The 57,671-nt window shown below is 57.6% G+C and carries 39 protein-coding genes and 12 pseudogenes (1 of these 51 running past the window's edge); 30 read left to right on the forward strand and 21 right to left on the reverse strand.

The features are described 5' to 3' along the window. The first annotated feature begins 156 nt into the window (after positions 1–156). Positions 157–1,890, forward strand: a complete 1,734-nt coding sequence (locus CK226_RS26970; RefSeq protein WP_244514363.1) for a CocE/NonD family hydrolase — start codon at positions 157–159, stop codon at positions 1,888–1,890. Between the two features lie 10 nt (positions 1,891–1,900). On the opposite strand, the gene CK226_RS35110 is transcribed toward CK226_RS26970, so the two are convergent. Then, positions 1,901–2,269 (reverse strand): hypothetical protein, encoded by a 369-nt coding sequence (locus CK226_RS35110; RefSeq protein WP_127262114.1) that lies wholly within the window; start codon positions 2,267–2,269, stop codon positions 1,901–1,903. Positions 2,270–2,572: 303 nt separating this feature from the next. On the opposite strand from CK226_RS35110, the gene CK226_RS26980 reads away from it, so the two are divergent. Both CK226_RS26980 and CK226_RS35715 read left to right on the forward strand, forming a co-directional pair. Then, positions 2,573–4,156 carry a CocE/NonD family hydrolase gene (locus tag CK226_RS26980; RefSeq protein WP_210202260.1) on the forward strand — a complete coding sequence of 528 codons (1,584 nt, stop codon included), beginning with the start codon at positions 2,573–2,575 and terminating at the stop codon, positions 4,154–4,156. 88 nt (positions 4,157–4,244) lie between these two features. Further along, positions 4,245–4,582, forward strand: a pseudogene (locus tag CK226_RS35715) (IS110 family transposase); the annotation flags it as partial. 44 nt (positions 4,583–4,626) lie between these two features. Here the strand turns inward: CK226_RS35715 and CK226_RS26990 are convergent. The 7 genes and pseudogenes from CK226_RS26990 to CK226_RS27020 all read right to left on the reverse strand — a co-directional run. After that, positions 4,627–4,819: pseudogene (locus tag CK226_RS26990) on the reverse strand (transposase domain-containing protein); the annotation flags it as partial. Between the two features lie 28 nt (positions 4,820–4,847). Further along, positions 4,848–6,911: a recombinase family protein gene (locus CK226_RS26995; RefSeq protein ID WP_063169338.1), complete on the reverse strand. Its 2,064-nt coding sequence runs from the start codon at positions 6,909–6,911 to the stop codon at positions 4,848–4,850. Then, positions 6,898–7,200, reverse strand: coding sequence for a hypothetical protein (locus tag CK226_RS35115; protein ID WP_063169337.1), 303 nt, complete (start codon positions 7,198–7,200; stop codon positions 6,898–6,900). Before CK226_RS35115 ends, CK226_RS26995 begins: the two co-directional genes overlap by 14 nt. A 49-nt stretch (positions 7,201–7,249) precedes the next feature. Then, positions 7,250–8,567: pseudogene (locus tag CK226_RS27005) on the reverse strand (IS66 family transposase); the annotation flags it as partial. A 69-nt stretch (positions 8,568–8,636) separates the two neighbouring features. Next, positions 8,637–8,989, reverse strand: a pseudogene (gene tnpB, locus CK226_RS27010) (IS66 family insertion sequence element accessory protein TnpB). Beyond that, the gene (locus CK226_RS27015; protein ID WP_199489649.1) at positions 8,986–9,366 is read right to left on the reverse strand and encodes a transposase; all 381 of its coding nucleotides are present in this window, start codon (positions 9,364–9,366) and stop codon (positions 8,986–8,988) included. Before CK226_RS27015 ends, tnpB begins: the two are co-directional and overlap by 4 nt. Before the next feature lie 419 nt (positions 9,367–9,785). Beyond that, a pseudogene (locus CK226_RS27020) lies at positions 9,786–10,990 on the reverse strand (IS110 family transposase). A 209-nt stretch (positions 10,991–11,199) separates the two neighbouring features. Between CK226_RS27020 and CK226_RS35720 the strand changes: the two are divergent. After that, a complete protein-coding gene (locus tag CK226_RS35720) occupies positions 11,200–11,439 on the forward strand; it encodes an IS110 family transposase (protein WP_063169335.1) in 240 nt (79 codons plus the stop codon). Positions 11,440–11,487: 48 nt separating this feature from the next. Here the strand turns inward: CK226_RS35720 and CK226_RS27030 are convergent. The 3 genes and pseudogenes from CK226_RS27030 to CK226_RS27040 form a co-directional block, all read right to left on the reverse strand. Next, a pseudogene (locus tag CK226_RS27030) lies at positions 11,488–11,768 on the reverse strand (integrase core domain-containing protein); the annotation flags it as partial. A 188-nt stretch (positions 11,769–11,956) separates the two neighbouring features. Beyond that, positions 11,957–12,964 carry an ATP-grasp domain-containing protein gene (locus CK226_RS27035; RefSeq protein WP_063169333.1) on the reverse strand — a complete coding sequence of 336 codons (1,008 nt, stop codon included), beginning with the start codon at positions 12,962–12,964 and terminating at the stop codon, positions 11,957–11,959. 771 nt (positions 12,965–13,735) lie between these two features. Beyond that, a complete protein-coding gene (locus CK226_RS27040) occupies positions 13,736–14,065 on the reverse strand; it encodes an ATP-binding protein (protein WP_272482847.1) in 330 nt (109 codons plus the stop codon). 20 nt (positions 14,066–14,085) lie between these two features. Between CK226_RS27040 and CK226_RS36050 the strand changes: the two genes are divergently transcribed. Next, entirely contained in the window at positions 14,086–14,373 is a 288-nt protein-coding gene (locus CK226_RS36050; RefSeq protein ID WP_164754281.1) for a hypothetical protein, read from the forward strand. An 808-nt stretch (positions 14,374–15,181) separates the two neighbouring features. On the opposite strand, the gene CK226_RS27050 is transcribed toward CK226_RS36050, so the two are convergent. From CK226_RS27050 to CK226_RS27060, 3 genes are all read right to left on the reverse strand, one after another. Beyond that, a complete protein-coding gene (locus tag CK226_RS27050; protein WP_063169332.1) occupies positions 15,182–16,615 on the reverse strand; it encodes an amidase in 1,434 nt (477 codons plus the stop codon). A gap of 79 nt (positions 16,616–16,694) precedes the next feature. Next, the gene (locus tag CK226_RS27055) at positions 16,695–17,882 is read right to left on the reverse strand and encodes a M20 aminoacylase family protein (RefSeq protein ID WP_063169331.1); all 1,188 of its coding nucleotides are present in this window, start codon (positions 17,880–17,882) and stop codon (positions 16,695–16,697) included. 409 nt (positions 17,883–18,291) lie between these two features. Then, entirely contained in the window at positions 18,292–18,759 is a 468-nt protein-coding gene (locus CK226_RS27060; RefSeq protein ID WP_063169330.1) for an Lrp/AsnC family transcriptional regulator, read from the reverse strand. An 844-nt stretch (positions 18,760–19,603) separates the two neighbouring features. Here CK226_RS27060 and CK226_RS27065 point away from each other — a divergent pair. The 9 genes and pseudogenes from CK226_RS27065 to CK226_RS36065 all read left to right on the forward strand — a co-directional run bounded on the left by CK226_RS27065 (position 19,604) and on the right by CK226_RS36065 (position 29,895). Beyond that, complete coding sequence (locus CK226_RS27065) at positions 19,604–20,782, forward strand: aminotransferase class V-fold PLP-dependent enzyme (RefSeq protein WP_063169329.1); 1,179 nt, start codon at positions 19,604–19,606, stop codon at positions 20,780–20,782. A 36-nt stretch (positions 20,783–20,818) separates the two neighbouring features. Continuing rightward, on the forward strand, positions 20,819–21,967 hold the full coding sequence (locus CK226_RS27070) for a M20 family metallopeptidase (RefSeq protein WP_063169328.1): 1,149 nt from the start codon (positions 20,819–20,821) through the stop codon (positions 21,965–21,967). 401 nt (positions 21,968–22,368) lie between these two features. Next, the gene (locus CK226_RS27075) at positions 22,369–23,547 is read left to right on the forward strand and encodes a Xaa-Pro peptidase family protein (RefSeq protein WP_063169327.1); all 1,179 of its coding nucleotides are present in this window, start codon (positions 22,369–22,371) and stop codon (positions 23,545–23,547) included. A gap of 973 nt (positions 23,548–24,520) precedes the next feature. After that, complete coding sequence (locus CK226_RS27080) at positions 24,521–25,999, forward strand: NAD-dependent succinate-semialdehyde dehydrogenase (protein WP_063169326.1); 1,479 nt, start codon at positions 24,521–24,523, stop codon at positions 25,997–25,999. A gap of 13 nt (positions 26,000–26,012) precedes the next feature. Next, positions 26,013–27,416 (forward strand): aspartate aminotransferase family protein, encoded by a 1,404-nt coding sequence (locus tag CK226_RS27085; RefSeq protein WP_063169325.1) that lies wholly within the window; start codon positions 26,013–26,015, stop codon positions 27,414–27,416. Between the two features lie 145 nt (positions 27,417–27,561). Next, positions 27,562–28,455 (forward strand): polysaccharide deacetylase, encoded by an 894-nt coding sequence (locus tag CK226_RS27090; protein WP_224570030.1) that lies wholly within the window; start codon positions 27,562–27,564, stop codon positions 28,453–28,455. 739 nt (positions 28,456–29,194) lie between these two features. Next, entirely contained in the window at positions 29,195–29,392 is a 198-nt protein-coding gene (locus tag CK226_RS36055; RefSeq protein ID WP_063169323.1) for an SDR family oxidoreductase, read from the forward strand. Between the two features lie 27 nt (positions 29,393–29,419). After that, a pseudogene (locus CK226_RS36060) lies at positions 29,420–29,701 on the forward strand (SDR family NAD(P)-dependent oxidoreductase); the annotation flags it as partial. Next, positions 29,689–29,895 (forward strand): SDR family oxidoreductase, encoded by a 207-nt coding sequence (locus CK226_RS36065; protein WP_199489648.1) that lies wholly within the window; start codon positions 29,689–29,691, stop codon positions 29,893–29,895. The pseudogene CK226_RS36060 and the gene CK226_RS36065, both read left to right, overlap by 13 nt. 400 nt (positions 29,896–30,295) lie before the next feature. Here the strand turns inward: CK226_RS36065 and CK226_RS35735 are convergent. After that, positions 30,296–30,462: pseudogene (locus CK226_RS35735) on the reverse strand (IS21 family transposase); the annotation flags it as partial. Positions 30,463–31,043: 581 nt separating this feature from the next. On the opposite strand from CK226_RS35735, the gene CK226_RS27115 reads away from it, so the two are divergent. Both CK226_RS27115 and CK226_RS27120 read left to right on the forward strand, forming a co-directional pair. Next, entirely contained in the window at positions 31,044–32,699 is a 1,656-nt protein-coding gene (locus CK226_RS27115; RefSeq protein ID WP_063169321.1) for an MFS transporter, read from the forward strand. A gap of 269 nt (positions 32,700–32,968) precedes the next feature. Beyond that, a pseudogene (locus CK226_RS27120) lies at positions 32,969–33,355 on the forward strand (transposase); the annotation flags it as partial. A 505-nt stretch (positions 33,356–33,860) separates the two neighbouring features. Here the strand turns inward: CK226_RS27120 and CK226_RS27125 are convergent. Both CK226_RS27125 and CK226_RS27130 read right to left on the reverse strand, forming a co-directional pair. After that, on the reverse strand, positions 33,861–35,078 hold the full coding sequence (locus tag CK226_RS27125; protein WP_063169320.1) for a serine hydrolase: 1,218 nt from the start codon (positions 35,076–35,078) through the stop codon (positions 33,861–33,863). Positions 35,079–35,432: 354 nt separating this feature from the next. Further along, positions 35,433–35,810: pseudogene (locus tag CK226_RS27130) on the reverse strand (alanine dehydrogenase); the annotation flags it as partial. Between the two features lie 458 nt (positions 35,811–36,268). Here CK226_RS27130 and CK226_RS27135 point away from each other — a divergent pair. From CK226_RS27135 to CK226_RS27150, 4 genes are all read left to right on the forward strand, one after another. After that, positions 36,269–37,111: a transporter substrate-binding domain-containing protein gene (locus CK226_RS27135; protein ID WP_063169318.1), complete on the forward strand. Its 843-nt coding sequence runs from the start codon at positions 36,269–36,271 to the stop codon at positions 37,109–37,111. 60 nt (positions 37,112–37,171) lie between these two features. Continuing rightward, complete coding sequence (locus CK226_RS27140) at positions 37,172–38,146, forward strand: amino acid ABC transporter permease (protein ID WP_063170377.1); 975 nt, start codon at positions 37,172–37,174, stop codon at positions 38,144–38,146. Positions 38,147–38,240: 94 nt separating this feature from the next. After that, a complete protein-coding gene (locus CK226_RS27145) occupies positions 38,241–38,984 on the forward strand; it encodes an amino acid ABC transporter ATP-binding protein (RefSeq protein ID WP_135921822.1) in 744 nt (247 codons plus the stop codon). A 352-nt stretch (positions 38,985–39,336) separates the two neighbouring features. After that, positions 39,337–41,676, forward strand: coding sequence for a penicillin acylase family protein (locus CK226_RS27150; protein ID WP_063170375.1), 2,340 nt, complete (start codon positions 39,337–39,339; stop codon positions 41,674–41,676). 830 nt (positions 41,677–42,506) lie between these two features. Here the strand turns inward: CK226_RS27150 and CK226_RS27155 are convergent. After that, positions 42,507–43,963 (reverse strand): annotated as a pseudogene (locus CK226_RS27155) (MFS transporter). A 155-nt stretch (positions 43,964–44,118) separates the two neighbouring features. Beyond that, positions 44,119–44,274 carry a hypothetical protein gene (locus CK226_RS35125; RefSeq protein ID WP_164548527.1) on the reverse strand — a complete coding sequence of 52 codons (156 nt, stop codon included), beginning with the start codon at positions 44,272–44,274 and terminating at the stop codon, positions 44,119–44,121. A 258-nt stretch (positions 44,275–44,532) separates the two neighbouring features. Here CK226_RS35125 and CK226_RS27165 point away from each other — a divergent pair, with 258 nt between their 5' ends. Next, positions 44,533–45,708, forward strand: coding sequence for a Xaa-Pro peptidase family protein (locus CK226_RS27165; protein WP_063169317.1), 1,176 nt, complete (start codon positions 44,533–44,535; stop codon positions 45,706–45,708). 2 nt (positions 45,709–45,710) lie between these two features. On the opposite strand, the pseudogene CK226_RS27170 reads toward CK226_RS27165, so the two are convergent. Both CK226_RS27170 and CK226_RS35130 read right to left on the reverse strand, forming a co-directional pair. Continuing rightward, positions 45,711–46,342: pseudogene (locus CK226_RS27170) on the reverse strand (IS5 family transposase). Positions 46,343–46,427: 85 nt separating this feature from the next. Then, positions 46,428–46,598 carry a hypothetical protein gene (locus CK226_RS35130; RefSeq protein ID WP_164548526.1) on the reverse strand — a complete coding sequence of 57 codons (171 nt, stop codon included), beginning with the start codon at positions 46,596–46,598 and terminating at the stop codon, positions 46,428–46,430. Positions 46,599–47,041: 443 nt separating this feature from the next. On the opposite strand from CK226_RS35130, the gene CK226_RS27175 reads away from it, so the two are divergent. The 9 genes from CK226_RS27175 to CK226_RS27210 form a co-directional block, all read left to right on the forward strand. Beyond that, positions 47,042–48,205, forward strand: coding sequence for a M20 aminoacylase family protein (locus CK226_RS27175; RefSeq protein WP_063169316.1), 1,164 nt, complete (start codon positions 47,042–47,044; stop codon positions 48,203–48,205). A 62-nt stretch (positions 48,206–48,267) separates the two neighbouring features. After that, entirely contained in the window at positions 48,268–49,374 is a 1,107-nt protein-coding gene (locus CK226_RS27180; protein ID WP_063169315.1) for an ABC transporter substrate-binding protein, read from the forward strand. A gap of 190 nt (positions 49,375–49,564) precedes the next feature. Continuing rightward, positions 49,565–50,653 carry an ABC transporter ATP-binding protein gene (locus CK226_RS27185; RefSeq protein WP_224570037.1) on the forward strand — a complete coding sequence of 363 codons (1,089 nt, stop codon included), beginning with the start codon at positions 49,565–49,567 and terminating at the stop codon, positions 50,651–50,653. A gap of 20 nt (positions 50,654–50,673) precedes the next feature. After that, the gene (locus CK226_RS27190) at positions 50,674–52,452 is read left to right on the forward strand and encodes an ABC transporter permease subunit (protein WP_063169314.1); all 1,779 of its coding nucleotides are present in this window, start codon (positions 50,674–50,676) and stop codon (positions 52,450–52,452) included. A gap of 24 nt (positions 52,453–52,476) precedes the next feature. Further along, positions 52,477–52,719, forward strand: a complete 243-nt coding sequence (locus tag CK226_RS35135; protein WP_127273917.1) for a hypothetical protein — start codon at positions 52,477–52,479, stop codon at positions 52,717–52,719. A 319-nt stretch (positions 52,720–53,038) separates the two neighbouring features. Continuing rightward, positions 53,039–54,034, forward strand: a complete 996-nt coding sequence (locus tag CK226_RS27195) for a succinylglutamate desuccinylase/aspartoacylase family protein (RefSeq protein WP_063169313.1) — start codon at positions 53,039–53,041, stop codon at positions 54,032–54,034. 453 nt (positions 54,035–54,487) lie between these two features. Continuing rightward, complete coding sequence (locus CK226_RS27200) at positions 54,488–55,741, forward strand: methylaspartate ammonia-lyase (RefSeq protein ID WP_063170371.1); 1,254 nt, start codon at positions 54,488–54,490, stop codon at positions 55,739–55,741. A gap of 11 nt (positions 55,742–55,752) precedes the next feature. Continuing rightward, positions 55,753–56,904 carry a CaiB/BaiF CoA-transferase family protein gene (locus CK226_RS27205; protein ID WP_063169312.1) on the forward strand — a complete coding sequence of 384 codons (1,152 nt, stop codon included), beginning with the start codon at positions 55,753–55,755 and terminating at the stop codon, positions 56,902–56,904. A gap of 133 nt (positions 56,905–57,037) precedes the next feature. After that, positions 57,038–57,671: the 5' portion of a CoA ester lyase gene (locus CK226_RS27210; RefSeq protein ID WP_210326668.1), read on the forward strand. 269 nt of this gene lie beyond the right edge of the window; the window shows 634 of its 903 coding nt (coding positions 1–634); the start codon lies at positions 57,038–57,040; its stop codon lies off the right edge, out of view.

Below are 57,671 nucleotides of genomic sequence, written 5' to 3' on the forward strand. Positions count from 1 at the left end.
TGCAGATAGAATGCTGAGACCCGTCGAAATTGGCCACTCCATCTTGAATCAGTCTCAATGTCTGGGAGGCACTCTGAAGTGTGTAATGAACTAGGCCCGATTAAACCGCCAACGCCGCGATACGAAGTGGTTTTGCAGACCGGCTTGCGCGTTCCAATGCGGGACGGCGTTGAGCTCGCCACGGACCTGTATCGGCCTATTGGTTACACTGGGGAACTCGGGTCAATCCTTATCCGAACTCCATACGGTAAGACGCCCTATCGCTGTCCGGTTGAGCCTCGCCACAAAGTGGCAAGAATGTTTGCTGGACAAGGGTTCGCTGTACTTGTGCAGGAGCGTCGTGGCGTCTTCGATTCCGGCGGCGTATACGCTAGGGAACATATAGGGGACGACGGTTATGACACGCTGTCCTGGATTTCGCAGCAGCCATGGTCGAATGGACGCGTGGGCACATATGGGTGCTCGGCGCTTGGTATCGCGCAGGTTTTGCTGGCGCAGTTGTGCCATCCAGCCCACCGATGCGCAATTGCGCAGGGATCGGGCGGCGCGAACGGCTCTGCCGGAGGGCGATATCGCAACGGGGATCTCCGTCTCGGCGGTGCGGTGGAGGTTGCCGCGTTTGTCCCCTGGTTCCACCAAACCGCAGCGAAGGACCGGTCCCGAGTGCAACCGAAAAGCGATGAGGAGTATCAGCGGGCTTTCGCGTCGCTGCCGCTCGTCAACATGCTTAAGAGCCTTGGGGGACCGCCGACTGACTGGGAGGACTGGGTCTCGCGTGACCCAGGCGATCCCTGGGGGGATCGGAATGGGATGCTTAGCGAGGACTCGACCATCGACGTCCCAGCCCTGTTCGTGAACTCGTGGTACGACGTGGGGGCTGCCGACGCGCTTCACCAGCAGCGCGTTTTTAGTGCTCGCGGATTGAGCCCGGCGGCACGCGATCACCAACATATCATTCTGTCGCCAGCCACGCATTGTGGCACCGAGAGTCTCAAAGCCCCGACGGTTATCGGCGAGCGCGAGCTGGGCGACGCGCGCCTGGATTGCTGGCAGATCTACCTGGACTGGTTCGACTGCTGGCTGAACGACAAGCCCGACCGGATCGAGGGAATGCCCCGCGTCCAGTACTACGTGATGGGTCGCAACGAGTGGCGTGCCGCGTCAGAATGGCCCCCTCTTGGTGTGGAACTGCAGCACTGGTTCCTCCGCAGCGGCGGGAATGCCGCGACCCGTCTAGGCGACGGGACTCTTGATGTAGAGCCTCCGAGTGCCGACGAGCCGGCTGACACGTTTACCTACGACCCTGGGGATCCGGCGCCGTTCTTGGGGATGGACGGCGGGAAGTCAAGTGGAACTACTATAGGACCCCGCGATTACCAGGACGTCCAGCTTCGTCCAGACGTCCTCTGCTTCACTTCACCGCCCCTCACAGAGGGCATGGAGGTTACCGGATTTGTCCGGGCGGTCCTCTTCGTCTCTTCTTCGGCCCCGGACACGGACTTCGTGGCCAGACTGTTGGACGTACATCCCGATGGCCGTGCGATTGACGTGGTGGACGGGATACTGCGCGTCCGCTATCGCGAGGGCTTTGATCGGGCTGTTTTCATGGAACCGAGCGTTATATGCAAAATCGAGATTGATCTCGACGCCACAAGTAATTGGTTTCCGGCCGGCCATCAAATTCGCCTGGAAATCACTAGTTCGGCCTTCCCGCGGTTCGACCGCAACCTGAATACGGGAGGTAACAACTGGGACGAAACTGAATGGGTAGTGGCTCGGAACACGATTCATCACTGCGAGCAGTTCCCCTCCCACGTACTGCTTCCTGTGATGACAGCGATGGGGTCCCATGCCGGCAAGGCGAATTTGAACAGCTTGCCGCCTGGCTAGCCTACCTCCACTATTTCAAACAAACGGTGATAACAAGCTGCGATCGGTCGGGGAGCCCGTCGCTTCTCACATCAAGCAGCTTGCCCCATCGGCCCGCGTCAATCAGCATGGAATGGGGGTCCATGGATCGGCACATAATGGCGGTGAGACTCACAATTGATGTTTTGCACAGCGGCGTAGGCGCGCTGTCACATTGATTTAAGCAATAGGGAAATTGGGGTGGCAACGCGCCATCATTGAGTGCCGGACCTGCTAGAGAAGCACGGTTGAGTTTCTTTTCAAACAACTTAGCAACGGCACAGAGTTCATCGTTGTACTGTGAATGCGACGAACACACCACCATGCAGATAGAATGCTGAGACCCGTCGAAATTGGCCACTCCATCTTGAATCAGTCTCAATGTCTGGGAGGCACTCTGAAGTGTGTAATGAACTAGGCCCGATTAAACCGCCAACGCCGCGATACGAAGTGGTTTTGCAGACCGGCTTGCGCGTTCCAATGCGGGACGGCGTTGAGCTCGCCACGGACCTGTATCGGCCTATTGGTTACACTGGGGAACTCGGGTCAATCCTTATCCGAACTCAATACGGTAAGACGCCCTATCGCTGTCCGGTTGAGCCTCGCCACAAAGTGGCAAGAATGTTTGCTGGACAAGGCTTCGCCGTACTTGTGCAGGAGCTTCGTGGAGTCTTCGATTCCGGCGGCGTATACCCTCATGGAGAATGAAAGGGACGACGGTTATGACACGCTGTCCTGGATTTCGCAGCAGCCATGGTCGAATGGACGCGTGGGCACATATGGGTGCTCGGCGCTTGGTATCGCGCAGGTTTTGCTGGCGCAGTTGTGCCATCCAGCCCACCGATGCGCAATTGCGCAGGGATCGGGCGGCGCGAACGGCTCTGCCGGAGGGCGATATCGCAACGGGGATCTCCGTCTCGGCGGTGCGGTGGAGGTTGCCGCGTTTGTCCCCTGGTTCCACCAAACCGCAGCGAAGGACCGGTCCCGAGTGCAACCGAAAAGCGATGAGGAGTATCAGCGGGCTTTCGCGTCGCTGCCGCTCGTCAACATGCTTAAGAGCCTTGGGGGACCGCCGACTGACTGGGAGGACTGGGTCTCGCGTGACCCAGGCGATCCCTGGGGGGAGCGGAATGGGGTGCTTAGCGAGGACTCGACCATCGACGTCCCAGCCCTGTTCGTGAACTCGTGGTACGACGTGGGGGCTGCCGACGCGCTTCACCAGCAGCGCGTTTTTAGTGCTCGCGGATTGAGCCCGGCGGCACGCGATCACCAACATATCATTCTGTCGCCAGCCACGCATTGTGGCACCGAGAGTCTCAAAGCCCCGACGGTTATCGGCGAGCGCGAGCTGGGCGACGCGCGCCTGGATTGCTGGCAGATCTACCTGGACTGGTTCGACTGCTGGCTGAACGACAAGCCCGACCGGATCGAGGGAATGCCCCGCGTCCAGTACTACGTGATGGGTCGCAACGAGTGGCGTGCCGCGTCAGAATGGCCCCCTCTTGGTGTGGAACTGCAGCACTGGTTCCTCCGCAGCGGCGGGAATGCCGCGACCCGTCTAGGCGACGGGACTCTTGATGTAGAGCCTCCGAGTGCCGACGAGCCGGCTGACACGTTTACCTACGACCCTGGGGATCCGGCGCCGTTCTTGGGGATGGACGGCGGGAAGTCAAGTGGAACTACTATAGGACCCCGCGATTACCAGGACGTCCAGCTTCGTCCAGACGTCCTCTGCTTCACTTCACCGCCCCTCACAGAGGGCATGGAGGTTACCGGATTTGTCCGGGCGGTCCTCTTCGTCTCTTCTTCGGCCCCGGACACGGACTTCGTGGCCAGACTGTTGGACGTACATCCCGATGGCCGTGCGATTGACGTGGTGGACGGGATACTGCGCGTCCGCTATCGCGAGGGCTTTGATCGGGCTGTTTTCATGGAACCGAGCGTTATATGCAAAATCGAGATTGATCTCGACGCCACAAGTAATTGGTTTCCGGCCGGCCATCAAATTCGCCTGGAAATCACTAGTTCGGCCTTCCCGCGGTTCGACCGCAACCTGAATACGGGAGGTAACAACTGGGACGAAACTGAATGGGTAGTGGCTCGGAACACGATTCATCACTGCGAGCAGTTCCCCTCCCACGTACTGCTTCCTGTGATGACAGCGATGGGGTCCCATGCCGGCAAGGCGAATTTGAACAGCATCGCTAGGTGTTTAGATTGTGGTATTCGGCTTTGCCCCCCGCCTTGAACGGGTTGTTTTGAAGTGCTGCGCTTCGAGATGATGACAAAACGTGGTCTGTGTGAACAGCCACAAGCATCAGGAAAGGAAGCGCAGCATGAAAAATTATGCCGGACTGGACGTCTCCGTGAAAGAGACCACCGTTTGCATCGTGAGAAGGGCGCCGAATTTGCCGAGAGATGAAGGTTGCTAGTCATCCGGACGATCTTGCTGACGCATTGAAGAACCCCGCATGGAATCTCGCCCGGATCAGGCTTGAAGCCGGCCCCTTATCCCAATGGTTGGTCTGGCGGCAGCCGGACTACGTGACCTGTATCGAGCCCCGTCATTCCAAGGCGTTCTCAAGGCACAGGTCAACAAGACCGACCGCAACCATGCTCGCGGCATCGCGCAGATATGCGGGTTAACCTGTTCCGGCCCGTGCATGTCAAGAGTAAGCGGTATTCTCGGGCCACGGCCTTGAGCTCGAGCTTGTTGATGTAGACCCAAGGCAGGAGATCGTCGATCTGGCTGTTGGGGTGGCCGTTGACGATCCTGGTGAGGACATCGGCGAGATAAGCCGAGCGGTTCGACACCATTGAGCTTGCAGGTTTCGATCAGCGAGGCGATGACTGCCCAGTGTTCGGCGCCGCCGTCAGAGCCTGCGAAGAGCGCGTTCTTGCGGTTGAGCGCGAAGACTGATTCATTATGCACCCCCTCTTCAAATGGCGGGAAACAGCGATTTCTGATTATCGTCGTTGATGATACGCGGAGATTTGCGCGCCAAATCGGCCTTGATCCGTTCATCTTCAAGGTCGCTGGCGCGGATCTGGTAGGGCGCGCCGCGCATGACCTGCTCGGCTGGTAATATGCCGTCCCTGACGAACCGGCGGATTTTGACGTGCGACACGCCAAGCTTCGCGGCCGCGTCCGACATGGTAAGCCACTCGCCGTTCTTGTCGGAAGACCGATAGCCGCTGATCTTGTGCACCGTGCGCAGGGATTGGACGCGTCGCGCCGTCCAGGTCTTTCCCTGACCCGTCTTCATGCCCATGCGGTTGAGTGTGGCGGCGATTTCGGCATCCGACCATCGCGTTGCCATGGATCGCATGACCGCCAGAGCCTCCTCAGGCGTACTCTGGCCATGCTCTCCGGATTTGGACTTGCGAACCCTTACCTGGGAATGCTGGCCCCCATGCCAATGGATGGTCAGGATCACATCGCGCGCGTCGTCATCGACGTCCGCCACAATGTCCTTGATGAGCGCGCGCAGCAGTTGCTGACGGAACCGCATATCGACACCCGGCGCATTCCAGGCGGCTTCGAGATCCTGGGCGAGGCCGGTGAAGTCAGGGATCGCGTCGACAGGCTCCATACGCTGGACTTCACTGAGCCGGGCCTCGCAGGTCTCCACGCGCCTGAGCCTAGCTTCCCAGTTCCTCTCGAGCTGGGCCGCTATAAGCCGGTTCTCCGGGTCGCAGGCGGCGTAGCGGCGCTCGGCGAGCGATGCCTCATAGCGTGCCTGCTGCAGGTCCATCTCGATCATCTGCCGCCGCCTGGCTTCGCTCTCCAGCTGCATCTGTTCAGCCTCCAACGCCGCCTCGATCGCCATCGGCGCAACCGCCTCCAAGGCTTCGCGGGCCACCGCCGCATCGGTGCGAAAGCCGTTGAACGACATGCATCGCGCCTGCGCCATCATGGTGTTCTCGCAACGATAGACCGGGTAACCTTGGCCACGTCCGGCATACGTGACAACCAGTCTTCGCCCGCATCGACCACAGGAGAGAAGACCCGGGAGCAACGCGCGACCGCCGCGGCCCGACTTGACGCCGCCGGCTTTGCCATAGGCGTTGGCGGCGAGAAGTTCCTGGTTCCGTTCGTACTCGCTCCATCCGATATAGCCTTCGTGATGCTCCTTGAGCACCACCGCCCAATCGCTGGCCGGCTTGTAATGACCATAGCTCTTGCGGACGCGGCCATCCACGATCTCGGTGCGCTTCTCGCTCTTACCATAGACATAAGCGCCGGCGTAGAACGGGTTCTTCAGGACGGAGATCACGTTGCGGTAGCGGACCGGAACCCAGGCGAAGGACACCATCTTCTTGCCGTCGGAGGGTCTGGGGAAATGCACGCCATCGTCGATCATCGAGATCAGGACCTGGCGGGCACTGCCGAGTTCGCGGAAACGCGCGAATATCAGGCGAATGGTCTCCTGCAGGCGTATATCGGGATCGAACCCGAGACCGTAATCCCGGTGCCAGACGTAGCCGAAGGGCACAGAGATGCGCAGTTCGCCGCGCTGTGCCTTGGCGCGGTCAGCTTCGTACATGCGAGCACGCAGCACCCCGAGTTCGAACTCGCTTATGCTCCCCTTCATGCCGAGCAGCAGGCGATCGTTCGGCAGTCCCGGATCGTAGACTCCGTCCAGATCGATCACCCGTGCATCGACTTCGCCGCACAACTCGAGCAGCCGATGCCAGTCCGGTCCGTTGCGAGACAGGCGGGACGCCTCCAGGCAAAGCACAGCGCCCACATGACCGGTGCACAGATCGTCGACCAGGCGTTCGAAACCGGGACGTTCCACAGCTCCACTTGCGGTGCGTCCCAAGTCCTCGTCGATCACCTCAACCTTGCGGAATCCCCAGCGCCGCGCGACGTCGACCAGCTCATATTGCCGACGCTGGCTCTCAAGATTGAGCTGCACTTGCGCCTGCGTGGACTGACGTACATAGACAACGGCCTTGCGCTTGAGGATGGTGGCCGGAATCAGATTACGGCTCGTCATCGCGGCTCTCCTCCGTCACGATACCGGCGGCGGCCATCAGCACATTGGCGAGCCGGGCGATCACGATCGTTCGTTGCGCTGCGCTCAGCCCGACTAGCTTGTGCGAGTCGAGCGCATGCTGAGCTGGCGAACGATCACGAGAGATCGTGTCGGTGGCGGCAAGGTTCTCATTTTGAGTCTCCCCGATGATGAAACCATCCGGAGAGCCTCGCCGGAAACGGCGCTGGATCAAGAGCTTGTTCAGTTCAAGCAGTGCAGCAAGCGACGCGCGCGGGGAGCCCAGATCCATTGCTGCGCACGGGACTTCGACCTCCTGCCCAACATGGGCAGAATGACCCCGAGATTGCGATCGGACGGATCGAGCGTTCGACGGTGTTGCTGTCGATCTCGATGCGGCCGTCGTCAAGGAAGTGCGAGAGGCCTTCCCAGCGTGAGAGCGTGTAGCGGATTGCCTCTGCGAGCTTGGTCTTCTGACTGATCAGGCCGAGCTTCTCACGCAGCCAGGGTTCGAGATCGGCGACGATGGCGCGGCTTTTGTCCTGACGCATCGCGCGGCGCTCGTTGGCCGATCGGCCACGGATGTCATCCTCGATCTTGTAGAGTTCGGCGATCCGTCTCAGCGCGTCACTGGCGATCGGCGCGGGACCGGCTGCTGCCAGTTCATAAAAGCGCCGACGGACATGCGCCCAGCAGAAGGCGAGCGTGACGCCGCTTTTGTCGGCCAGCACGCGATAGCCGCCATAGCCGTCGACCTGCAAGATTCCGGTGAAGCCTGCGAGATGAGCGATCGGACGCTCGGCCTTTCGGTCCGGCGCATAGACATAGGCGACGCCCGGCGGGTCGCTCCCCTCCCATCGTCGGTCATCGCGGGCATAGGCCCAGAGTTGACCTGTCTTAGTCTTGCCGCGGCCGGGATCGAGCACCGGCGCGGTCGTCTCGTCGGCGAAGAGTTTTGCCGAGGACTTCAGCTTGCCAAGCAGCCGCTCATGCACCGGACGCAGGTGCCAGGCGGCGCGGCCGACCCAGTCGGCGAGCGTAGAGCGATCGAGATTGATACCCTGCCGGGCGTAGATTTGCGCCTGACGATAGAGCGGAAGGTGATCGGCATATTTTGAGACCAGCACCTGGGCGACCGTTGCCTCGGTCGGAAGACCACCCTCGATCAGCCGGGCCGGCGCCGGAAGCCTGAACCACGACGTCCTCGCAGGCGCGGCAGGCATATTTGGGCCGGCGCACGACGATTACACGCAGCTGCGCCGGAACGATGTCGAGCCGCTCGCTCACGTCCTCGCCGATCCGATGCAAGCCATTGCGGCAGCATGGGCAGGCATGGTCCTCGATGTCGACGACCATCTCCACGCGCGGCAGATGGGGTGGCAGCGCGCCCCGGTTGGCCCGGCGCCTCGTGGCCTTTGCTTGCCGCTCGGCGGGAGCAGATTGCTCCTTCTCTTCCTCACCGGCGGCCTCGATCTGCTCCGCCTCTTCGAGCCCCAGCAGCAATTGATCCTCGGGGAGCGTCTCGGCACGCCGGCCGAAGCGGTGACGCTGCAATTCCTTGATGATCTGAATCAGACGGGCATTCTCGACGTCGTGCGCCAGGACCATCGCCTTCAGCGCGTCCGGATCGTCGGGAAGCTGGTCAGCCGTCATCGCCATGAACGGATCAGACCATATTCGCCGACAGCCCGCGACAGCGGAATCTAGGCTGATTCACTTCGTCGCGGGTCAGCCCGCCTGGGCTGGCACGCGGGTCCGGCGCGCCTCATGGACTCGCCGCCAGTCGAGACCTTCGAGTAGCGCCGAGAGCTGCGCGGCCGTCAGCCGCATCATGCCGTCATGCACTTTCGGCCAGCGGAACTCCCCATCCTCCAAACGCTTAGCAGGCAAACCCCGGTGCCATCCCAGAAGATCAGCTTGATCCGGTCAGTCCGCTTCGCCCGGAAGACGTAGACGGCCCCGCTGAACGGATCGGCCCCCATTGTCTCTCGCACCAGCGCCGCCAATCCCTCCGCACCCTTGCGGAAGTCGACGGGCTTCGTCGCCACCATGACCTTGACCGCACCCGTCGGCCCGATCACGACGTCGCCTTCAGCGCGCGGATCACTGCGGCCACCGTCTTGGTATCGGCGCCCCGGCCGACGCGCATCGCGATGCCGTCGATCTCAAGCTCGATCATGCCGGCATCTCGGGTGGCTTGCCGTTTCCGCTGCTTCGGTGAACGGCTGGCTGCAGGTTCCGCCGCCGCCACAACCGCCGGCACAAAGGCAGGAGAATCTTGCTGCACCGAAGCGGCCTGTTTGCGCGCTTCGCGGCGCCAGGCGAAGACCTGCTGCGGCCTGAGACCATAACGGCGGGCGACCTCGGAAATGATCGCATTCGGCTCCAGCGTCTCTGCGATGATCCGCGCCTTGTCATCCACCGACCAGTGACGCCGACCGCCGGCACCGTTGATCACCTCGAAACGCCGAAGCTGCCGCTCCGGGTCAAGCGTAAGGTCAAGTCCAGACACAAGCCGATCTCCGATCCCAATACAGGATCGGCAACCTCACAGATCGCGACCACTCCCGAAAGGTGGTCCGGAAACACCGCTCTGATGTCCGCTGTCAAGGTTTGGAACGCATGAGGTCGCCCGATCCGAGGAACGGCTGCTCATTCTGATGATCGCGCATGGGTGGGGAGGCGGAACTGAAGGACGTCGGTGATCAAGCTCTGATGCGCGGGTTGGCTACCGCATTCCCGATTGTGCGTCCGGGGCTGTTCCTATCTTACTGCGGGCGTCGGTCGATTTGCCGGCCACAAAGCGTCTGACGGGCATTCCCCTGCCGTGGTCCCGCCTCCGCCCATGCGCGATATGTGCGCCATCGCGGCGAGCGATCAGGTGACGCGCGCCTCCCTTGCGACTGCCCACATAAAGCCGACCAGTTCACGGGCGATCGCGGTGCAGACGACCGTTGTCCGTTTGCCCCGAGCGCTCAGCATGCGGTAGCGGGCTGTCAGGCGGGACTGCGCCTTCCAGGCGATCTCACGCACCTTCGGTGACGCCTGCTCCAACCGGTATAGCTTCGCCTTCCCGACCTTGGGCGGATGTCGATAGGTCCAGGCGCTCTCGACCAACATGTGGCGAACCCGACCGTTGCCTGCCTTTGTGATGCCGCCGCGCCGGACTGTCTCCCCGGTTGAGCGCTCGCCGGGGACCCGACCGAGATATCCCATGAGCTGGCGTGGGCTTTCGAACCGGCTGGCGTCGCCGACTTCGGTGACGAACGTCACGGCGACAATTAGGTCTACCCCACGCAATGTCTGAAGCGCCCACACGATCGGTGCCAGCGACCAGGCCGGGACGAACTCTTCGATCACACGCTCCAGCCGCTCGACCCGCTCTTTCGAGACGCGCACCGCCTCGACCATCTCCTGGAGTGCGATCTGATGCGCGGGATGATCGAACCTTGTTCCTGAAGCCAGCGTAGATAGCGCATCGTCCAGCTCTTCTTTCGCGGATAGCTACGGCCGTGCTTGAGCATGAATGCGCTCACCTGCTGGCGATGGACCCGCAGCGTCTCGACCGCGCCCGCCCGCGCGCGAACAAGATCCCGTATGGACTCGTGCCCTTCATCGGGAACCCACACCGCGGTCAGCTCGCCGGCGCGCAATAGTCGGGCAAGGGAAATGGCGTCTCGACGGTTCGTCTTCACCCGATCGCCGGGCTTCCTTGGTATCAATGATGGTGCAACCACGGTGCACTCGTGCCCGAGCGACCGGATCAGGCGATAAAGGCCGTACCCGGTCGGCCCAGCCTCATAGCAGAAATGCACGTAATCAAAGCGGCTGGCGATCCGGCCTATGACCCGCCGCATGCTGGTCGCCGACGCGTCGACCTCACCGAAGAACCGAACCTCTCCTTCCCGGCCTGCCTCCGCAATCGCAATAGCGTTCTTAAGCTTCGCAACATCGATTCCGACAAATGCTTCTCTATAATCCGCCACGGCTCGTCCTCCTGTGGTGAGGATCGGCTCGGCCCGTCCGAGCAACCCTCGGACGCGCAGTGTAGGGCGAGCCACCTCATCGGCAGAGGCGGACATACGGTCTTACTGTCAAGACGCTGACGACCCAGAATCGCCGGGCGCTGCTGACGGCCCTCAAGTCGCTTCAGGAAAAGGCCATCGCCATCGAGAACGACATCCGTGGCCTGTTTCGTAACTTCGGTCTCAAAGTTGGCATTGTCGACGGCCGGCAAATTCGCGGATCGCATCCGGGACCCTTCCGGTGACATTCCGGAACTCGAGACATCATGGAGACGTTGCTCACCGCCCGTCGGAAACTTTGCGAGCAGTTCACGGTGCTACACGAAAGACTGTTGTCGATCGTGAGGGGTGACACGGTTTGCAGGCGGTTGATGACCGTGCTGGGCGTCGGCCCTATCGTTGCACTGGGTTTCAACGCCACGGTCGATATTCCTGCCCCCTTCAGGAATTCGAAGGACGTGGGGCCGTATCTCGGTTTGACGCCGCGGTTACATCAATCAGGCTAGGATAATCGCGTCGGCAGGTCAGCCTAGGAAGCTTGAATGGGATTGACTTCAACACGCCGAATAGACAAGTCCAGGCATTTGGTGGAGCGGATTGAGAGTGAAGCGCTCGGGCTGGGAAGCCCATGCCTTGCAGATGAACTCGTAGGGTGAGACCTTTGAGGGCCTTCAGCCTGCGGCCGAAATTTGTAGGCCGCAACAAAGTCGGCAAGATGCCGACGCAGTTGGTCATGATCGTCGTAGTGGAAACGCTTGCCCGTCGCGTCCTTGATGGTGCGGTTCATTCGCTCGACCTAGCCGGTGGTCCAAGTATGCTTTGGCTTCGTGGTTCGAAGCACAGCGCGACGATGCGGCCCCCGAACGTGCTTGCGGGCTTCCTGGCGCCGCGACGAGCGCTTGCAGGCGCTGACGGTCGCTGGCCAAAACGGTGAAGGGGGATGCTATTGCGCATGCATCTAACTCGCACGCCAAACCGCAAAACGGAATCCCGAAATCGGACTCTTTTGATCCGATCAATCCACTATGAGACGCCGATTCCGAAATAGCGGGTGTGGGCGACATTGAGGATGCGATTGATCAAGCTTACGAAGCTGTGTCCGCCGGCCGTTGCAGCTGTGCCATAACTGGAGTGTATACCAAGGGCCGGCACCGAGTTCATCTCTAGGACAAACGGTTGGCCTGAGCGATCGATCCGGAAATCGACGCGGGCATAGTCCCGGCAGTGGCAGGCACGGAAGGTCGCAACCGAAATATCCCGTAACATCGTCTCAAGCCCGCTCTCGATTTTCGCCGGGCAAATCTTGGGCACCGCTGCGGCCGCCACGTACTTCGCATCCCAATTCATAACACGCGTTTCGCGGTCACCGAAGTCCTGCTCCACTAGAGGCAAAACTTCGGGCTCCCCGTTTCCGAGCAACGCAACGCAGATTTCCCGCCCCTCGATGTATTCCTCCACTAGCGCATCCTGAGCATGCTGCGTGACGATCACTTCGACGGCCTGCCGCAACTTAGAGTGTTCATGTATGATCTGCAATCCGAAGCTGCAGTCCTCCTCCCGCGGCTTCACTACCACTGGGAATCTCAGGTCGCCGGTGTTCTCGGTGCCGCGACGCATCACGCGAAAGTTCGGAGTCGGCACGCCCTGATCGCGGATGAGCATTTTGGTAATGACTTTGTCTCCCGTCAGCCCAATCCCGAAGGGGCTACATCCAGTGTATGGAACACCGGCCATCTCAAGCATGGCAGGAACATGAGTGTAACGCTTTTCGCCCTGAATTCCCTCCGCCAAGTTGAAGACCATTCCCGAGGGGCGACCTTGCGGATCAGGTGGCATGAACCGCTCGAGACTGGCGAGCAGTCCTTTATCGCCTTCACACACTACCGTCTCGTGGCCGCCCTCTTGAAGTGCCGCCACCACATCTTCCAACGTGCCGCTATGCGGCCAAGGCTGCGGCGGCTGCGGACAAGGCTGACCGAACCGGTTAATCACACCGTTGAAATCACTGTTCGTTACGATGGCTACTCGCATGAGCTATCTCCTTTGACGTTTGTCTGCTGTCACGAAACCAATGAAAACTGGATGGAGGCCAACCGCTATATCAACATTGACGACCTGCACGAGTACAAGAGGCTCGAAGCACCATGGCTGACCCTTTTCACAACCCCCTCCACAAACATAGGTCCACCACCCGGTTCCCTCTCCGGTTCCCGACCCTTTCCGCTGGCGGTGCTCTTTTTGCCCAAGTAGCTCGAAAGACGGCGAGTTGGGTTGCGGTACCATCAATAAAGCCTTATGCAGGGTTTATGCCAAAACAGATGATAACCGGCGGATGAGAGCGCTCCGACGCGAAATGATCGCTTCAAAAACCGTGCCAACCTCGCAAAATGCACGTCGGCCAGTGCTTTGAGTTTGATATCAAACTTACGGTCATATCAGGTACTAAACTGGCCCGCACAACCACTATGTCGCAGGCGCGACAAAATCCGACAGAGATCGTATCCCAGGGGACGAGCGGCGACCCATCCGCAGTCTTTTGACGCTCGCCGGTCCCTTACATCGAGCCCTGGCGTCCAGAATTGAAGTTGGGCGAAGGCGATCCGCATAATCGTATGCCCGGCCTGGCCGGCTTCAACGTGCGAGCGCTGCAGCAGTTTCAACAATGATGGCGAGTCGGCATAAATCTTCTTGAGAGGCTGGCGCTTAATCCCGGAACAAACGCGGCAATCAGCACTTCGCCTTGCTCATTTCGATGACGGCCATAGTGTTATTGCGCGCTTCAAAAGCTGGACAGCGATTCCGCTAATTCCCGGACAGCGTTTTCACAAAAGTCCGACAGTTCGTCGAGGTTGGTCCTCGGCAGCCTGGTTGCTGTAGGGCTGATTGATTTCGGTGTTCTCGGAGTCGGTCAAGAGGGCCGAGGCTTTTTTCTTCGGATGCTCTCGCCCTGAAGGGCGATGCGGTGTGCATTGTGCACGAGCGGTCGTGTATAGCGTCGGCGACCGTGCTGTCGTTAATAAGGTCGTGCCAGCTTGCCACGGGGACCTGGGCGGTGATCAGGGTGGATTTTCTCTGATAGCGCTCCTCGACGATTTTCGAAGAGGTGGAAGCGCTGCTGATCGGAGAGAGCATGGTTGCCGAAGTCGTCGTGGATGAGCCAAGTGGACACGGGTGAGCTTGTCGATGAGGCGGGGAAAGGAACCATCGATGCGTCGCTCTCGAACAGGATAACAGTGCGGCTTCGGAAAAGTCCGGACAGGCTTTCCGGTAATCTCAATGATGAGATCCGCGCCCGCCGTTCCAAAAAAAGGTTCGGCACGAAGCCCGCATTTTTTGCACTGGGCTTACGGCGTGCTGATCCACTGTTTCGTCATTACTATTCCCGAGCCTTGCAACCGAGCCGGAAGCGTCAGGCGAATGCAGGATTCCTGCGCTCGTAGAGCGTCCCAGCTTGGTCAGCACAACCTGACGATACGCGCCATCTTGGCGGCAAAGGCATTTGACGCAGCTGAATTGTCACGATCAGACGGCAGTTGGATCCTCATTGGATGGCCAGTGTTGCAAAAATCACAGGCTGGAGATCGGACTTGCGCCCTGGTGAATTTCCGCCACCGCATCGGGGTCGGTCTTCAACCCGGCAACTTCGACTTCCCAATTATAATAGAGACCGCGGCCGGGGCTTTGGCGGAGAGGGTCAGTCCTGGCGATGCCTCTCTCGAGCCGGCCTACATTGCAGCTGCCAGGCGGTTGGTTGAGCGCGGAGCCGTCGCGATAACCAGGGACTGCGGCTTCAGTATCTGGTGCCAGGCTGCACTGGCCACGTCTGTCAAACTTCCCGTGGCCATGTCGAGCCTGCTACTGGCGCCCACGCTCCTCCGGCAGCTTCCGGCCGGCGCAAAGCTCGCCGTCTGGCCGCAGACTCAAGACACTGCGGCGAAGAGCTGCTGGGCATGGATTCATCCGCAGGGGCAAGAGTAGCCATCGGCGGCATCGAAGGTAATACGCGGCCGGCTAGTGTTACCGAAATGGAGTCCCCGGGTTGCAGTCTGTGTCGCGACTTCGCGCCGCACATCCCAAGATTGACGCACTCCTATTTGAATGTACATTGTCCCCGATGGTGACGTCAGCAATCCGTCGTAGGACAGGACTGCCCATCTATGACGCCGCGCCCCTTTATCGAATGACATTCGCGTCCGTGGCTTGACCGCTTGGAGGCCGTCAGGTGCTTGAGCGCGGCAGTCTCAAGTTTTAAGGGGTGGCAGCGTGGAATCTGCTCCTCGCGAAAGAAGGAAGCCCCAGGCGACTTTCGATCGTATATGCCGCGGCTAGGACGGAGGTGTCGGAATAGCGCGCGCCGACCAGTTGTAGCCCGACGGGCAGCCCTTGATCATCCAGGCCCGATGGAATCGATGCTGCTGGTTGCTGGGTCAAGTTGAAAGGGTAGGTGAAGGGCGTCCAGTCCACCCACCCCTTGTAACTATCATCCGGCACATTTCGCCCGACGGGGAACGGCGCGATAGGCATCGTCGGTGTGACCAAGAGATCGTAATTTTCGTGGAACTTCGCCATCAGAGCGGAGAGCTCGAACCGCATCGCCTCAGCTTCCTGAAATTCGGTAAGGGTGATCTTCAGCCCGCGTTCGGCACCTTCCAGAAAGCCAGGATCTAGTAATTGTCTTTGCTGTTTGTTCATTCGTGACACAATACGGGCGGCGCCAGCGAACCAGAATGTAGAAAACACCTCCACCGGATCCGCAAATCCCGGATTGACTTCGGCCACCTCGGCCCCAAGAGCTCGAAGCTGGTCGATCGCATTATCGGTAACGTTTTGGATATCTCGCGCCACCTTGACATAGCCGAGGTTCCGACTGTAGCCGATCCGCAGGCCCCTGATGGTGGTCTTTGCTGGATCGGGGTCGAGACCTAGGTACGCCGGACCCGCATAGCCATCGCGAGCGTCCTTTCGTGCAATCACATTCATCATCAGGATCGCATCCGCAACGGTGCGGGTCACCGGCCCCAAATGAGACAGCGTTGTCATGGCGCTAGCTGGCCATTGCGGAACGATGCCGAAGGTTGGCTTGAAGCCGAAGGTCCCCGTGAAGCTCGCCGGTATCCGGATTGATCCCCCGCCGTCGCTACCCTGATGAAGAAAGCCAAGGTTGAGCGCAGCCGCAACTGCCGCCCCTCCCGACGACCCGCCTGGTGTCAGGTCAGGATTCCAGGGATTGCGGGTGATCCCGTAGACCGGGCTGTCTGTTACCCCTTTCCAGCCAAATTCTGGAGTGGTTGTCTTGCCCAGGATAACGCCACCGGTCTCACGGATACGGGCTGGAACAGGGGCGTCTTCAGTCCAGGGTCCCTCGGTGCTGCCGGACAATGAGCCACGTCTTGTCGGCCAGCCTCGTGTCAAGGTGAGGTCTTTGATGGTGGCCGGAATGCCATCTAGTACTCCGGCTGGTTCCCCCTTCATCCATCGACCCTCCGAGGCCCGGGCAGCAGACCTGGCCCCTTCGTGGTCGACGAGGCAAAATGCGTTCAGCGCCGGGTTGTTGGCGTCGATGCGGCTGAGACAGTCATCGACGACTTCAACAGGCGAGAGCTGCCGCCTTCGGTAGAGTTCCAGGCATTCGCACGCCGACAGACCCTCAAGAGATGTTGGCACGGATGAACGAGTTTTCATTTTACGAGGTCCGCTACATTCAAGCCTGGCATAAGACGGCAGTTATTCATTCGTTCTGCGGCCCTTGTCAGACCGATCATCAAGACGTCGGACGGGATCCCAACGTGTTCTCTACGAGCTTGATCCAGTACGATGTTCCATAAGGAATCGCCTCGTCGTTGAAATTGTAGGCAGGGTGATGCAGGCCGGCGCTGTCACCGTTCCCGCACCAGACGAAAGCACCCGGCCGCGCCTGCGCCAGGAAGGAGAAATCTTCCCCCCCCATTACCGGTGGCGTCTCGAGCACATTGTTTTCACCGGCCACGCCCTTGGCCGCGCTTCTCGCAAGGTCGGTCTGCTGGACCTCATTGAAGAGAATTGCGTCGAAGCTCTGAAATTTAATATCTATCTTCGCGCCGGTTATCTGGGCGATGCCGGCGACCACTTCGCCCACCCGCTCCTTCACGAACTTGCGCACCTCCGGCTTTAGCGTCCGCATGGTGCCCACCAACTCCGCTGTTTGCGGAACGACGGGGACTAGTCTCTGCCCGGACTGGAACTGGTGGAACGAAATTCCTGCCGAGTCGACAGGGTCAATGTTCTGAGCCAGGATATGCTGCAGGGCCGTCACAAGCTGAGCGCCGACCAGAATCGGATCGATGCATTCATGAGGCCTTCCAGGGTGCCCCCCTCGCCCTTCAATGCTAATTTCTATGCTATCAGTTGCCGCCATCACTGGACCTTGCCGGATTCCGAAGACACCTACCGGCAAGCCCGGACGATTGTGCATTCCGTAGATGTGCTCGATGCCGAACCGCTCCATCAAACCGTCATCTAGCATGGCAACGGCGCCGGTACCGATCTCCTCGGCAGGTTGGAAGATCATGACCGCCGTTCCAGCGAAATTCCGAGTATCGGCAAGATAGCGCGCGGCACCCAACAGCATCGCGGTGTGGCCGTCATGCCCACACGCATGCATCAAGCCCTTGTTCTTGGACGCATAGGGCAGATCGGTCGCTTCGTTGATCGGCAGCGCATCCATGTCAGCGCGCAATCCGATAACCTTTGGGTTACCGTCGCTCACGACGCCGTTGCCCTTGATGACGCCAACGACGCCGGTTTTGCCGATGCCGGTCGCGACGGCGTCGCAGCCGAATTCGCGCAGGCGCTCGGCGACAAATGCCGAAGTACGGGGGATGTCGAAGCCCAGTTCGGGATGTGCATGGATGTCCCGGCGCCAAGCCACTATCTCGGGGAGAAACTCTGCGACGCTATTGAGAATTGCCACGGGGACTTTCCTTTCTTGCCGGTTGCAGGCGAATTTCACGCTTTGTCCTTGCGAGAGCCGGGAGACCCGTTTCCGCGCTGCCGGGAGCACAGCATCCTCTGTGCGACGTAGGCACCCCAGCTATTCCGCCGACTGAAGCCGCTCCAATTAGCCGGGGACCGACAATCCTGAATTCCGCTCCGCCCAGAATGTAGCAAGTGCCAAAGAGCTTGGTTGCGCGAAGGGCGCCTTGGTCCCGCAGAATATCATCGTTTTTTGGTCATTGGCGCATAACACCTGCAGGCTGAGAGGAGGTGCCCTGGTATATATGCGGGACCATTCAAAATAGGACAGCCGACATTCAGAAGTGCGGGACAACTGCGACCCGCGGAAGGCGCGTGGTGGTTGCCTGGGCGGGCTCTTTTGAAGGCTACTCTTCAGCAATTGGCAGAGCAAACGACGCCTTGATCCGATCCATTACAACGATTGTCTTGAACCCCTTTACTTCAAGATGTTCGTAAAAAAAACGACGGGTAAACGCCTCGTACTCGGCCATGTCCTGAGCAGAGACCGTAATAATAAAATCCGCTTCACCCGTAACGTAGTAAGCGTTCATGATCTCAGGCGTCCGCCGAATTGCCTGCTTGAAACGATCGATGATATCGGCGCGATCGCGCTCGAGAGTGATGGATACCAGCAGGAGCAGGGGCCGACCGACGGCTTCCGGTGAAACTATGGCAACGTCCGCTTCGATGACGCCAGCGTCTCGAAGTCGCTTTAATCTCCGCTGACAAGCGGTAGCCGATAGTCCGGCAAGTTCGCCCAATTCCTCTGTCGTAAGGCGATTGTTGCGCTGCACGACGTTGAGAATCTTCCGGTCAATTCGATCCAGATCCATTCACAATCTCTGCTCATGATGATATCGGCCAATGCCAAGGCCGCCAGTCCGTACGTCCAAAATGTAGCAAGTGCCAAACGCCCTCTCGGCGCTAAAGTCGGTCCAAGTCGCAGAAAATCGGCGTTTCTTTCGCCATCTGCGCACAATACCGGCATAGTATAACTATCTGAGGGGTGCCGCTGAATCGATGGGCGTTGCTGGTGAGCAGTTGCGGGCCAGCGCAAGAACGGCAGATTCGATCGGGTGGGGGCGATCCCCGGTCGAAAAGATCCTACCGATCTCGTTGCTCAGGCGCAGAAAACATGAGTTGCAGCACGCTCGCATCAGTTCGAGGCAAGCGTGTTAGGGAGCGACATCACCAAGGGTGTCGGCGTTGCAGCATAAATCGGAGACCATGAGAGTCAGGCTATGAACCGGCCCCGGCTTTCGGATGCCTTACGGCCCTCGCGCGTCGGCCGCGAGTGAACTATGATCCGCATGGGTGTGGGGCTGGAGGAGAAGGTCGTCGGCTCAGTCAGGCTAACGTCGCTCCAAGCACTGGTAAGAAGCCCTATCCGCGGTCTGAGAATTACCCAAATTGATCTCTCGTGAGGCAGTTGTTGCAGCTGCATTCCGTCGAGACGCTTCAGTGATCCGCGAGAATGGCTCGCGATCTCTGCGTGAATCGCGGTTTGGCGCAGGAATGCGGCGTGGGAGACCGAATGTTAGACCAAAGTCGGCACGAGCACCGTGTAAAATGGGCAGGTCAGCGCAGACCAGTCTGGCGGCATTCTTACCCTTGCCGGAACGATCGCCTGAACAAGGTAGCTCAACCGCCGTCCGCACTCCCAGGAGAGAAAGCCATATGCTTCCCTTGGACATCCTCCGAAAGGAGTTTCCAGCCACAGCAAACGCCATCTACATGGATGTCGCGAACCAGGGCCTCATATCAAGCACAACATTGGCTTCAATCGAGCCTCATTTGAACAATCGGCTGCATGGCCTAAACGACGAAGAAAGAATGCTCGAACACGTCGAGCGTACTCGCGCTAGGTTCGCACAATTTATCAATTCAGATCACGATGAAATTGCAATTACCAAGAATGCATCGGAAGGCATCAACATCATCGCTAATGCGATCGATTGGAGAGATGGAGACAACGTCGTTCTATGCCCAAAATTGGAACACGCAAATAATATCTTGCCATGGATTCAGATCAGAGACCGCTACAATGTCGAGTTGCGAGTCGTAGAGCCGGATAACGGCTCAATTCCCCCTGATGCATTCGTAAAGGCGATTGATTCTCATACCCGCGTTGTTGCCTTGGCGACGGTGACGATGGTTCCGGGGTTTCGGACCGTCATGGAGCAGATATCCGAAGCCTGTAGGCACTACGGTGCATTTCTTTTGGCGGACGCGACGCAATCTGTTGGGATACTCCACACCGACGTCAATCGACTTGGCGTAGACGGTGTAGCAGTGTCCACTGTGAAGGGTTTGATGGGTCTTTATGGATCGGGTTTTTTATATTGCCGTAAAGAATGGGCCGATCGGCTGAGCCCGGCCTATCTTGCGCGCTTCAGCGTAGATTTCGGAAACGCGCCAGAATCAGCTCCGGTACCTAGTTTTGTAAAGTTGCGCTCTGGCGCGCCCCGCTTTGATATCGGGCATTACAACTTCCCTGGCATGTTGGCTGCATATGCATCAATGGGCCAGCTACTTGATATCGGAACCGAGGCGATCGACCAGAGCGTTACCTCACTCGCAAAACGTATGGCCACTGGTCTCTTAGATATCGGGCTTCCGGTCTGCGGCGGGCCACCAGGCGCTCACACTGGAAGTATCGTAGCCGTTGGCGATTCCAGCGATCTTGTTGAAGGGCGCCCAGTCGACGCCCGCATTCGGTCGCTTCACGAGCATTTCACGAAGAACGGGGTAATCGTCTCAATACGCAGAGGCATGCTCCGGTTTTCCCTGCATCTTTACAACACCGCCGATGAAGTCGATCGCGTAATCAATCTGGCCAAGAGCTGGTCGAAGTAAGAGCGACACGGCTAGTTCATGCACACAGGAGAGTACATGTCGACCCAGAGCGCCGAGACTATCGGACTTCTCCAAGATCTTATAAAGATCGAGAGCATCAATCCATCGCTGTCGCCAAAAGGTAGTGGAGAGCAAGGTGTAGCCAAGTTCCTCGAGGGTTTTTGCAAGGAGCGGAAGCTGGCTTACGGGATACAGGAGGTGGCCGATGGTCGCTCGAATTTCCTGACCTGGGTACCTGGGAAAGAACCCGATAGGCGTATTCTATTCATTGCTCATATGGATACCGTTCCTATCGATAGGTGGGAATCAGATCCATTCTCGGGTGAGCAACGGGACGGGCGAATATATGGGCGAGGTAGCTGCGACACAAAAGGCTCACTTGCAGCTATGTTGATTGCGCTTAGCTCACTTGGTGAACGGCAGCCCCGGGCCACGGTTGTTGTGGCAGCCAGCATTGACGAAGAGTACCGCAAACTTGGCGCCCGCGCTATAGCCGATTCCGGTGTCGCTTATGAGGGTGCGGTAGTCGGTGAACCCACCGAATTAGAGCTCGTTGTAGCTCACATGGGTTCTGTCCGCTGGCAAATCGAGGTTCAGGGTGTACCGGCTCATACGTCGAAGCCTCATCTCGGAGTGAACGCGATCACGGGCATGGCCAAGGTGGTATTGGCACTTGATGAGCACCATCGATCCCTTGTGTCTCGGGCGCAGCACCCATTGGTAGGGTCATCACAGCTGACCGTGAGCCTCATCGAAGGAGGTTTGGAACTTACCACTGTACCGCCGGTATGCCGTATCTGGGTCGATCGGCGTCTCATACCCGGGGAGCGGCCGCAGGACGCGTTGGCGGAGGTAGAAAGCATACTGGAAGGCCTTCGCCAGGGCGAAGACAAGATCAATGTTCGGTCATTGCTTCCCGCATTGGAAGACCCGCCTCCAATCAGTTCCGGGTCGAGCAAAATTGCAGCAGTCGCAGGAGCGGCTTGTGCCCACGTCGCGGGGACCGGAGAGCAGAAGGGAGCCACCGGCGGCTCGGATGCAAATCAGCTGTCATTGGCTGGGATCCCGTGTGTGATTATCGGACCCGGGCGTACTGCCCAAGCCCATACGAACAACGAGTTCGTTGAAATCGATCAACTGACCAAGGCTGCTGATTTGTACCAGAGAATCATGCTCACATATTAGGAGTGGCCGGCCTGATGGGGGTGCTCAAACCCCGTCCATTGGGCCGCGGACGCCCCGGATGCTGCATGAGCGTGGCGGCCGCAACGTCCCGATCTTCGCTGGTCTCGTCGGCGCTTCCCACGTAGATCTTGCCGCCCGTGCTTGAAATTCTGTTGCGACAGGCAGAGTGCGTCTTCACCATAGGGAGGGCATGATCTTCCACCGGAGACGCAGAGCCACCGAAAATTTGGCGCTCATATGCGGATAACGTACGGCAAGTGCCTAGGAAATGCAGATTTTCCGCGACAAGAAGAAATCCTCGGGGAAAACAGCCTCTTGTGACGTGATACGAAGAGAAAGTATGCGGACAGGACGAATGCCTGATCCGTTCGAGGAATGCCTGTTTTGAAGGACTCGACGAGATGAAATATGAGAAGCCATTTCCGCCCGAGGAGTTTCGGCGTCGTGTTCATGACGTGAAGCAGCGGATGGAGCGAGCGGGGCTGGACTTGCTGATCTGCCAGGATCCCGCGAATATGTATTGGCTTACCGGCTTTGACGGCTATTCGTTCTACGTGCCTCAGGTGGTCTTAGTGCATCTCCAGTCGGACATGCCCCTCTGGTTCGGACGTTTCGTCGATGTAAATTCCGCTTATATAACGACGGATCTGCCTAGAGAAAATATAAGCTCATTTTCCGATCATAGACTTCAACATCCAGAATTACATCCATTTGACGATCTTTGCGAGCTTATCAATTCGCGCGGCTGGGGATCTGATCGAATCGGTGTCGAGCTTAACGCCCACTTCTATACTGCCCGAGCACATCAACATCTCGTCAAAGGCCTTCCGAATGCAAAATTCTCTGATAGCCGCGAATTAGTCAATTGGGCACGGCTTATAAAATCTGACCTTGAACTAGTCTACATGAGAGAAGCGGGCCACCTTGCAACGCATACGATGCAGACGGCAATCGCTAACCTAAGGCCTGGAGTGCCGCAACATGAGGTCGTCGCGGAGGTGTACCGGGCCCAGACACGAGGGGTGGACGGTAAATATGGCGACTCTAGCGGTCCTCCTCTTATCCAGACTAGCGAACAAACGAACGCTCCGCACCTCAGTTGGACCGAGGAGCCCTTGCCGACCTCTGGCCTGGTTCTCATGGAGTTCGGCGCCACCCGACGCCGCTACTGTGCGCCGCTGTGCCGCACCGTCCACATCGGAAAGCCACCCGCAGAGGTCTCGCGTCTTGCTGAGGTTATAGTGGAAGGCGGGGATGCTGTGCTCGAGATGGCAAAGCCTGGTACCGTCGTTGAGGAGCTTAATGCGGTGTGGCAAGATATCCTCAAGCGGAACGGGTATATCAAGATAGGCCGCTCCGGCTATTCAATCGGACTCAACTTCCCGCCGGAATGGGGCGAACGCACGGTTAGTATTCGCGCGGGCGACAAGACCATCCTACAACCAGGAATGTGCTTCCATTTTCAGTCGGGGGTTAGGCTCGAAGGGTTCGGCGCCGCCATCTCTGAATCATTTATTGTAACCGAAAGGGGCGGTGAGCGATTGGCAGATGTTGATCGCCGCTTGATCGTCGTGGACTAGGTGATTTGGATGTGACCCAAATCGTTTTGCGATCTCACTGGGTCCGTTCGAAGCCGGTTGAAATTTGTTTCTGCGGCGAGCGGATGAACGGATCTAGCTTAAGGACGGCGCTGTCTGAGAGGTGCGGCATGCCCAACCTCTGGGACAGGAGAATCTCGCCTAGCACATGAGTTCTCTGCATCAGCGGAGATTAAGATCCGTAGGCCGAAATGAGCCACCTGTGACGCGAGCGCGGCGTGAACGTTGCCCCATTCTACAAATGCGCGGATGACGCAAGAGGACTTAGCTTTTGAGGAGCATTGAGGACGAGTTTACGCGCGCCTGAAGCGGGCTCTTGCCAACCCTGCGCGCCGGTGGGAACGCGAGTATGGTCCGCCCCGTCCGTGCAACACGTCGCGACATCAGCACACGTTGTTCCCGATAGATGGCTCGGCAGCGAAGCTCGCCTTTTGCCCGGGGCTCGCTTCATCCTTTTCTGCTGTTTCGTGCGACTTCACCACTTCACCAAGTGAATGTCTGGGTTATCGCGGGGACCTCAATTTCGGGACCCCAAGACCTCCTTCCGAATGAAGTCGTCCGCGATGCCATCGTGTCTGAAGCGGTCGCGGTCACCCTGCACAGTGCCGGACGAAAGTAGCCTTGCGGCGAGTTCCGTCTAAGATTCGAGGCGGTTGCGCCTGCGTCAGTGCGCCTGATCGGTGTCGGTCGAGAACTTAATGCCACGAGGCCAGATCGGGAACTCGGGATCGGGAGATCGGCGCTGGAACCAACTACTTTCCGCGCCGCCGGCGACCAGCGCGACCTTCGCTCGCGGTCGCTAAGCCTCCTGGCAAGTGAAGTTGTGAGCCGTGTCCAATTCTACGCGAATTGGCTGCTGTTTGCAGGAATGCAGCTAAAGGGGCATCAACTGCGCTGCCGATCGGCGCTGTGGCAGCAATAACCTAAAGGCATCAGCATACCATTGGAGTCTTAGATGAGGGGTACGTCAATCACGGCATTACGCAGGCTCAAACGGCCAGACCTTTTGCGTGGTGATGCGTATCTGAACGGCGCCTGGCTCTCCAAATCAGATACTCTTGCCGTGTTTGATCCTGCCAGCGGTGACGAGATCGCTCAAGTTGCGGCTTGCGCAGACGCCGACGTTGACGACGCGGTCCATTGCGCAAGAGCAGCGTTCCTCAAGTGGCGCGACATGCTTCCGTTACAGCGTGGTGCATATCTGCGGAAATGGGCGGCAGGCATGCGGGAGAGCGCCGAAGACCTGGCTGTCATCATAACGGCCGAGCAAGGAAAACCGATTGCTGAAGCCCGCGGCGAAGTTTCATACGCTGCCGGCTTTTTAGATTGGTTTGCAGGGGAAGGGGAGCGGGCTTACGGCGAAACGATTCCCAGCCATCTCCCCGCAAGCAGGCTGGCCGTGCATTTGCAGCCGATCGGGGTGACTGTCGCCATTACGCCATGGAACTTCCCAGCGGCAATGATCACCAGAAAGGCTGGAGCTGCACTGGCCGCTGGCTGCACAATGATTGTAAAGCCGGCACCCGAAACGCCACTGTCGGCCCTCGCGCTTGCCCGCCTTGCCGGGGATGCTGGCATTCCGCCCGGCGTGTTTCAGGTGATCACGGGCGAAGCTCCGCCACTTGCCAAACGGCTGTTGTTGCATACCCACGTGCGTGCGTTCTCTTTTACGGGCTCCACCGAGGTCGGCAGAATCCTTCTCGAGCAATCCGCGAAGACAGTGAAGAAAGTCTCGCTCGAACTTGGCGGCAATGCTCCTTTCATCCTTTTCGGCGATGCGCCGATCAACGCTGCGGTCGCCGGTTGCATGGCAGCCAAGTTCGCGACATCCGGTCAGGACTGTCTCGCGGCAAACCGGATTTATGTGCAGCGAGAGATTTACGAGCATTTTACGGAAAAATTTGCCGAGGCCACCAGTAAACTAAAGGTCGGGCACGGATTGGAGCCAGGTGTCGACATCGGTCCGATGACAAAGACGTCTGGTGCTGACAAATGCAGGCACCAGGTTTCTGAGGCTCTAGCAGCCGGGGCTCGAATGGTAGCAGGCGCACAGCACAATTCGCTTGGCGGGAACTTCGTCACGCCGGCCGTGCTTGCTAATGTGACCGATGACATGGTGATTGCGAAGGACGAAACGTTTGGACCTGTCGCTGCAATCCTGCCCTTCGACGACGAACGGGAGGTGGTCGCGCGAGCCAACAATTCCGAGATGGGACTTGCGGCCTACGTCTATACCCAAGATCTCAACCGAGCCATGCGGCTCTCCGACCGGCTCGAATATGGCATGGTTGCCGTGAATACTCCAAAATTTACGGGGCCGGGCATTCCGTTCGGCGGCTGGAAACAATCCGGCCTTGGTCGCGAGGGCTCAAGGCACGGTCTTATCGAATATCTCGAACCCAAATACCTCTGCATCGGCAACATCGCGGCCTGAAAGGAAGCATTCAATGACCATCAACATCAAAGAGATCACCGAAAAGGACCGCAACTCGGTCTTGCATCCTTTCACTCAGCTTAAAGATTTCGCCACTGGCAAGCTCGGCGACCCAACGATCGTGGTGACAGGGAAGGGGATCCGCATCCAGGACGCGCATGGCAACCAATTTATCGATGGCTTTGCCGGCCTATACTGCGTCAATGTCGGGTATGGCCGCACGGAAGTCGCCGATGCGATCTCGCGTCAGGCCTATCGCTTGGCGTATTACCACTCCTATGCGGCGCACACGACCGACGAGCTTGCGATCCTCTCCGATCGCCTTGTGAAGATGGCGCCGGGCAAGATGAGCAAGGTGTTCTATGGCATGTCCGGCTCGGATGCGAACGAGACCCAGGCCAAGCTTGTTTGGTACTACAACAACCTGCGTGGCAAGCCGACCAAAAAGAAGATCATCTCCCGTGAACGCGGCTATCACGGCTGCAGCGTCGTGTCGGGCTCGATGACGGGCATGAGCTTTTATCACGACCACATGGACCTGCCACTTCCGCAGATTGTTCACACGGGTGTTCCACATCATTACTGGGGCGCAACCCCGGGCGAAACCGAGCGCGAATTCTCCGCTCGCCGCGCCGCCGAGCTTGATCAGTTGATCGAGCGGCTCGGCCCGGACAACGTCGGCGCCTTCATTGGCGAGCCCGTCCTCGGCACAGGTGGTATCACGCCTCCGCCGGAAGGCTATTGGGAAGCGGTACAGACGGTCCTCAAAAAACATGATGTGCTGCTGATTGCCGATGAAGTGATCACAGGGTTCGGCCGCACCGGTTCCATGTTCGGCTCACAGCACTATGGCATCGAGCCAGACCTCATCACGATCGCTAAAGGTTTGACGTCGGCCTACTTCCCGCTTTCAGCGGCAATCGTCGGTGAGAAGGTGTATAAAGTCCTGGAGGATGGAGCCGACAAGGTCGGGGCATTCTCGCACGGCTACACCTACTCTGGTCATCCGATCGGCGCCGCCGCGGCCAACGCGGTCCTCGATATTGTCGAGAAAGAAGACCTCCCCGGCAATGCGCGTGACGTCGGCGCGTTTTTCCAGGCGCAGTTGCAGGAGAGGTTCGCGCAGTTGCCGATCGTCGGCGAAGTGCGGGGCGTCGGTCTTATGGGCGCAATCGAGTTCGTTGCCGATCGCGACAATCGGAAGCGTTTCGATCCGGCGCTCAAGGTAGGTGCGCGAATCTCGAAGGCCGCCCGTGACCGTGGTCTTATCGCTCGGGCCATGCCGCACGGGGACATTTTGGGCTTTGCTCCGCCGCTGGTTACAACCAAAGCTGAGGCGGAGGAGATTGTTGCAATCGCAGAAAGCGCCGTGCGCTCGGTTATGGATGAGCTTGTTCGCGAGAGTGAGAAAATCTGAATGAGTTGGGCCATCTTGTCGTAATCAAGGCGCAAACTCAAGCGACGGCCTGATCGGCTTGCGGGGCTGCCAGCTGAGCTGGTGCCGCGTTCCGCTCATTGAGTTTTCGGCGGAATTCAATGCAGACACTGCTCAGGAGGAACTGGTGGCCAATTCGACCGCACTCAATCCCTGGGAATGGCCTGAAAGCCATTGGCGGCGGCGCATCAACAAAGTCAGAGCGGGCAAGGCACTAAGACCAATGTGGCCCGGCGGTAAACGCTGTGCCTTCGCCATCTCGTTCGACGTCGATCATGAGTCGAACGAATTGCGCAGGGGAGGGCGATCGCTAAGCAGATTATCCTGGGGTCAGTACGGGAGCCGACGAGGGATGCCTCGGGCTTTGGAACTCTTGAGAAAGTACGACGTTCCGGCGAGTTTTTTCGTTCCCGCTGTGATCGCTCAGTTGTATCCAGACGAGCAACGCGCAGTTGTCGATGAAGGCCATGAAATTGGCATGCACGGCTGGATACACGAGCTAAACTCGGAACTGAGCGCAGAGAGCGAGCGCTCTTTAATGATGAGGAGTGCCGACACTCTTGAAAAAATCACTTCCAAACGCCCGACGGGAATTCGAACGCCTTCCTGGGATTTTTCCGACGCAACTCTACGGATCATACGTGAAACCGGATTGACATACGACTCATCCCTTATGGCCGATGATAGTTGCTATGAGCTGCTGGAAGACGAGGAACCCACGGGAGTGATTGAAATACCGGTCGAATGGATTCGAGACGATGCCACTTATCTTTGGATGAGTCCCGATGGGTCTTCACGGCCAGATTTATCAGTCGACGACGTGCTTTCTGTATTTATTCGGGAGTTCGAAGGGGCCTATCAAGATGCCGATTTATTTCAGCTGACTCTGCATCCACACGTCATTGGATATCGCTCACGGATCTGGATCGTAGAAGAATTAATTCGACGCGCCAAAGCAAAGGGTGACGTTTGGTTCGCCACACATCATCAGGTCGCCGAGCGTGCGTCCTCATGTCTCTGAAAACTCTCAGACAGGAACGCCGGTAGAGTGCGGTGTTCTTGGGGCGGCGCAAGCCGTCCTGCGCCTCGACCGTTGCGGCGGTCACCAATGGATTTGGAATGACGCGGATCATCCGCTGTCCGGTATTCGCTTTCAGAGCGGGTACAGTGGGAGTTCTTATCTTGGAGGAGGACTACAATCTTGATTGACACGACCTTTGCCGGAAAAACGGTGCTGATTACCGGCGGGTGGCGCGCTTGGCCCGGCCAGTGCCAAACTGCTGGCGGCGGGTGGAGCGGATTTGGTGTTGGCTGACCTGTCGCAAGAGGCTCTGGACCAAACTCTGGCCGCCTGTCCTGGTGCCCGTTGAGTTGTCTGCGACGTGACCGATCCGGCGATGCTGGAAGGGCTGGTCGACCTCGCCCGCGAGAGCTTTGGCCGGCCGGTTGAGGGCTTGGTCGCGGCCGCTGGCATTACGGTGCGATGAAGCGGCTGATAGACGTGAAGGGTACGAAGCCATGTTCAGCTTCAACGTCGGGGCCATTTGGCGAATCTGCAAGCTGCATCCCGCAGATGCGCGAGCTTGGCCGCGGATCGGTGGTGCTCTTCAGCTCGACTGCTGGTCTGCAGGCCTCGAAGGACGTGCCGATCTATTCGGTGACCAAGGCGGCGGTTGTGATGATGACTCGCACGCTGGCGCTGAACCACGCGGCAGAAATATCCGCGCAAACTGTGTCTGCCCCGGAACCATCGCCAGCCGTTGGCCGAGGCCGGCGTCGCCTTCGCCCGGGGAGAAGCGGCACAGGTCGAGCGCCGGACGAAGATCATCGCTGCGCATCCGATGGGCCGAATGGGGTTGCCGTCCGAGGTGGCGACAGCTGTCGGCTATCTGCTGGACGATGCGGCGGGCTTCACCATCGGCGCCGCGCTTACGGTCGACGGAGGCAGCCTTGCCTAAGCTCCGGTCAGAAACACTGTCGTCGTCACCGGCGCGGCGCGCGGGATCGGTGCCGCAACAGCGGCGTGGCTTGGCTCGGAAGAGGCGTGGGTGTTGCTAGTGGATGTTCTGGATAAAGTGCACGACACAGCTGCGGGCCTTGGCCAGACGGCGCTCGTCTGCGATCTGGCCATGCCCGACGCCGCAGGGCGGGTTCTGGCCGCCTTGGATGCCGCAAGGATCGAGACGCTCGACGTCCTCGTGAACAATGCCGGCATTGGCGGTTCGAAGTCGCTCGCCGATACTGACGATGCCTTTTGTTCCCGCTGATCGATATCAACTTGCGTGCAGTCATCAGCCTGACCCGCGAGTTGCGGCCGCGGATGCGCCAGCCGGGCGGGCGGATCATTAATGTCAGCTCGATCCTCGGGCTTACGGGCTATCCCGGAACGGTAGGCTATTCGGTGGCCAAGGCCGGGATCGCGTATCTCACGCTCCAGCAGGCCGGCGAGCAGGGCCTGTAGGGTATAACCGTGAATGCGGTGGCGCCCGGCGTGGTCCCCACCGACATGACTCGAGCGCTGCACGTACGCAGCTACCAACGCCTGATGGTCGCGCCAATCCGCTCGAGCGCGTCTCCTCGCCGGAGGAGCAGGCGGCGGTGATCGCCTTCCTGCTTCGGACGACGCGTTCTACGTCTCGGGCGCAGTGATCCCCGTCGACGGCGGCTCCCGCCTGTCACAGTAGAGAAGAATAGCGCAATTTAAGCCTATACACAGGATGGCCCTGCAATTCCCGGATGCAGACCGACTCTGCCGGTAACCGGTTCCGGTGGTCGATCCTGTTAGCGGCGCCATTACCCGGCGCACATTTGATCGCGGTGGTGGGCAAGTTGAATTTACCCTTCGCGCGCTTCCCAGCGATCAATATGGCAGTGTCGTACTGCTCGGTCATTGTCGCAACGGTCGCGTTCAGCGTCGGCGCGAACCACAGCGCCTTGGCCACACCAGGTTGTAGCAGACGGATCGCCTCAGTGACCCGCCGAAGAAGCTGAGGCCGTCAATCCAGTCGGGCAGCTTTTGAGTCAGAGTTGGCAAAGGCTGCTCGAACTGAACGACTGTTGAGGAAAGCCTTTGCAGGCGCGGCGGGCGCGAGCACCGCGGGGAGCCGCAAAAAGGCACGCGGAGAGCTCTGCTGAGGCTGCAGTCAACTCAGCGTCCTTGGGAGCATATTGAAGTAGTATTTGCCCATCTCTCCCTGTTATGGCGATTTGAGAAGCAAAAAGCCCGTTCAGCGTTTAGCTTGGAGAATGTGCCCACTGCACTGCTCGCCCGCGAATCACCGATATTATGCAGATTTAGGAGCTCGACGCCGATCTCCTGCATTTGTTGGCGAGGATTGCTGGAAGAGTACCCATTCAATGCACTAAAATCCTGGAGTGGTCTGATCCTCATATTGTAAGTGTAGGCTGGCCTGATGCGGCTGGTTCCAAGTCTTCACAAAGGTTCCAACTACGCCTCCTCCCAAGGCGCATCGGCCCGGCAGCGAGTTCAATCTCCTGCCGGGCGTTGTAACTATTTGCGCACATTGGCCGATTCGGACCTTCAACGGGTTGGGCGGCTGCTGGCTGTCGGAGCAATGTAAAACTGGCTCATAGGCAAGAGTTAGATTGATGAGCAGTCTTGCGGACCAAGTCGCCGATCCAAATTCGCCAGGAGCATTTGCGCCCCTCAGAAATCCGAGCTTTCGTTCAATCTGGTTCGCCACGCAGGTCAGCTCGCTCGGCTGGTTGATGCAGACTGTTGCCATCAGCTGGCTGATGGCTACGATTTCGACTTCCGATCTGATGGTCGCGCTGGTTCAGGCTTCTTCAAACCTGCCAGCGTTCATCTTATCCGTCTTCGCCGGGGCCTTGGCTGATAATTTCAGCCGGCGCCGGGTCATGTTCGCCGGCCGGTGCCTTATGGTATTGGCATCTGCGATGCTGACGGCTTTTGTGGTGCTGGGCTTTGTCGATCCGTGGATGATCCTCGGCTTCAGCTTCTTGATCGCATGCGGCGGCGCTCTCCACGATCCAGCCTGGCAGGCCTCGGTTGGCGATATGGTGAACCGACGCGACGTTCCCGCCGCCGTCACGCTCCTCTCCGTTGGCTTCAACACTGTTCGGACCGTAGGCCCGGCGCTCGGTGGCATAGTAGTTGCCTCTTTTGGGCTGATGACGGCTTTCGCCGTAACCAGTCTTACCTATCTGGTCCCTTTGGTAACCATATGGCGCTGCAAGTGGATGGTTCGCTCATCACCTCTCCCACGTGAGTCGATGAGGACGGCGATCTATGACGGGCTACGCTTCACGGCGATGTCGTCGGAGATTAAGACGGCGATCACTCGCGGAACCCTCTTTGGTCTGGCGAGCATCGCCATTCTCGCGCTGCTGCCGCTGGTTGTCCGCGACCAGCTGGGAGGCGGACCGCTCGCCTATGGCACGCTCATGGCCGGATTCGGGACAGGCGCCGTCTTCGCCGGCATCTCGAACAGCGTGTTCAGACGGAGCTTGTCACAAGAGCGGCTGATGACGCTCGCATGCGTCGCCTGCGCGGCATGCTCCCTTTCGCTTGCGCTGACTTCTTCGATTGCAGTGGCGGCAATTGCACTCGCCATGGGTGGCGCGGGCTGGGTCACCGCCTGGTCCGGGGTCGGCGTGACCGTGCAACTGGCAAGCCCGCGCTGGGTCGTGGGGCGCACCATCTCGATTTACTATGCATTGATCGATGGCGGCATCGCAGCGGGCAGTTGGGTGTGGGGCACGGTGGCCCAGAACCATTCACTGACCTTGGCACTGGAGGGCTCCGCTGGAGCCCTTCTGCTGGTCGCCGCCACGGGCCTCCTGTTTCCCCTTCGCGAGCGCCGCGAATCCGATCCAGATGCTTTGGAGGACTTCGACGCACCGGCAGTCGCCCTCAATCTCAAGCCAAGAAGCGGTCCCATCGTGGTCAAAGTCGAGTACCTAGTGCCCGAGGAAAATCGCGAAGCATTCCTGGAACTCATGCGGGCGCGCCGGCATGTGCACAGTCGCGTCGGCGCTCGTCATTGGACTCTCCAGCGCAACCTTCAGGAGCCTATGCAATGGATAGAGACATTCCGCACGCCGACCTGGACCGACTACCTTCGCCTGAACCATCGTCTCACGGAAGCAGACAAGGAATTGGGTAAACAAGTGCTGAAATTGCATGCAGGACAGCTTCCGCCTAAAATCATGCTTTTTATCGAGCGACCAACAAGCTCGGCCCTAAAGTCCGATGAATCAGCACGTTATTTTCTCCGACACTGACTCTTCGAGGTTAACCCCTTGTATCTGCACGCAGAGGACTTTGTGCGATGGAAGCGACTGAGCCTCGAACCGGATGGCCATCCGGTTCGAAGCAAGGCGAAGTCGCCCGACACCCCTCCGGCCACAACCGTGGGTGAGCCTGGGATCTTCGCCTTCGTCACGTACGACCGAATAGTCGCTTGGCTCCAATCGCACGCACAAGGCAGGTTACCGTGAACAAGACTATCTGTGGAGTGGATGTTTCGAAAGACTGGCTCGATACCCATGTCGTGCCGAGCGGAGCGGCGGGCCGCTTTCGCAACGATGCGGCAGGCATAGCCGAGCTTGCTGCCTGGTGTTAGGTCAATGGTGTCGAGCTCGTCGTCATGGAGGCCAGTGGCGGCTACGAACGGCTTCCCTTCCTGCTGTCGTGGGAGTTGGGAGTAGCCTGCGGCATGGCCAATGCGAGGAGCGTACGCTGATTCGCCGAGGCGATGGGCTTCCTGGAGAAGACCGACAGGATCGACGCCGCCGTCATCGCCCGCTATAGCGAGGTCAAACGGCTGCAGCCGACGCTGCCGCCGAGCGCGGCCCAGCAGCGGCTCAAGGCGCTGGTCGCCCGGCTTTCCCAGGTAACCGCCGATCTCACCGTCCAGAAGCAGCGCAAGAGCGCTGCCACTGATGCCGATACCATTGCCTGCGTATTCCGATGAAGCCGGCCACCGATTCCGATTTGAAGCCGGCCAGTCATTCCGATTTCATTCCGGCCAGCATTCCGATTTGAAGGCGGCCATTTTTCGGTCTGATCCTGGGTCTCGTTGATGTTTGGGTTGGGTTTTGTTTCAGGTCAAGCTGACGGATAAGCCCGAAAGCGGCACCATGCAAGAATACAATAGGTCCACCGGTTCCATTCTCGCAATACAAAGTCGCGACGGCCCCAATCAATATGCAATGTTCGGTGATCATTGTTTCCTCAGCAAAAGCGAGCCAGATCGGTCTGCATTATGCATATGGGAAGCGAGGCTTCTGGTATTTACTTCATAAGCGTAGCAGCGTCTACAGGCCTTTTGCGCCAATTGCCCCCTAGCCGAACGCAGGAATTCGGCGTAGGCGCCCCAGTTCTTCAACCGCGAATTTGCAGGAAATTCCTAAACAAGCGCGGTGACCGTCTAGTGCATCAAGTTACGCGCGGAGCATCCTCCCCAATGCCTGCATCTGCGGCCTTCTAATCCGATCAATGTGGTCGCAAGCGGGGTGCGACCCGAAGCGCGCAATCACCATCTCCGCCTTTGGCGCTATGTACAGGTTCTGGCCGTAAAGGCCCCGACCTTCAATAGCATCAAGCTCGTCGTGTGATACCCACCATTGGCTTCGGTATGTATAGCCGAATGGGAGGTCCGGCTTGGCGGGGTGGTCGAGATCTTGAAGGTCGTAGACAACACTCGCGGGAACCAGTTGCTTGCCATTACACGAGCCTTCACATCGCATCAGCTCGCCGAAACGCGCCAAGTCGCGCAACGTCACATTGAGTCCGCTATGCGCCCTCGGCATACCGTTTGTCGGGTCGATCTCGACATAGGCGTCTTCTTCGCAGCCCAGTGGCAACCATAAGCGCTCCTCCAACAGTTGTGCGAACGACCGGCCCGTTGCGCGCGACATAACCCAAGCCATAACATTGGTATCGACGCCTTTGTAGACAAATTTGCCGTGCGCCCCTTCCTTTCGTATGGTACGCAGGTATTCGCATCTATATGACTTGTCTACACTTGTGTAATCTTCAGTAAAAGCAACGTTAGTTTGCATGTCCATGACTTGGCGGAGCGTTGCATCTTCCCACCCTGTACCTCGTAATTCCGGCACAAACTGCGATATTGTCTTCCTGTCGTCGAGAATGCCCTCATGCACCAACGCCGCGGCTAGGGTGCCCGCATACGATTTGGTGATTGACTGACACGAATGTTGTACGTGCGGCGCGAGTGCGCCGAAGTATCGTTCGTATATGATCCGCCCCCGATGCAGGACCAAAATGCCGTCGGTGTAGGTGTCGAATAGCGCCTCCTCGAACCGGTTGGTGCGGTCGTCCATGTCGACGAACGTGAGCCCATCGATTTCGGTAGACCTGTTGCTGCACTCAAGCTGCGACGGTCCGCCCCGCCCTCGCCACACTTGGACTGTGGGCCGCAGCTCACGCATATGCGATAGCGACCAGCGAAGCTGAGGAAAGGTCCAAACAGTTTCATTCTCGAATGTTACACGCTTGTCTGGCGGCGGCGGCGCACCGCGCATCCAGCCAAATTCGCGAGGATCCGATGCACGGCCGTCCAGGTATTGCTGTCCGTCGAATTCGAGTACGCTCTCCGACGCGTTACCGACGGTTTGCCGTTGTTTGAATTCTGTCATACATGGGATCCAATTTCATGCCTAGGCGCCCCCGGCGCCAGCTGGCTATCGAGAGTTGCGACCCAACCTCGGGAGTTCGGACTGGACTAAATCACAACATGTTATGATCATAGCAGCGGCAGGCGCGCATTCTATGCGAAATGTCCTCGACAACGCAGCAAATCAGCGTTGTATTGCGGCCGGCGCATACTTGCGGCCCCGCTCTCGCGTGGCAAGTAGGACCTAACTTGCCGAACGCTTCCAGCTACAAGAGGCATGAGCCATCATGCGCAGTATGCCGAGTACATCTCGATTAAACCGGGTCCGAACGGGTTGACAATTGTAACGCGTCTCCGCTGTCCGAGCTACGATGAGTCAAAAATTCTCTGGTCTATCAACGATGTTGACCCAGAGGGATACGTGCGAACTCGCAAGGCAAGAAATCGCGAAATGGCATGGGCGACTCTGCATGTTGGCGACGCGATAGTGGATAACGCCGTCGCCTTCGTAGGTGGGCTCGGCTTGAGTCGTCGCATGCGACGTCTCGAAGCAACCGCCCTGGTCAATAGCGACGTCGACCAGCTCCGAGCCCTTCTTCATGCCGGACATCATTTCGCGGGTGACGAGCTTTGGCGCGGCAGCACCGGCGATCAGCACGGCCCCGACCACGATGTCGGCAGAGAAGCATTCTTCCTCGAGCGCCCCGACGGTTGAGTAGCGGGTGCGCACACGGCCGGCGAAGAGGTCGTCGAGATTAGGGAGGTCGAGATTAGGGAGGTCGAGATTAGGGAGAGAGAGGGGCTTGGACCGCAGTTCCCACGTGACCAGAGTCAGCCCTGCAAGGTGTAATTCAACGCGCCAGTCCAGTTTAGATCCTTCCAAACAAGACGTCTTGTGGCGATGCAATCTGCAGCCTTCGGAGTCCAGCGAGTTGGCGAGTTCGCCGACCTCTCTGAGGCCAGGGTATCCGTGCTTTGTGAAATCGCCAGAGCGATCCGGCGAAAGCCAAGGGTAGTTCGCAGGAAACCTGCATCATCGAACTCGATTTCGCTGAATGCCAACAATGCAGAGCGATAAGGTGTCGTTCGTTAAATGACGGACCGGGATGGGTCCAATCAGCAGGGAGCAATGGCGCACCGCTAAGACACTCCTCTCGGTGGCGACGAAGGTAGCTTTCAAGAAAATAAGAACGAGAAAAAAGGGAACTATAGATGAACAATCATGTAACGACGGTCGTAGTTGCAGTCTCCATGGCGGTTGCGTCGATGTCTTTGTCAGCCAAGGCTTGCGCCGGCGAAGTCCTTGATCGTGTGCTCGCGGCACAGACATTGACGGTAGCGGTCGGGTCCGACTGGGGAGCCTTGTCTCACTTGAACGACCAACATGAACTCGACGGTGATGATGTAGAGGTCGCGAAGGGCATTGCGGACTACTTGGGCGTGAAGATCAAATTCGTGACCCCGGGCTGGGATATCATTCAGGCAGGCCAGTGGGGGGGGCGTTGGGACATGGCCATGGGTCAAATGACGCCGACCAACGATCGCGCCAAAAAATTCGCCTTCCCGGCCATGTACTTCTACGAAGGCGAAGTCGCTGTCGTTCACAAGGATAGCAAAGCGACGAAGCCTTCCGACCTGGAGGGCAAGATCGTCGGCGTCCGAGCGGGAACTCTTGGCGATTTGTATGCCAATCACAAGCTCACACCGGCATGGATCGGCGCTAAGCCAATACAATATCAATTTACAGCGGGCCAAGTGAAGGCTTATCCAAGTGCTAACTCTCTTACGCTTGACGACCTGCGCCTCGGCGATGGTGTTCGTCTCGATGGCGTCATTACTGAAGGAACGACGGCGGCTGCGGCAATCAAATCTGGCTATCCATTGAAGGTTATTGGCGATCCCTTATTCTACGCCCCGGGCGCTGTCACAATCGAGCGTGGCGATAAGGAGTTTATCGACAAGGTCGCTGCCGCGGTCAAGAAGATGAAGGATGACGGCACTCTTGCTAAACTCTCGGTCAAGTGGTTCGGGGGGGATTTCAGCGTCGATAAATAACATGACACAATCGTGGGCGTCCCCTTCCCGGGGGCGCCTCTTCTTAGGAAGAAAATGCTTATGCTTTACCACGATACAGTTGAATCTGAGGTGCTCGTCCACAAGCCATGGTTTATCGGCTGCATATTTGCAATTGTGCTCGCGGTTTTTCTTATCTTCAACGTAGCGGGCACCACGATGGGCGAACTCCTACGGCCCGTGATTGGCGATCACGCACAAGTGAAGTTTTACAGTCGCATTGCGATCGCTTTTGTAATTGCCGCAATGTTCTGCCTCAACCTCGTGCTGATTGGTTTTGTCCCGCTCAAAATCCAAATCGGGATCGTATGGTTTGAGTTGGTGCTACTGTTCCTTTCGCTCTTCGCGGCATTTGACTTAAGCATGCCATTTATTTGGGCAAACCTGCCATTTCTAATTACGCAGGGGGTAGTTACTACAGTTTACGTATCAGCGATGTCACTGCTATTTGCGTCGGCTATCGCAATAATCGGCGCGATTGCGAAACTGTCAAGCAACGGCATGGCTTACGCGATAGTCAGCTTCTACACTTCATGCTTCCGGGGTCTGCCGCTTCTCATGCAGGTTTATCTGATCTACATGGGCTTGCCCCAGGTAGGTTACGTTATTAATGCCGTGCCTGCAGGCGTGTTGGCGCTTTCGCTATGCAGTGGTGCCTACATGACGGAGATCTTCCGTTCGGGCATAGCCAGCATCGATCGCGGCCAGTGGGAGGCATCCCGGTCATTAGGTTTCGGCTTTGCGCTCACAATGCGCAGAATCATTCTGCCGCAAGCGCTTCCGGTTATCATTCCCCCGATGGGAAACACGTTCATCTCAATGCTCAAAGACAGCTCTCTCGTTTCGGTTCTTGGCGTTTGGGAGCTGACGTATCTAGCTCACTCACTCGGCCAGCCAACCTTCCATACTATGGAGATGCTAGTAACAGCGGCAATGATTTATTGGATTTTATCCGCCTGCCTGGAACTGGTCCAATCCCGGATCGAGGACCATTTTGCCAGAAGTAAGAAGCGATGATCGTGAATTCATTGGTCAAGCTAAAAAAGACGTCTAAGTTGGTTCGGCCATTTTCAAGGCACTTACAGATGCGCCAATGAACAAGAGAGATGCAATATTGAGCGACGAAGTCATCGAAGCTAAGAATGTATCCAAATGGTATGGTGCCTTCAGAGCACTAACTGACATCAACCTAACCGTCCGCAAGGGCGAACGTATCGTCATCTGTGGGCCCTCAGGCTCGGGAAAGTCGACGCTGATCCGTTGCGTCAATCGGCTCGAAGCGCACCAGGATGGCGAGATTACCGTCACTGGGATTAGGTTACATAACAAAATGCGCAACGTAGCTGAAGTTCGCAAAAGCGTCGGCATGGTTTTTCAGCACTTTAATCTTTTCCCGCACATGACCGTGCTGATGAACTGTATGGCGGCGCCGATGTGGATAAAGGGCGTTCCAGAGGGTGAGGCTAGAAAGATCGCGCTTAAATTCCTAGAGCGCGTGCGCATTCCCGAACAGGCGAACAAATATCCGGCTCAGCTCTCCGGGGGACAGCAGCAGCGCGTCGCAATTGCCCGGTCCCTCTGTATGGAGCCTGCAGTCATGCTCTTCGATGAGCCGACCTCCTCGCTCGATCCAGAGATGGTCGCTGAAGTGCTCGAGACTGTGACCGGACTCGCACGCGACGGCATGACCATGGTATGCGTCACCCACGAGATGGGCTTTGCGCGCGCCGTGGCCGATCGAGTAATCTTCATGGATCGAGGTGAGATCGTCGAAGAGGGTACACCGCACGACTTCTTCAGAAACCCGCAGCACGAAAGAACGAAATTGTTTCTCAGCCAGATCTTGTCGCATTGAGGGAGCCATCCTTCAACGAGGCCGTTCGACCGAGTTACTGTGTATCGAATGCGTTGCCTCAGGCCAGCGAGACAACATGTGCGGATATTGTATTCGTACGTATTGGCTGACATACATCAGAGCGTTCTCGGCAAGCGCCTCGTTCCCGGAAGCGCGAGAGTAGGATCCCGCTGAGCTTGTGCGCAGCCCACCGTGCCAGTTCGCGTCCAGGCGCGCTGAGGATTGGCTCGCCACACATGATCAGGTTGCAAGAGTGCGGCCTCAACCCTCTGCCCGCAACCGACCACAATCTGCAGACGTCGTCCTCTGGCAGATTCCCGACCATCTTTGGGTGAACCAAACGGATCAACACATGTTAAAGAACATAACCTTCGACCGCCACAGCTCCGACAAGCTTAAGAGTGAGGTCACGATCGACATTGATAAATGGGGGGTTCCTCATATCAAGGCTCAGAACTTGCACGACCTATTTTTCGCGCAGGGTTGGAATGCAGCTCGAGACCGCCTCTGGCAAATTGATATTGCGCGCAAACGAGGTCTCGGTCTCCTGTCACGAGACTTTGGCCCCGGATATTTGGAGCAGGATCGGGCGGCGCGTCTCTTTTTATTTCGCGGAGCCATGAGTGCAGAATGGCAGGCGTACGGCCCGGATTCCGAAGAGATATGCTCAGCGTTTGCCGAGGGGATCAATTCCTACGTAGACAGTTGCCATGACGGTTTGATTGCCTTGCCACCCGAGTTTGGCCTCCTCGGTCACACTCCCGACTATTGGAAACCCGAAGACGTCGTTCGCGTGCGAACGCACTCACTAACCCGAAATGCGATTTCGGAGCTTCTGCGCTGCAGGGTGATGGCATTGGCAGGTGTGGAACGAGGTACCCGCCTCGACAGGTTGAGACAAGAATTGTCACCTCCGATAGCGCCACGACCAGCGGAGGGCCTTGACCTCGCCTTTATGACAGATCGAGTACTGCAGGATTTTCGCTTGGCAATCTGTCCCGTCTCATTCTCGAGGGAAAGACTTGCAGCAAGTCTTCAGGAAGCTGACCGTTGGACCCGCGTAACACCGAGTGATGAGATCATGCAGACGGTGTTCCAAGAGGGCTCAAACAACTGGGCCATATCCGCAACAAAAACCACAACGGAGCGACCAATCCTTGCTCTAGACCCGCATCGCAAGCACGTCCTTCCGTCCATCAGGTATCTTGTACACCTGAGTATGCCCGGGCTCGATGTAATTGGCGCTGGAGAGCCTATGATCCCAGGAATCTCCATGGGTCACAACGGGACAGCCGCCTTTGGTCTGACTATTTTCGGCGCTGACCAAGAAGATATTTATGTTTACGAAACCAAGAGTGAGGGAAATAAATACTTATATAAAGGGGCCTGGGAGCAGGTGAAGACTATACACGAGAAAATTCCAGTTCGCGCCCACACCGACCAGGAGGTAAAGCTTCAGTTCACACGCCATGGACCCATTTTAAACCAAAATGCTGAAAAAGACCGCGCCTTCGCACTGAGAACCGTATGGATGGATCCCGGCATGGCACCTTACATGGCCAGCTTGGCCGTAATGCGCTCTAAGACATTTTCAGAATACACCTCCAGTCTAGCAAACTGGGGTTGTCCTTCAGTTAATCACATCTATGCGGACACGTCGAATGTAATTGCGTGGAAACCGTCAGGTGCGGCTCCGGTCCGAAGAAATTGGGACGGCCTGCTTCCGGTTCCAGGAGACGGTCGGTTCGAATGGGAAGGGTATTTGTCACCGGACGATGGGCCGTTCGAGATGAACCCCGCCAAAGGTTTTGTCGCCACTGCCAACGCAATGAATGTTCCGGAGGAATGGAGTAGATCGCATCCTGCTTTTGGCTACGAGTGGTCTGACAGCAGCAGACATGATACCCTTCATACAACTCTCTCACGATCAGAGAAGATCTCGTTGCGGGACTGCATGTCGCTGCAATGTTCGGTGTATTCGCCGATAGCAGTTCGTATTCTTGCGAAACTAGACACTCTTCTCGGTTCGGTTGCAAACATGCCTGCGTTGCACTTATTTTCTAACTGGGACCGGCATTTGGATGCGAGTTCGCCAGCCGCCGCGTTCTTTGAGATTTGGCTTAGCAAACACCTTGGCCCGACAGTAGCTCGCTTAGAAAGCGCTGACGATGAAGTGTTGGCACTGCTCGTGCCTTTACAGCCTTCGGCCATAGCCTCTTGGCTCGAACAGGCAGAGCCTAGTGAAAAGTTGAAGCATTCCATAATGGAATCCCTAACTTCTGCCTGGAGTGAATGCATATGTCGATTTGGCGACGATTCTGCCTCATGGGCATGGGGCAGTATACATAAGCTTGATTTGCGCCACCCTCTGCAGGCACTGACGTCTGAACAATGGTCGTTGGGCGCCATAGCCCTCGGCGGAAGTAGCTCAACGCTCAATTTTTCGAGTTACCGAAGCGGCCAATTCTCTGTTTCAGAAGGACCGTCAGTGCGGATAATCATGGACGTTGGGTCATGGGATGACAGTCTCTTTATTAACAATCCAGGTCAGTCGGGTGTTCCGATCTCAAGTCATTATCGTGACCTCAATCACGATTGGCAACGGGGCGAATACAAGCCCTTGTTATATTCAGAGGAGTCCATACGGAGGGAGCTCGAACATAGGGTCGTCCTGTCTCCCGCTGACTGTTGAGGATGCGACAGTATAGGCCGCTTACCATTGTAGCAGGAACATATCGGTCGAACTCACCTGGCGGCAAGGTGAGGATCGACACTTTAGCGCCCGCCGGCCGACTTTGATATTGACAGCGGAACGCCCGGCCGGAATCTGGATGCGCTTGTGGGGCAATGATCCCGCTGGTGTGCGGCGACCACCCCTGATCGTCACGAGCAGGGCCGTCGCGGCCTCCAATAATGTTGCAGGAGACTTAGAAGCGGGATGTCCCGCATTGGCAATTGCTCTGCCTTGGGGCCATAGGGAAGAGGGGTAAGGTGCTGGCCCGACCACCGGAGAGCGCGTCTGTTACTACAAGGCTCGATCGCGGCCGCATCACGGCCCTCGGCGGCTGCCGATAACGCGCGCTTCGGGCGCTACCAGTACGCATTGGCGATAATCGCATCTGCTGTAGGAGAGCACTTGATTCGAGACTGACAGTGCGACGGTCAACAGGGTTCGCTATCATTGTCGAGCCGAGTTCAAGAATGGACACATACCTCAGGGAGGACCTTTCAGGGGGCAGACCATTGTCTGTCTCCTCATCCGAGAAACAAGCTAACCTCGCAGAGAGTGGCATCAGGGCAACACGTCATTGTCCTTCGATGCGACTGAATATCGACGACTTCAACGCGGCTTGCCGCCTTCGCGTATAGCCGCAGGACCTTGAATGCCGGGAACCAGCCGAGAAATGTTGGCGGTGGGTGAGCGCCTTTCATTTTTCAAGTCCGCTACATTCTGTCTGTCATATACCCGAAGGCGGCGATGCTTGTTGCCCGCCCGATGTGGTTAGCAGTTGACGTGCCTTCTTATGTATCTTCATTCAGCCTGCGGTGGCACGCTGGCCGTTTCGTTGAATGGCGGGGGAAAAAAGGCGTTGATGACTCAGGCTTGCGTGGAGCACTCGTGGGGCGCTCGATTGACAATGTTATTCGTGGAGAATGCTTTCCTTTGTGGAGGAGGATGATTCTCTCGTCCAGTTCCTTGTCGGCCTCGGTAAGGCGATGATTCAGGCGAAGGTAGTCGGTCCAGGTCGGCGTACGGAATGTCTCCGTCCATAGCACAGGCTCCTGAAGGTTGCGCTGGAGAGTCCAGTGCCGAGCACCAACGCGACTCTGTACATGCCGGCACCCGCGCATGGCGAGGAATTCTTCTAGATTTTCCACGAGTATGAGGTACTCGACTTTGACCACGATGGGGCCGCTTCTCGGCTTGAGACTGAGGGCGACTGCCGGCGCGTCGAATTCCTCCAAAGGGTCGGGCTCGGCCTCGCGACCCTCGCGAAGGGGAAACAGGACGCCGCTCGCAATGGAAGAGGCAGTGCCAGAAAAAGGGAGCACGCCGCACAGGCGACGCATGCCAGCGTCATTAGTTGCTCTTCTGACAAGCTCCGTCTTAATAGGCTGTTGGCGACGCCAGCCATGACGGCGCCTGTGCCGAAGCCGGCGATGATGGTGCCATAGGCGAGCGGTCCTTCGCCCAGCTGATCGCGGACAACCAATGGCAGCAGTGCGAGTATGGCGATGCCCGACAGGCCAAAGAAGGTTCCGCGGGCGATCGCCGTCTTGATTTCCGATGACATCGCTGTGAAGCGCAGCCTGTCATAGATGGCCGTCCTCATTGACTCACGTGGGAGAAGTGAGGAGCGAACCTTCCATTTGCATCGCCATATGGTGACCAAAGGGATCATATAGGTGAGTGTAAACATAGCGAAAGCCGTCATAAGTCCGAACGACGCAATCATGATGCCGCGAGCGCCGGTCCCACGGTCCGTGCAGTGTTGAAGCCAATGGAGAGGAGGGTGACGGCAGCGGGAACTTCGCGTCGGTCCACAATATCGCCAACAGAAGCCTGCCAGGCGGTATCGTTGAGCGCGGCACCACTTGCGATCAAGAAGCTGAAGCCGAAGATCATCCACGGGGCGATAAAGCCCAGCACCACTGAAGCCGTAGCATCGCGGATGCTATTACCATTAGGCATCGGCCGGCGAACATGACTCTTCGACGGCTGAAGTTGTCGGCGAGAACCCCTAGCGAAAATGGACAAAATGAAAGCGGGCAGGTTAGACGAAGCCTGCTCGAGCGCAACCATCAGATCGGAGGTCGGAACCGTTGCCATTAGCCAGCTGATAGCAACGGTCTGCATCAGCCAGCCAAGGGAAGAGACTTGAGAGGCTAAACCAGATTGAGCGAAATGTCGTATTCCTGAGCGGCGCAAACGTCTTCGGCGAAACTACATCCGCATCTGCGCCCGCCGCTTTGCTCATTGCTCCGACCGATTCGGTTCCGCCAAGCTTAACCACTTCGCGCGACACGATCCTCTTACACGTCGGATGCGCCAAATGCAGTCTTTGTATTAGTGTCATCTGGTAGCGAGATGCGGAGGTGGCGGCGGAGAGCCGTCGCTGGTGTCGCAGCGGCCTTACATCAGTGCAAACATGCTGTTGCGTGGCGCCGGCACAGTTCCCCCGGCGTCGGCGGCTTCGCCGGCAAGAATGCGAAGGCGCGCCGACTCGCTGCCAAGCTCAAGGTCGTCAGCATGGTTCTTCTGGCCGAGGCTGACGAGCTTGCCGAGCAACTCGGCGCCTTTGTCGGCGATCCTCTGGCGAGAACAAAGCTGTCGGAGACCAGCGTTGCCTGCATTGAGCGGCCGATGAAGGCACTATGCGCATCTCGCTGCGAGATGCAGCCGATATAAAAACAGCATTTGACGCTAGCCGCCAGGAAAGGGGATTGTCACCCCGCATGAGCCGGCGAAGCTTTTGTTCAATTTCGAACATGGACGCGATCGCGCGTTTTGCGCAACCAAACCACGACACACTGATTGAGGTGAGATATGGCGACGACACGCTCCGCAATTCCTCTGACTGGTGTACCGTTTCCGATATCAGAGTATGAGCGCCGGCAAAACAATGTGCTGGATGCGGTTGCTACGGCAGGCTTGGACGCAATCGTAGTAACGGCGCACGGCCACTTGAAGTATCTCAGCGGCTACGATGGGAGCGGTGGATATTTCGCGCCTTTCCCTCTTATTCTGATGCCGGGTCGGGTCCCGATATTTGTTGTCCGAGAATATGACGAGCAGGCAGTACGTTCATATAGCTGCATCGAGGAAATTGAAACCTATACACATCAGCCTGATTTTGGCAGGGTCTGCGCCGATGTATTGCGTCGACTCGGACTGGACAATAAGCGAGTCGGTTTCGAGCTTGGCTGCTGGAATCTCGCGCCCGCCGACGTGCGCGCAGTCCAAGACCAGCTCCCGGATCTGAAGATTACTGACGTCACCCGACTGGTCTCGTCAGTGTCAGCAGTGAAAGGAGAACTTGAGTTGGCGTGTATGCGCGATGCTGTTCGACTCACTGACGTGGCAATTCGAACCTTTCAGCAATCGCTTCGTCCCGGCATTACGGAGATCGAAATGGCAGCGGCCCTAGCTGCGGCGGTAACAAACGACCCCAGCAACGCCGCTGGGGATATCGGGCTTGCGCCGGGTACCATTTTGTTTGGAGAGCGAGTGAAGTTGCCCCATGCGCCAGCGACCCATCATCCTCTCAGCAACAACGAACCTGCCTTTCTGGAGATAGGGGCTTCGAAACACGGGTATACAGTGGGAATGGTTCGATGCGCAGTCCTTGGCAAACATCCCGAAACCGAATCTTTGCACGGCTTGGCTGAAGAGGTCATTGCGGCCCTTGTCTCCTCGATTCGACCAGGTGCTACGCCGGCGGACGTTCACGCTGCTGGGGGCGAGGTGTTGAAGCGATCTGGACGCAAGGGCGTCTTCCGCCAACGAACAGGATACCAAACTGGCATCAATTGGACTGAGCGCGGCGACCTAAGCCTGGAGCCCGATGTAAATGAACCACTCCGAGCTGGCATGACCCTGCACATGCCAAACATTTTGTGCAGCGAAAGTGGCTACCTATTTGGTGCCGGCGCACACGTGCTCGTGACAGAGCGCGGCGCGGAACTCCTGAGCGAAATCCCGCCAACACTTTATCGGGCGTGATGCTAGGCGGCGTGGACAAATTTGAGCCAGTATCTGGCGGTGGCTAGGTAGACCATTCCGAGGAAGCTATTGGCCAATTGATCGTAGCGGGTGGCAATGGCCCGGTTGATTTTGAGGTGGCCGAACATGCGCTCGATTCGGTTCCGCTGCTTGTAGAGCGCCCGGTCATACTCGATCTTCACGCGGCGGTTTGATCGGCCGGGTATGACGGGTTTAATCTTCCGCTCGGCGAGATCGGCGCGAATGGTATCGGCATCGTAGCCCTTGTCCGCAAGGAAGGCGTCCGGTGCACGAGTCCCCCTTTTCCGCCCGCTGCCGAGACATGGGCGCGAACTGTGGTGCTGTCGATGCTGTAGTGGCCGCTGTCCGCCATGACCTCGGCGAGCATTACCGCCACGGTCTCCCAGACCCCGGCCTCGCTCCAGCGTCGGAACCGACGATAGATGGTGTTCCAACTGCCGTATTTGGGCGGGACATCCCGCCATGGAGCGCCGCAGCGGAGCCGCCAGAGAATGCCGTTGATGATCGAACGATTCTGCTTGGGAGGTCTACCTCGGCCGCGTTTGTCAGGGTCGATGGGCAGCAAGCCCTTGAGAACACGCCATTCTGCTTCGGTGAGATCGCCCCTGCTCAAACCTGCCTCCAAAAAGCAGCCTTGAATCAATCCTCTTGGGCTACGTCAATCGCATCGACGTCCGAAATTCCGTAAGGCGGATATACTATTCCGCCAAGGTGATGGACAGTTCGAGAGGGCTGTCGCTATCCGCGAAAAATCGGCTGCCATCCTCAAACTCGATCACCACCTCTCCATCGCGGTGGCGCATGACACGGCGAACAACCTTGCCAATCAGCATCGACGTAGCTCGTTCGCTCTCTTCTTCCAGTGTCATTCCCAATGCTAACAACCCGATCGCAGGAAAGCGACCCTGCTAACATCGAATTTGTCCACGCCGCCTAGGGTCTGCGGTTTGCGGATTGAGTGGCAAAGCGCATGCAGTCCTGGAAAGTAGGTCGTGGGAGGGGGAGGAGTGTCGCGATGGTGACAGCTCTTCCTACTCAGACCTTTGCCATTGGCCGTTGCCAGCAGAGCCAGAGTTTATGATTGCCAGCACTTCGCAGCTGGTCCTCTAAGGCCGAAGCTTATCCATTTGAGGGCAAACGGCTTGTTATCGGGTCGCAGTCGCCGGCGCCAACACCGAGGCCTGAACGCGGGGCTATCTCGGTTCTAGATGGTTACGATATCCAAACTGCATTTGACGAAAACACCGGTGGCATCGATCATTAATTACGCACCGGCGCCTGATCCAAATTACTCAAATGCGGGAACGTGCCTATGGTTGGCGTTGACAGGTTCAAGGAGATCGAGATCGAAGCGATGACTTGGCGCCGGTACCTGCACGAGAATCCGGAGCTTGACTATCGGGTGAATGACACAGCGGCATTTGTGGCGGAAAAGCTGGCTTCCTTCGGGATTAACCACATCGAGTGCAGGATAGCTGAAACCGGCGTGGTTGCGTTGATCCAAGGTCAACTCGGAGATGGGCCCACTATCGGGTTGCGGGCCGACATGGACGCTCTGCCTATACTCGAAGCTTCAGGCAAACCTTGGACGTCGAAAAGGTCCGGACAGATGCACGCGTGTGGTCACGACGGGCATACTGCAATGCTCCTTGGCGCCGCGAAATACCTCGCCGCGACCCGGAACTTCAAAGGGTCCGTTGCCCTGATCTTCCAACCTGCCGAGGAAGATGGCCGCGGCGGCCAAAGAATGGTCCAGGAGGGGATCATGGACCGTTTCGGGATATCTCAGGTCTTTGGCATGCACAATTGGCCAGGCATGGAGGTTGGTGCGTTCGGCATTTGCGAAGGTTCGATTTTTGCCGCGCTCGACGAGTTCGATATTGTGGTCAAAGGCAGAGGGGGTCACGCGGCCGCTCCCCATCTGACAATTGACCCCGTCGTTGTTGCAGCTCAGATCATTTTAGGCTTGCAGACACTAGTCTCACGCAACACGGACCCCACCGAGTCCCTGGTGATCTCCGTCACAAAGCTGAACGCCGGACAAGCTTACAACATCATTCCCGAACGCGCGGAGATTGCCGGAACAGTCAGGACACTGTCACCGATTTTGCGCGACTTCGCTGAAAAACAGATTGAGGCGTGCGCGGAAAATATTGCACGCGCTTCCGGGGCGAAGGTCGAGTTTCAGCATCGCCGCCTGGAGCCCCTCACTGTCAATCATCCCGATCAAACGCGTCGGGCAACAGAGGTGGCGCGTGCTCTGGTCGGCCATTCATCGGTGAACCCCAAAGTCAAACCTAGTTTGGGGTCAGAGGACTTCGCGTACATGCTAGAGGCGCGGCCGGGGGCATGTATACTGCTTGGAAATGGATCGACTGCTGCTCTCCATAATCCAACCTACGACTTTAACGATGAAGCACTGCCATACGGCATTGGATACTGGGTCAACTTGGCCGAGGCTGCTCTAGCACCATGACATTGTCCAAGCAAAACAACCTTGGCTAATCAAGGCTGAGATCACAAGAAGAGGGTAACGACATGAAATACGAAATAAATCGCCGACGATTGCTGCAGGCGACATCGACCGCCATGGCGGCTGGCGCTCTGTCTTCAATTGCGGGCCGCGTTGCGGCCCAAACACCCAACCAGATCAACGTAGTGCTAGGCGGCGGCGATTGGGGAAAGGCTAACATTGAGGCTTACGCTAAGCCATTTGAAGCTGAGACCGGTATCAAGGTCAACCCAATCACCGACGACATGGGTATGGGACAGGTCGAGTTGATGGTAAAATCGGGCAATGTCACGGTAGATGTCGGGGCGCTTACGCAAGGGTCCGGCTTGGTCGCAGCTAAGAAAGGAATTCTTGAAGAAATTGATTACTCCTTGTTCAGGAAAGAAGAGCTAGACGGAATTTATGAATTTGCCAAGCAACCGTTTGGCGTGGCAAATTTGATTTACTCATATAATATGGTATATAGCACAGACGTATTCCCAGCTGATAAACCCCGGCCGACAAACTGGGCTGAATTCTGGGATGCTGATAAGTTTCCCGGCGTTCGCACCTTGGTGTCCGGCCAGTTTGGTTCAGAAGGACCCTGGGAAGAGGCCCTGTTAGCGGACGGTGTATCTCCCGATAAGCTCTACCCGATGGATATCGACCGGGTGTTTGCCAGTTTGGACAAAATAAAGCCGCACATCCGTAAGTGGTGGAGCAGCGGATCAGAGATTCAACAGATGTTGCATGATAAGGTCGTTGACATCGCTCAATCGTATGACGGAAGAGCTCTACTGTTGATCGATCAGGGCGCCGCGACGGAGATCAATCGAAACCAGGCGAAGCTGCAGTGGGATTATTGGGTCATTCCAAAGGGTTCACCCAACGCGAAGGCTGCGCAGAAGTTTATCGAATTCGCCACTCGCGCGGAACGTCAGGCAGCATTTTGCCAATTGTTTCCTGAGGGACCAAGCAACGGCAATGCGTTCAAACTTCTTCCCGAGAAAGTTGCGCGCAAGCTCCCTACCCACCCAGATTACATCAAGAGCAGCGTTTCCATCAACGGCAAATGGTACAATGAGGTAGGCCCCAGCGGTGTTTCCAACACTGAGATGCTTATCCAGCGGTGGAATGAGTGGATCCTGCAGTAGGGTTGGTTGAAGTGCGAAAGTCCGGTCGGGGTAACTCCATACCGGGCTAAAGTCGAAACTGATGCTGAAAATGTGACGGGGAGCGGGGTAGCCCACTAGCCTCTCCGCTCACGGCATCGGGTACGACGGCAGAAGGTACGGCAAATGCCTGCTAATGCACGCCAGCGATGGTGGAGGAGCCACAGTGAACATGCACGCAATGAATACCGCCCCCCGTTCGGAAGTTGACGCTGCAGATGTGAACCAATCGGTGCCACAAATTCAGTTCAGCAGTGTTACCAAGATGTACGGGAGTGTTCCGGCGGTCAGGGATCTGTCGCTGACCGTGCGTCGCGGCGAGTTCTTGACGATTCTCGGCCCGAGCGGCTCGGGTAAGACCACTACCCTGATGCTCTTGGCCGGCTTTGAGGCCCCGAGTTCGGGTGATATTATGATCGCCGGCCATTCAGTGGCTTCGGTCCCGTCCTACCGGCGCGATCAAGGAATTGTGTTCCAGAGCTATGCGCTGTTCCCGCATCTCACAGTGGCTCGAAACCTGGAATTCCCTCTCGAAATGCGGGGCATGGCTCCCGATCAGAGGAAGGTTCGGGTAGCCCGTATGCTTGAGCGCGTGCATCTAGGGGAATTCGGCGGTCGCATGCCATCCCAATTGAGTGGCGGTCAGCAGCAGCGCGTGGCGCTAGCCCGCGCGCTGATTGCCGATCCACCCTTCCTATTACTTGATGAACCGCTTGGCGCACTCGACCGTAACCTGCGTGAGCAGATGCAGATCGAGATGAAGAGCTTGCACAAGGAGTTCGGTATCACGACGGTGTGCGTTACGCATGACCAGGAGGAGGCGCTTACTCTGTCAGACCGGATTGTTGTAATGCGCGCAGGACGTGTCGAGCAAATCGATACACCAGAGGCCCTCTATGATCGGCCATCATCGTGCTTTGTCGCTAAATTTCTGGGTGAGGCGAACATTCTCGAGGATGCCTTGTTGCTGGCCAGAGGGGGCAACGCGCCGCAAATCGGCACCGTTGCGATGATAAGGCCAGAGCGCATCAGTGTACTTCCGAAGACTGCGGAGTGGGCTCAAACGGACCAGCGGCAATATGTTGCCGGTGCGGTCGACGATATGATTTTTGCCGGCCCTCTGCGAAAATACCATGTTCGCGTTGGCAACAATGTTCTCATCGTCCGGGAACATGTCGCGGCAGACCAACCTGTTTTCCAGCCAGGCGAGGAGGTTTGCCTCACGTGGCTGCGGTCAGACATTCGCTTCGTTTCGCCATAAGCGATTGATAAGGGATATCCATGAAGCTTTTGCGCAGAATGGCCAAGGTGCCACTTGGGTTAACCGCGCCCGCGTTCGCGCTTTTGCTTGTGGTTTTCGGTGCCCCTATAACCTTGCTTTTCCTAAGCAGTGTCAATGCCCCCGATTTCTCGTTCCAATACTACGGAGCGTTTTTCGCCCAGCCAGCTAATGTGCGGGTGCTCTTTCAAACGATAGAAATAAGTCTGGTCGCAACTGCCATCTGCTTAATCGTAGGCTATCCAACCGCGTATCTGATCGTCACGGCATCCAAGACTCTGCGCATGACGCTCATCGCTCTCGTGATCATCCCCTATTTGACCAGTGGGCTGGCGCGTACCTACGCATGGATTGTTATTCTTGGGGATCGCGGGGTCATCAACAACATCTTGCTGGACGTCGGATTGATCGATCGACCTCTGCAACTCATCTATAACCGAACCGCGGTCTATATTGGCATGGTCCACATCATGCTGCCGATGATGATACTTCCCTTGGTTAGTGCGATGATGGGGATCGATCGGTCCTTGATGGCTGCTGCACGCAGTATGGGAGCGGGACCTTTCACCGCTTTCAGGCGTGTATTTCTCCCCCTTAGCATTCCAGGCGCACGGAGTGGCTCGCTCCTAGTTTTTGTGTTCTGCCTAGGATTCTATATCACGCCGGCGGCACTTGGGGGATTGCGCGATGCCATGCTTTCAACCTTCATTGCGGCCGAGGTGAATAGCTCGTTCGATATTCCGCGCATTGCCGCTGCGTCCTTCATCCTTCTCGGGTTTGCCATTGTGGTGCTTTCCATGGTCGGGCTTGACCTCTCCGGCAAACAAGAGCAAAGCCAAACTCGAGCTCCGAAGGGCTCGATGTCCCGACTACCCATTGTTCTTGTTATCAAACGAAACTTCAGCGAAATTCTGCGTCCCTATCGTGTCAAACGGTGGACGGGACGGCGCTACGTGCCTGGGGCGGAAAGGCGATGGCCTAAAGTCGTCGCGATCGTTTTTATCGTTTTGGTGATGGCCTTTCTTTTATTCCCAGGGATAATCGTTGTCATCATGTCGTTCAGTTCCGGGGCATTTTTGCAATTTCCGCCTTCGGGCCTGTCGCTTCAATGGTATCGCTCGTTTTTCGGCGATGCATCTTGGAGCGGAGCAGCTTGGACCAGCGTCGAGATTGGTGTCGAGGTAGCTGTTATTTCTACTCTATTGGGAACACTTGCTGCTTTCGGATTGAGCCGAATAAGCGCAAGACTTCGCGGCGTGCTGACAATGATCATAATCACGCCTATCACCTTTCCAGTTATCGTGGTCGGTATCGCGACTTATCTGGGTCTCATCCAGATTGGTCTAATCGGCACAAAGGGTGGTATCGCCCTCGCTCACAGTATCGGCGCTGTTGGAATTGTGGTGGTGATCGTTTCTGCGACGTTGGCCAACTTCGATCGGACGTTAGAGCAGGCGGCCAAGAGTATGCGTGCCGGACCACTGCAAACGTTTTTTCGCGTAACACTGCCGTTAATCAGGCCGGGAGTGATCGGCGGCGCCATGTTCGCATTCCTCCAGTCATTCGATGAAGCGGTCATAACGTCTTTGGTCGGCGGTCTGTCGGTGCGGACGTTGCCCTTGAAGATGCTGGAGAATATCCGCCACCAAATCGACCCGACGATTGCTGCAGTCGCTTCTCTTTTGATGCTTCTGCCTTTAATCTGGATGCTTGTCCTCTATGCCGTCTGGTGGCGTTCTCGACCGAGCATGCAGCGAACATTACAGGAAGCCGCTGCCTAACTGGCGTGGCAGATCCACTTCCTGATGATGCGTCCGACCTATTCCTACGGACTGGCGACAAGCATCTGTTCGGGGCTTCAACGGGCGGATAAAATGGCCACCTGGTCCAAAACGGAAACCAGTAAAGCTCTTGCAATTATCATCTGGCACATGCGGATCAAGGATTCGGACTATGTCTGGGATCGGCCGGCCTTGCTCGCCAGCAAGCTCAGACCTGCCGATCCTCTTGCTGCGCGCCAGGATGGAATTCGAGGTCAACGGCGCTGACCGGATCGCACAGATCCTTCGCCCGTCTGAACAACGAACAGCTAGCCAACGTCAACCGGCTGATCGCGCGATTTCTGAAATCGGCTACCCACCGCGACTTTGACCTTCCTCCTCCCTTAGTGCACCGGGATCAAGGTGACGAACCAAGGGACAGGTCAGCAGAGCGAGCCCTGGTCATCTGAAAACGCGATGGTGCCGTCTCGGACATTATATTGGCGAAGTGGTGACCGCGTGTGCATAGTTCCAGGCGAAAAAAATAGCCGTGTACAAGACCATATGCCCGGTCAAAGTCGCCAGATCACCCGCAATAGGTTAAGCAATGAACGAAGCACCACATCTTACGTTTGATCTCGATGCGCATGGCGTGAGCAGAGGACACCTCGTTGTGCCGGGAGGCGCCGACCATGAAGAGTTCTCGCTTCCGGTTTTTAGTCTTAATAAGGGCGATGGACCGCGCCTTCTTATCACCGGTGGGAATCATGGCAATGAAATGGAGGGGCCATTAGTCGCGCGGCGGCTTATCGAGTGGCTGCCACAAGCGCAAACCAGTGGTAGGATCATCGTGCTGCCAGTGCTTAATCCATTGGCAGTTCAAGCATGGAGCCGCAATACTCCGCTTGATGGTTTGAATCTGAACCGCGTGTTTCCGGGCCGTGCCGACGGGTCTGTTACGGAACGAATCGCGGATGCGGTTTCACGCGTATTGTTGCCAAATGCCGACATCGTTTTCGATCTGCACAGCTTCGGCCCAACGTGGGATTTTCCCCCGGCGGTCATCACGCATCCAATTGCTGATGCGGATCTCATGGCTAAGACGCTCGCAATGGCAGCGGCATTTAAGCTGCCCGTAACATTGCTCTGGCAACATGACGACACGGCTGGGATGTTCGACAGTTGGGCACATAGCCTAGGGAAGGTATTCGTTTGCGCGGAATTCGGCGGTGGTACGGTTAGCGCAGAAGCTCTAGCGATTTATGAAGCTGGAGTTCGCAACGCGCTCGTTATGCTTGGACTCGTCGAAGGAAAAGTCGAGGACGTGTCTTTCCGTAACAAAAGGTCCAGTCAGACCCTTGAGACGCTGATATCAGACGAGTTGAAATCGCCCGCGCAGGGTATCTTCGAACCTCGCTGCTCTGTGTTGGATGAAGTGAGGTCGGGAGATCTTATAGGTATCCTACACTCTATGGATTCTGTTTCCGCTCCGTCCATTGACATCCGAGCGCCTGGGCCATCAATCGTCCTAGCCATAGGATCGGGCGCGCATGTCGACCGCAATGAAGGGGTAGCCATCCTTGCGCGGCCGCTGCATAACTAGAGGTACAGATTAGCCGCGCCTTGGCCAGCTGTAGTAACTCCGGTATGAAGGCACTGGCCTCGACTGGAGCTTATAGGCCAGCTCCTCGGATCGATCAGCGGCTGATCCTGTCTTCCAAAATCATGCCAAAAAGATTGCTTGATCCTTGATCGCTTGGTTTATACTAACCATGGTTGAAAGTGGCGGTCCGAGATGGGAGCTGGCCGGACGGATTGATCGCCTAGCTTCTGTTATGGAAGCAGGGGCGACGATCCGGCGCACCGCGACCAAGAGGGGAGGCGGACGGTGCCGTCCCCGCTGACGCCCGTAAAACAACTTTATCGTATCTTAAAACGAGATGGGCACGTTCGGGGCTTTATATTGGCAAAACCGATTCCGAACGGGGCATAACTTAGGACAGAGCGCGCAAATCCGGCCGCAGCTCATAGCTTGGCCAAACTCGAGTATAATTCAGTGCAGATCAAAGACGTCATTCTCACGCCCGGCAACGGCGCCTTCTTTTATGACGATCAAGCTGCCATTAGGGCAGGGGTTGGCCAGGACGGTTTTGTTTACGTCGGCGAGCCATTGACGCCCGGCTTCCGTGATATCCGTGTTCCGGCAGCTTGCTTAAGCGTCGGGCTTGTCCTGGAAGACGATATGGTCGCCTGGGGCGATATGATGGGAGTGCAATACTCAGGGGCTGGCGGGCGTGACCCCCTGTTTGACGTCGGAGCCATCATGGATCTCACGTCACGTGTTGTTGTCCCGCGGCTCTTAAACATTGATGCGTCCAGCTTTTTGACAGCCTGCTCCAGTGTCTTCGATCTCCATACTGGGAAACGACTCCCACTATGCATCGAATATGGGGTCAGCCAAGCCCTTTTAAGCGCTGCTGCCCATGCTGCGCGTCGTACCATGGCGGAGGTGGTTTGTTCGGAATTTTGCCTATCCATGCCGCATCGTCGTGTCCCAATTTATTGCCAGAGCGGTGATGCGCGCGAAATCAATGTCGATAAAATGATCCTGAAGGGGGTGGATGTGATCCCGCATGGCCTCATCAACTCGCGTAGCAAATTCGGCGTTGGGGGAGAAACCTTTCTGGATTTCGTCAAATGGGTGGCGCACCGCGTCAAGCAAATCGGCCAACCAGACTATTCTCCGGTGCTGCATTTCGATGTGTACGGCTGGATCGGTATGGAGATCGGGCTCGACGTCCAGCGCATCGCCGACTTCATCAGTAAGGTTGCTGACGCGGTTCCGGAGTTCACGGTGAATATCGAATCGCCAGCCGACTTCGGGTCTACGCCGGCGCAGGTCGAAAATTACGGGCAGATCGTCGGCATTCTGAATGCGCGCGCGTCACGTGCGCGCATCGTTGTCGATGAACGCTGCAACACCTTAGAGGATGTGCGTCTGTTTGCGGAGGCTAAGGCGACCCATCTCGTGCAGATCAAGACGCCGGACGTGGGCTCGATCGCCGACAGCGCCCGTGCGGTGCTTCTGTGCAAAGAGAACAACGTGGACGCCTATGTGGGAGGCAGCTGCAGCGAGACGGATCTCTCCGCGCGAGCGACGGTTCACATTTCGGTGGCAACACAGGCGGACATGATGCTCGCGAAGCCTGGCATGGGCATCGACGAAGGTCTTTCCATTGTAGGCAACGAACAAAATCGGTTGCTCGCCATGCTTGATCGGCGTCGGGCACAAAACCTGAAAGCCGCGTAGGAAGCGCCCTGATGCTAAACAGTCTCAAGGACATCACGGTTGTGGCGGTCGAACAGGCCGTTGCAGCTCCCTACGCATCGTCTCGCCTTGCTGACGCAGGCGCCCGGGTGATCAAGGTCGAAAGGCCCGAAGGGGACTTTGCCCGAAACTACGACAAGCTGGTGCGGGGGCAGAGCGCGTACTTCGTCTGGCTCAACCGGGGTAAGGAGTCGGTCTGTCTAGACCTGAGGTTGGAGGCGGATCGCGCCGTCCTCGACACGCTCATTGCCAGTGCTGATGTCTTCATCCAGAATCTAAAGCCGGGCAGCATAGAAAAACTGGGGTTCGCGTCCGCTGATCTGCGTCGACGATATCCGCGGCTGATCACCTGCGACATTTCTGGTTTCGGGGAGTCAGGGCCGTATTCCCATTTGAAGGCCTACGATCTGATCGTCCAGGCCGAAACAGGTCTATGCGCTATCACCGGCAACCAACAGGGGCCTGCGCGTGTAGGGGTCTCGGTTTGCGATATCTCGGCGGGCATGACAGCGCACAGCGCCATTCTTCAGGCACTGTACCACCGCGAGGTCACCGGCGAAGGGACCAGCATCCAGGTGTCACTGTTTGATGCCGTCGCCGACTGGATGAACGTGCCGGTTTTGCAAAATGATTACAGCGGCTACCAGACGGTACGCGCAGGCGTGAAACACCCGTCGCTCGCGCCGTATGGTGCCTATCGCTGTGCCGACGGCAAAGAGGTCATCTTTTCGGTTCAGAATGACCGCGAATGGGTGAATTTCTGCGAGAAATTCCTGAAGCAGTCCGGGCTCACACGCGCACCTGGTTTTGCTGACAATATGGAGCGCCTCGCTCATCGTGCGCAACTTGATGAGATCATTGAACAGCGGTTTTTTGAACTATCCTGCCACGATGCGATGCAGGAGCTCGAGGCGGCCGGCCTGGCATATGGCCGACTGAACGAAGTGGTGGATGTTTCAAAGCATCCACACATTCGCAGGGTGCAGGTTGGAACACCCGATGGAGCCGTCGAGACGATAGCGCCGGCGGCGATTTTCAACTCGGAGCTCCCCTCGCTTCGCCCAGTCCCGGCTCTTGGCTCTCATACCGAGGCTGTCCGCGAGGAGGTGCGGGCGCTTTTGCGCGAAAGAGCCGCGTCAGCGTGAGCGCGCGTTTCAGTAAGGTGAGACTGCTCGCGGTTTACAAAATGCCTGTGTACCTCGGATCATTTCAGCGCACCGGCCGCCTAGAAAGCTCACTGGCAGCGCCCGCGCTAAAATCGGCCGCAAAGGCGTCTCCATGATCAAGGACACCTTTGCGGCCGTTGAAGGCGCGATGTCTGTACCGCGCTGGAGATCCCTGCTCTTCGTTCCTGTTCACGTTCCGCGCTTTGTAGAGACGGCCCATGAGCGGGGCGCAGATGGCGTCATTCTCGACCTGGAGGATTCCGTGCCCCAGGATCGGAAAGGAGAGTCACGGCAGCAGCTTCCTGAATGCGTGGCAGAGGTGGGCCGGAAAGGCGCATCTGTTTTGGTCCGCGTGAATCATGGTCTGCGCGCCTTGGCGGCCGATCTCGATGCAGCCGTGATGGCGGGTGTTGACGCACTGGTTCTTCCGAAGACGGATTCGGCAGAGTGGGTTATAGAGATCGCGAATGCGGTTTCGGAACTAGAACGTGAAAGAAATCTTCCGCAGGGAGGCATCCGGTTCCTTGCCCAGATTGAGACCCCGGGCGCCTTGCAAAGGCTTGCGGCCATTGCGTCGGCGCATCCAAGGATGGTCGCAATGGCGCTTGGCCCTGAAGACTTCAGCGCCGCTGTTGGCGGCGCCCCAGGATTCGACCTTCTTTTGACGCCGAACCTTTCTGTTCTGTTTGCCGCCCGCGCGGCCGGCTTGCTCCCGCTGGGCTTCATAGGAAGCATCGGCGAGTTCT

The sequence above is a fragment of the Mesorhizobium sp. WSM4311 genome, from assembly GCF_002295115.1.
Lineage (GTDB): Bacteria > Pseudomonadota > Alphaproteobacteria > Rhizobiales > Rhizobiaceae > Mesorhizobium.

Excerpts from the sequence above, each read along its gene's own strand:
- CK226_RS27165 (WP_063169317.1), top strand. The coding sequence starts at position 44,533 with ATGGCGACGACACGCTCCGCAATTCCTCTGACTGGTGTACCGTTTCCG.
- CK226_RS26970 (WP_244514363.1), top strand. The coding sequence starts at position 157 with ATGCGGGACGGCGTTGAGCTCGCCACGGACCTGTATCGGCCTATTGGT.
- CK226_RS27125 (WP_063169320.1), bottom strand. The coding sequence starts at position 35,078 with ATGACAGAATTCAAACAACGGCAAACCGTCGGTAACGCGTCGGAGAGC.
- CK226_RS27050 (WP_063169332.1), bottom strand. The coding sequence starts at position 16,615 with ATGAAAACTCGTTCATCCGTGCCAACATCTCTTGAGGGTCTGTCGGCG.
- CK226_RS27065 (WP_063169329.1), top strand. The coding sequence starts at position 19,604 with ATGCTTCCCTTGGACATCCTCCGAAAGGAGTTTCCAGCCACAGCAAAC.
- CK226_RS35135 (WP_127273917.1), top strand. The coding sequence starts at position 52,477 with ATGATGCGTCCGACCTATTCCTACGGACTGGCGACAAGCATCTGTTCG.
- CK226_RS27040 (WP_272482847.1), bottom strand. The coding sequence starts at position 14,065 with ATGCTCTCTCCGATCAGCAGCGCTTCCACCTCTTCGAAAATCGTCGAG.
- CK226_RS27175 (WP_063169316.1), top strand. The coding sequence starts at position 47,042 with ATGGTTGGCGTTGACAGGTTCAAGGAGATCGAGATCGAAGCGATGACT.
- CK226_RS27035 (WP_063169333.1), bottom strand. The coding sequence starts at position 12,964 with ATGCGAGTAGCCATCGTAACGAACAGTGATTTCAACGGTGTGATTAAC.
- CK226_RS35130 (WP_164548526.1), bottom strand. The coding sequence starts at position 46,598 with ATGACACTGGAAGAAGAGAGCGAACGAGCTACGTCGATGCTGATTGGC.
- CK226_RS27180 (WP_063169315.1), top strand. The coding sequence starts at position 48,268 with ATGAAATACGAAATAAATCGCCGACGATTGCTGCAGGCGACATCGACC.
- CK226_RS27185 (WP_224570037.1), top strand. The coding sequence starts at position 49,565 with ATGCACGCAATGAATACCGCCCCCCGTTCGGAAGTTGACGCTGCAGAT.
- CK226_RS27115 (WP_063169321.1), top strand. The coding sequence starts at position 31,044 with ATGAGCAGTCTTGCGGACCAAGTCGCCGATCCAAATTCGCCAGGAGCA.
- CK226_RS27085 (WP_063169325.1), top strand. The coding sequence starts at position 26,013 with ATGACCATCAACATCAAAGAGATCACCGAAAAGGACCGCAACTCGGTC.
- CK226_RS27070 (WP_063169328.1), top strand. The coding sequence starts at position 20,819 with ATGTCGACCCAGAGCGCCGAGACTATCGGACTTCTCCAAGATCTTATA.
- CK226_RS27195 (WP_063169313.1), top strand. The coding sequence starts at position 53,039 with ATGAACGAAGCACCACATCTTACGTTTGATCTCGATGCGCATGGCGTG.
- CK226_RS27060 (WP_063169330.1), bottom strand. The coding sequence starts at position 18,759 with ATGGATCTGGATCGAATTGACCGGAAGATTCTCAACGTCGTGCAGCGC.
- CK226_RS27135 (WP_063169318.1), top strand. The coding sequence starts at position 36,269 with ATGAACAATCATGTAACGACGGTCGTAGTTGCAGTCTCCATGGCGGTT.
- CK226_RS35720 (WP_063169335.1), top strand. The coding sequence starts at position 11,200 with ATGGAGACGTTGCTCACCGCCCGTCGGAAACTTTGCGAGCAGTTCACG.
- CK226_RS27190 (WP_063169314.1), top strand. The coding sequence starts at position 50,674 with ATGAAGCTTTTGCGCAGAATGGCCAAGGTGCCACTTGGGTTAACCGCG.
- CK226_RS27075 (WP_063169327.1), top strand. The coding sequence starts at position 22,369 with ATGAAATATGAGAAGCCATTTCCGCCCGAGGAGTTTCGGCGTCGTGTT.
- CK226_RS27150 (WP_063170375.1), top strand. The coding sequence starts at position 39,337 with ATGTTAAAGAACATAACCTTCGACCGCCACAGCTCCGACAAGCTTAAG.
- CK226_RS35115 (WP_063169337.1), bottom strand. The coding sequence starts at position 7,200 with ATGGATCTGGGCTCCCCGCGCGCGTCGCTTGCTGCACTGCTTGAACTG.
- CK226_RS27080 (WP_063169326.1), top strand. The coding sequence starts at position 24,521 with ATGAGGGGTACGTCAATCACGGCATTACGCAGGCTCAAACGGCCAGAC.
- CK226_RS26995 (WP_063169338.1), bottom strand. The coding sequence starts at position 6,911 with ATGACGAGCCGTAATCTGATTCCGGCCACCATCCTCAAGCGCAAGGCC.
- CK226_RS27205 (WP_063169312.1), top strand. The coding sequence starts at position 55,753 with ATGCTAAACAGTCTCAAGGACATCACGGTTGTGGCGGTCGAACAGGCC.
- CK226_RS36050 (WP_164754281.1), top strand. The coding sequence starts at position 14,086 with ATGAGCCAAGTGGACACGGGTGAGCTTGTCGATGAGGCGGGGAAAGGA.
- CK226_RS27140 (WP_063170377.1), top strand. The coding sequence starts at position 37,172 with ATGCTTTACCACGATACAGTTGAATCTGAGGTGCTCGTCCACAAGCCA.